General features: G+C 65.6%; 38 protein-coding genes (1 of these 38 running past the window's edge). 19 read left to right on the forward strand and 19 right to left on the reverse strand.

Annotation, left to right across the window (positions count from 1 at the left end; genetic code table 11):
* Positions 1-807: the final stretch of a DNA helicase PcrA gene (gene pcrA / locus ACWEFV_RS28780; protein WP_167857972.1), read on the forward strand. It extends 1,536 nt beyond the left edge of the window; the window shows 807 of its 2,343 coding nt (coding positions 1,537-2,343); the start codon falls outside the window, past its left edge; it ends in the stop codon at positions 805-807.
* Here pcrA and ACWEFV_RS28785 read toward each other — a convergent pair.
* From ACWEFV_RS28785 to ACWEFV_RS28805, 5 genes are read right to left on the reverse strand one after another with little or no spacing between them, the layout of a single operon-like run.
* Positions 804-1,220 (reverse strand): 4Fe-4S dicluster domain-containing protein, encoded by a 417-nt coding sequence (locus ACWEFV_RS28785; protein WP_135458023.1) that lies wholly within the window; start codon positions 1,218-1,220, stop codon positions 804-806. The two genes, pcrA and ACWEFV_RS28785, sit on opposite strands and share 4 nt — an antisense overlap.
* On the reverse strand, positions 1,217-2,809 hold the full coding sequence (locus ACWEFV_RS28790) for an FAD-binding protein (RefSeq protein WP_450072682.1): 1,593 nt from the start codon (positions 2,807-2,809) through the stop codon (positions 1,217-1,219). The genes ACWEFV_RS28785 and ACWEFV_RS28790 overlap by 4 nt, the downstream gene beginning before the upstream one ends.
* Positions 2,793-3,539 (reverse strand): ABC transporter ATP-binding protein, encoded by a 747-nt coding sequence (locus tag ACWEFV_RS28795; protein WP_135458019.1) that lies wholly within the window; start codon positions 3,537-3,539, stop codon positions 2,793-2,795. Before ACWEFV_RS28795 ends, ACWEFV_RS28790 begins: the two co-directional genes overlap by 17 nt.
* Positions 3,536-4,414 (reverse strand): ABC transporter permease, encoded by an 879-nt coding sequence (locus ACWEFV_RS28800; RefSeq protein WP_286175133.1) that lies wholly within the window; start codon positions 4,412-4,414, stop codon positions 3,536-3,538. The genes ACWEFV_RS28795 and ACWEFV_RS28800 overlap by 4 nt, the downstream gene beginning before the upstream one ends.
* Positions 4,411-5,370, reverse strand: coding sequence for an ABC transporter substrate-binding protein (locus ACWEFV_RS28805; RefSeq protein WP_135458014.1), 960 nt, complete (start codon positions 5,368-5,370; stop codon positions 4,411-4,413). The genes ACWEFV_RS28800 and ACWEFV_RS28805 overlap by 4 nt, the downstream gene beginning before the upstream one ends.
* Positions 5,371-5,565: 195 nt before the next feature.
* On the opposite strand from ACWEFV_RS28805, the gene ACWEFV_RS28810 reads away from it, so the two are divergent.
* Positions 5,566-6,768: a cytochrome P450 gene (locus ACWEFV_RS28810; protein ID WP_135458012.1), complete on the forward strand. Its 1,203-nt coding sequence runs from the start codon at positions 5,566-5,568 to the stop codon at positions 6,766-6,768.
* Positions 6,769-6,792: 24 nt separating this feature from the next.
* On the opposite strand, the gene ACWEFV_RS28815 is transcribed toward ACWEFV_RS28810, so the two are convergent.
* Together ACWEFV_RS28815 and ACWEFV_RS28820 are read right to left on the reverse strand one after the other, a co-directional pair.
* Positions 6,793-7,482, reverse strand: coding sequence for a hypothetical protein (locus tag ACWEFV_RS28815; protein ID WP_450072683.1), 690 nt, complete (start codon positions 7,480-7,482; stop codon positions 6,793-6,795).
* A complete protein-coding gene (locus ACWEFV_RS28820) occupies positions 7,483-8,571 on the reverse strand; it encodes a M23 family metallopeptidase (RefSeq protein WP_167857971.1) in 1,089 nt (362 codons plus the stop codon).
* Positions 8,572-8,843: 272 nt separating this feature from the next.
* Between ACWEFV_RS28820 and sucC the strand changes: the two genes are divergently transcribed.
* Positions 8,844-10,007, forward strand: a complete 1,164-nt coding sequence (sucC, locus tag ACWEFV_RS28825; RefSeq protein ID WP_090427258.1) for an ADP-forming succinate--CoA ligase subunit beta — start codon at positions 8,844-8,846, stop codon at positions 10,005-10,007.
* A gap of 12 nt (positions 10,008-10,019) precedes the next feature.
* Positions 10,020-10,922, forward strand: a complete 903-nt coding sequence (gene sucD / locus ACWEFV_RS28830; protein ID WP_450072684.1) for a succinate--CoA ligase subunit alpha — start codon at positions 10,020-10,022, stop codon at positions 10,920-10,922.
* Between the two features lie 117 nt (positions 10,923-11,039).
* Here the strand turns inward: sucD and ACWEFV_RS28835 are convergent, their stop codons facing one another.
* Entirely contained in the window at positions 11,040-12,908 is a 1,869-nt protein-coding gene (locus ACWEFV_RS28835) for an alpha/beta fold hydrolase (protein ID WP_450072685.1), read from the reverse strand.
* A 43-nt stretch (positions 12,909-12,951) separates the two neighbouring features.
* Entirely contained in the window at positions 12,952-13,566 is a 615-nt protein-coding gene (locus ACWEFV_RS28840; RefSeq protein WP_450072710.1) for a TetR/AcrR family transcriptional regulator, read from the reverse strand.
* A gap of 263 nt (positions 13,567-13,829) precedes the next feature.
* Here ACWEFV_RS28840 and ACWEFV_RS28845 point away from each other — a divergent pair, with 263 nt between their 5' ends.
* Entirely contained in the window at positions 13,830-15,356 is a 1,527-nt protein-coding gene (locus tag ACWEFV_RS28845; protein ID WP_450072686.1) for an acetyl-CoA acetyltransferase, read from the forward strand.
* A 25-nt stretch (positions 15,357-15,381) separates the two neighbouring features.
* Here the strand turns inward: ACWEFV_RS28845 and ACWEFV_RS28850 are convergent, their stop codons facing one another.
* Both ACWEFV_RS28850 and ACWEFV_RS28855 read right to left on the reverse strand, forming a co-directional pair.
* Positions 15,382-15,786 (reverse strand): hypothetical protein, encoded by a 405-nt coding sequence (locus ACWEFV_RS28850; protein ID WP_135457999.1) that lies wholly within the window; start codon positions 15,784-15,786, stop codon positions 15,382-15,384.
* A gap of 165 nt (positions 15,787-15,951) precedes the next feature.
* Positions 15,952-16,800 (reverse strand): LLM class F420-dependent oxidoreductase, encoded by an 849-nt coding sequence (locus tag ACWEFV_RS28855; RefSeq protein WP_135457997.1) that lies wholly within the window; start codon positions 16,798-16,800, stop codon positions 15,952-15,954.
* Positions 16,801-16,930: 130 nt separating this feature from the next.
* Between ACWEFV_RS28855 and sfnG the strand changes: the two genes are divergently transcribed.
* The 5 genes from sfnG to purH all read left to right on the forward strand — a co-directional run bounded on the left by sfnG (position 16,931) and on the right by purH (position 22,781).
* Entirely contained in the window at positions 16,931-18,061 is a 1,131-nt protein-coding gene (gene sfnG, locus ACWEFV_RS28860; RefSeq protein ID WP_450072687.1) for a dimethylsulfone monooxygenase SfnG, read from the forward strand.
* 134 nt (positions 18,062-18,195) lie between these two features.
* A complete protein-coding gene (locus ACWEFV_RS28865; RefSeq protein ID WP_135457994.1) occupies positions 18,196-19,050 on the forward strand; it encodes a DUF5336 domain-containing protein in 855 nt (284 codons plus the stop codon).
* Positions 19,051-19,110: 60 nt separating this feature from the next.
* Positions 19,111-20,583, forward strand: coding sequence for a cell division protein PerM (locus tag ACWEFV_RS28870; protein WP_135457991.1), 1,473 nt, complete (start codon positions 19,111-19,113; stop codon positions 20,581-20,583).
* A 9-nt stretch (positions 20,584-20,592) separates the two neighbouring features.
* Complete coding sequence (gene purN, locus ACWEFV_RS28875) at positions 20,593-21,222, forward strand: phosphoribosylglycinamide formyltransferase (RefSeq protein WP_167857970.1); 630 nt, start codon at positions 20,593-20,595, stop codon at positions 21,220-21,222.
* Entirely contained in the window at positions 21,219-22,781 is a 1,563-nt protein-coding gene (purH, locus tag ACWEFV_RS28880) for a bifunctional phosphoribosylaminoimidazolecarboxamide formyltransferase/IMP cyclohydrolase (protein ID WP_135457989.1), read from the forward strand. Before purN ends, purH begins: the two co-directional genes overlap by 4 nt.
* A gap of 166 nt (positions 22,782-22,947) precedes the next feature.
* Here the strand turns inward: purH and ACWEFV_RS28885 are convergent, their stop codons facing one another.
* The 3 genes from ACWEFV_RS28885 to ACWEFV_RS28895 all read right to left on the reverse strand — a co-directional run bounded on the left by ACWEFV_RS28885 (position 22,948) and on the right by ACWEFV_RS28895 (position 27,102).
* The gene (locus ACWEFV_RS28885; RefSeq protein WP_450072688.1) at positions 22,948-23,808 is read right to left on the reverse strand and encodes a hypothetical protein; all 861 of its coding nucleotides are present in this window, start codon (positions 23,806-23,808) and stop codon (positions 22,948-22,950) included.
* Between the two features lie 346 nt (positions 23,809-24,154).
* On the reverse strand, positions 24,155-25,168 hold the full coding sequence (locus ACWEFV_RS28890; protein ID WP_450072689.1) for an alpha/beta hydrolase: 1,014 nt from the start codon (positions 25,166-25,168) through the stop codon (positions 24,155-24,157).
* 47 nt (positions 25,169-25,215) lie between these two features.
* Entirely contained in the window at positions 25,216-27,102 is a 1,887-nt protein-coding gene (locus ACWEFV_RS28895) for an LpqN/LpqT family lipoprotein (RefSeq protein ID WP_135457983.1), read from the reverse strand.
* A 123-nt stretch (positions 27,103-27,225) separates the two neighbouring features.
* Here ACWEFV_RS28895 and ACWEFV_RS28900 point away from each other — a divergent pair, with 123 nt between their 5' ends.
* The 7 genes from ACWEFV_RS28900 to ACWEFV_RS28930 all read left to right on the forward strand — a co-directional run bounded on the left by ACWEFV_RS28900 (position 27,226) and on the right by ACWEFV_RS28930 (position 37,945).
* The gene (locus tag ACWEFV_RS28900) at positions 27,226-28,638 is read left to right on the forward strand and encodes a sigma 54-interacting transcriptional regulator (RefSeq protein WP_210115577.1); all 1,413 of its coding nucleotides are present in this window, start codon (positions 27,226-27,228) and stop codon (positions 28,636-28,638) included.
* A complete protein-coding gene (locus tag ACWEFV_RS28905; RefSeq protein ID WP_450072690.1) occupies positions 28,631-30,619 on the forward strand; it encodes a vWA domain-containing protein in 1,989 nt (662 codons plus the stop codon). The genes ACWEFV_RS28900 and ACWEFV_RS28905 overlap by 8 nt, the downstream gene beginning before the upstream one ends.
* 112 nt (positions 30,620-30,731) lie before the next feature.
* Positions 30,732-31,406: a hypothetical protein gene (locus tag ACWEFV_RS28910; protein ID WP_135457979.1), complete on the forward strand. Its 675-nt coding sequence runs from the start codon at positions 30,732-30,734 to the stop codon at positions 31,404-31,406.
* A gap of 124 nt (positions 31,407-31,530) precedes the next feature.
* Positions 31,531-32,748, forward strand: a complete 1,218-nt coding sequence (locus tag ACWEFV_RS28915) for a PE-PPE domain-containing protein (protein ID WP_450072691.1) — start codon at positions 31,531-31,533, stop codon at positions 32,746-32,748.
* Between the two features lie 557 nt (positions 32,749-33,305).
* Positions 33,306-34,775, forward strand: coding sequence for a hypothetical protein (locus ACWEFV_RS28920; protein ID WP_450072692.1), 1,470 nt, complete (start codon positions 33,306-33,308; stop codon positions 34,773-34,775).
* Between the two features lie 773 nt (positions 34,776-35,548).
* On the forward strand, positions 35,549-37,150 hold the full coding sequence (locus ACWEFV_RS28925; RefSeq protein WP_450072693.1) for a hypothetical protein: 1,602 nt from the start codon (positions 35,549-35,551) through the stop codon (positions 37,148-37,150).
* Positions 37,151-37,399: 249 nt separating this feature from the next.
* Positions 37,400-37,945, forward strand: a complete 546-nt coding sequence (locus ACWEFV_RS28930) for a hypothetical protein (protein ID WP_135457973.1) — start codon at positions 37,400-37,402, stop codon at positions 37,943-37,945.
* Between the two features lie 79 nt (positions 37,946-38,024).
* Here ACWEFV_RS28930 and ACWEFV_RS28935 read toward each other — a convergent pair whose 3' ends face one another.
* From ACWEFV_RS28935 to ACWEFV_RS28955, 5 genes are all read right to left on the reverse strand, one after another.
* Positions 38,025-38,606, reverse strand: coding sequence for a DUF1707 SHOCT-like domain-containing protein (locus tag ACWEFV_RS28935; RefSeq protein WP_450072694.1), 582 nt, complete (start codon positions 38,604-38,606; stop codon positions 38,025-38,027).
* A gap of 97 nt (positions 38,607-38,703) precedes the next feature.
* Positions 38,704-39,465, reverse strand: coding sequence for an SDR family oxidoreductase (locus tag ACWEFV_RS28940; protein WP_450072695.1), 762 nt, complete (start codon positions 39,463-39,465; stop codon positions 38,704-38,706).
* 40 nt (positions 39,466-39,505) lie between these two features.
* The gene (locus ACWEFV_RS28945; protein WP_450072696.1) at positions 39,506-41,539 is read right to left on the reverse strand and encodes a PE-PPE domain-containing protein; all 2,034 of its coding nucleotides are present in this window, start codon (positions 41,537-41,539) and stop codon (positions 39,506-39,508) included.
* Between the two features lie 189 nt (positions 41,540-41,728).
* A complete protein-coding gene (locus ACWEFV_RS28950) occupies positions 41,729-42,787 on the reverse strand; it encodes a DNA polymerase III subunit beta family protein (RefSeq protein WP_450072697.1) in 1,059 nt (352 codons plus the stop codon).
* Between the two features lie 116 nt (positions 42,788-42,903).
* A complete protein-coding gene (locus ACWEFV_RS28955) occupies positions 42,904-44,139 on the reverse strand; it encodes a cytochrome P450 (protein ID WP_450072698.1) in 1,236 nt (411 codons plus the stop codon).
* Positions 44,140-44,325: 186 nt separating this feature from the next.
* Between ACWEFV_RS28955 and ACWEFV_RS28960 the strand changes: the two genes are divergently transcribed.
* Both ACWEFV_RS28960 and ACWEFV_RS28965 read left to right on the forward strand, forming a co-directional pair.
* A complete protein-coding gene (locus ACWEFV_RS28960) occupies positions 44,326-45,474 on the forward strand; it encodes a Rieske 2Fe-2S domain-containing protein (protein ID WP_450072699.1) in 1,149 nt (382 codons plus the stop codon).
* 52 nt (positions 45,475-45,526) lie between these two features.
* Positions 45,527-46,233, forward strand: a 707-nt coding sequence (locus ACWEFV_RS28965) for an acyl-CoA dehydrogenase family protein (RefSeq protein ID WP_450072700.1), incomplete at its 3' end; no start/stop codon positions are given.

Raw genomic sequence — 46,233 nt, forward strand, 5'->3', positions numbered from 1 at the left:
TTGGAGCGCACGGGCTACCGCCGGGAGCTGGAGGCGTCCAGCGATCCGCAGGATCTGGCCCGGTTGGACAACCTCAACGAATTGGTCAGCGTCGCACACGAGTTCAGCACCGATCTGGCCAACGCCCGGGCACTGGCCGAACAGGGCGAGGGGGAGCCGGTCGACGAGGACATCCCCGACACCGGGGTGCTGGCCCAGTTCCTGGAGCGGGTGTCGCTGGTGGCCGACGCCGACGAGATCCCCGAAGACGGTGCGGGCGTGGTGACGATGATGACGTTGCACACCGCCAAGGGGCTGGAGTTCCCGGTGGTCTTCGTCACCGGCTGGGAGGACGGCATGTTCCCGCACATGCGGGCCCTGGGTGATCCCAACGAGTTGTCTGAGGAACGACGGCTGGCGTATGTCGGCATCACCCGTGCACGCCAACGGCTCTATCTGAGCCGGGCCAAGGTGCGGTCGTCGTGGGGGCAGCCCATGCTCAACCCGGAATCGCGGTTCCTGCGCGAGATTCCGGAGGACCTGATCAACTGGCGGCGCATCGAGCAGCCGTCGTCCTCGTTCAGTGCGCCGGTCGGTAACGCGGGCAGCTATGGCAGCCCACGCCCGTCGCCGTCGCGGCCCGCGCCCGCCCGCAACCGTCCGGTGATCACGCTGGAACCGGGCGACCGGGTCACCCACGACAAGTACGGGCTGGGCCGCGTCGAGGAAGTCACGGGTATGGGCGAAACGGCGATGTCACTGATCGACTTCGGCAGTGCCGGTCGGGTCAAGCTGATGCACAACCACGCTCCGGTGCAGAAGCTCTAGCGTTCGCACACCTGGCGGTGATTCCAGGGCCCCTCCGCCAGCACCGCAGGAGCACCCAGGCGTGGCTCGGCCAGCGGTGGAATCGAGGTCAGCACCGGGTTCTGGTCCAGGCGCGATCCGGGTGTGCGGCCGCCGCCCCAACCGACCATCTCCCGATAGCCGCCGAGCAGCCCCGCACCGCTGACCGCGGATTCGGAAGCGTGCGGGCTGTCGGCGCCGACGGGTACCGAGACCGGCGAGACGTACAGCGCGTCGGTGGGGCAGTACGCCTCGCACATGAAGCAGGTCTGGCAGTCGGACTGGCGCGCGATGACAGGTATCCCGTCAGCACTCCGGTCGAACACATCGGTGGGGCACACCTTGATGCAGACGTCGCACTTGATACAGGCCGTCTCACTGACGATTTCGATCACGCCACTGCCTCCGAGGAGATGAGCCGCGGGGCAACGGGATCGGGCACGGTCCAGACCTGGTCCAGGCCGCCGACCAGGATGCGGTGCTCGTAGCGGTGATCGGAATCGGGCAGGTCCTCGCGGCGGTGCAGGCCGCGGGTTTCGGGCCGGGCCAGGGATGCGGCGGTGATCCAGCGCGCCGCGGCCACCATGGCCTCCGCCTGGCGCAGTTTGTAGACGTCGCGGGCCGGCAGCGGGGCCAGGCCGCCGGCGATGTCGCGCCACAGGGTCTCCAGCGCATTGGCGGACTCTTGAAGCCGCTGTTCGGATTTCAGGTAGCTGCGCTGGGGTGGCAGGACGTGCGACTGCGCGGCAGCCACCACCTCTTCGACGGAGGGTGCGCCGATCCGTGAGCGCGGGGTGATCGAGGCGGACCCGGCCACGTGCCCGCGCCGGGTGCGGCTGAACTCGGCGGCACCGCGGCCGGCGAAGGTGCCAGAGGCGATCGCCCACGAGCCGTTGCGGCTGCCGCCGCCGGACAGCGAGCCGGTGATGAGCTCGCGGGTCGCCGCGTCACCTGCCGCATACAGGCCGGGAACCGTTGTCGCACAATCGGGCCCGACGAGTCGCAGGCCACCGGTGCCGCGCACCGATCCTTCGTAGACCATCCGGACCGGGTAGGCGGTGGTGAACGGGTCGATGCCGGCCTTGTCCAGCGGCAGGAAGTAGTTCGGCTGGGCGTCGCGCATGGTCTGACGGAGGTGTTCGGGTGCCCGGTCCAGGCGGGCGAACACCCGCTCGCCGCGGGTCAGCGCCCGCTGGGCGTCCTGGCGTCCGCTCAGCCCGCGCTGGGTGGTGAACGGACGGCCGTGCTCGTCATAGAAGCTGCCCCACTGCAGCATTCGACCCTTGGTGTGTACGCCCCATTCGGGCGCCAGCGCGTAGGCGGTGCAGAACTCCATTCCGGACAGGTGCGCCCCGTGTTCGGCGGCCATCAGGAGACCTTCGCCGGTGTCGACGTTGGTGCCGAACGTCCCGGACAGGAAGGCGGTTCCGCCGGTGGCGAGCACGACGGCGCCCGCGGTGATCCGCCACGGCCGGCCGCCGTCCTGGCGCGCGATGCCCGTGGCGCCGGTGATGACGCCGTCGCGGTCGGCGGTCAGTTCCAGCGCTGGGTGGTGATCGAGGATGCGTACGCCGCTGCGATGGGCCTTGCGGCGCATGCGGCGCATGTACTCGGGGCCCTGTAGGCTGCTGCGCATCTCGCGACCGTCGGCACCGACCGGGAACGGGTAGCCCCACTCGGAGAGGTGTCCGAGCCGGTCCCATGAGGTGGCCAGTACCCGGAACATCCACTCGGAGTCGGTGATCCGGCCGGCAGCCAGTTCGCGTTCACGTACGGAATCCTCGCGCCGCGGGCCGGGCCCGATCGCCCACAGGTTGTTGCCGCCGGCGGCGGTCGCCCCGCTGGTGCCGCAATACCCCTTGTCCACCAGGATGACCCGGGCCCCGGATTCGGTGGCCGAGATGGCGGCCCAGGTGGCTGCGGGGCCGCCGCCGATCACCAGGACATCGGTGCTCAGGGCGTCGGGGTCAGCGGGAGCGGTCATGACCTACCTCTTCTCGGACGCCGAGTTCGGCCAGCAGCGCACGGCGCAGGTCGTCGAATCCGTCATCGCTGCGGGTGCGGGGGAAGGGCAACTCGACGCGGCGGTCGAGTGAGACCCGTCCGCCCGAGAGCACCACCACCCGGTCGGCCAGCAGGATCGCCTCGTCGACGTCATGGGTGACGTGCAGGACTGCCATGTGCCGGCGTGACCACAATTCGTGCAGCAGCCCGTACATCTTGAGCCGGGTCAGCGCGTCGAGCGCGCCGAACGGCTCATCGAGCAGTAACAGGTCGGGTTCGCGGACCAGGGCGCGTGCCAGTGAAACACGTTGTGCCTCACCGCCGGAAAGAGAGAGGGGCCAGGCTCTGCTTTTGTCGACGGCCTTGTCGGCCAGACCCACCTCCTCGAGTGCGGCGCGTCCCCGAGCGGCCCGGCTGGGGGCGTCGGGTCCGGCGTCAGGCAGGGCGAAGGTCACGTTGGCGAGGGCGCGCCGCCACGGCAGTAACCGCGGGTTCTGGAACACCACCGCCCTGGAGCGGGGGACCCGCACCGATCCGGTGACCTGGCTGTCGAGGCCGGCCAGCACGCGCAGCAAGGTGCTCTTGCCGGAACCGGACCGCCCCAGCATCGCGACGAATTCGCCGTCCTCGATCTGCAATTCGAGATCCTTGAGCACCTGCTGATCGCCGAATGCGCGCTGCAGGCCGTGTACCTCGACGACGGTGCTCATCCCTCGGCTCCGAGTCCCTCGAATCCGTTACGCCACGACAGCAGCAGCCGTTCCAAGGCCCGCACCAGTGTGTAGGACAGCAGTCCTGCCACCGCGTAGATGACGATCACCAGCAGCGAGACGTCGAACTGCAGGTTGGTCTGGGCCCGTGACATCAGGTAGCCGATGCCCTGGGTGGTGTTGATCATCTCGGCGAAGATCAGGCTCAGCCACGCGCTGGAAAGCCCGAGCCGCAGGCCCACAAGGAAATTCGGCATCGCCCCGGGCAGGATTACCTGCGAGATGAGTGTCCGCTGCGAAGCTTCCAAGGTTTGCGCCATCTCGACGAGTTGCCGGTCCACGCCGCGGATACCCGAATAGGTGTTGATGTAGATCGCTATCGCCACACCCGTGGTGATCAACACGATCTTGGGACCCTCACCGATACCCATCCAGATGATCAGCAGTGGTGTCAGCGCGAAATTCGGTACGGCCTTGAGGATCTGCATGGTCCAGTCGAGCAGGTCCTCGCCTGTGCGGGTGAGTCCGGCGACGACCGCGAGCAGGACGCCGATGAGGATGCCCAGCACCGTGCCGGTCAGCACGCGGACGGCCGAGGCGCCGACATGGGTGGCGAGTTGGCCGTCACCGAGCAGCCGCCACGCGGTGGCCGCGACCTCGGTCGGGGGTGGGAACAGGTCGGTGTTGAGGAGCCCCGTCGTCGAGCCGATGGTCCAGGCCGCCAGGATCAGTGCCGGGCCCATCAGCCGGCGTACCGGTCGGGGGAGGCGCGCCCACAGGCCTTTTCGCCGACTGCTGCCGCCGACGACCTCGACGAGTTCCAGGGGCGTGGCCGCTGTCCGGACTGCCGTGGTGCTGGTGACGGCTGCGGTCACGACTTGGCTCCGGCCCACTCGCGGACCGAGTATTCGTTGTCGAACGATCCGTCGGCGTTGAGGAACTTGTATGCGGCTTCGAGTTGGTCCACACCGGCCGCCGGGAACGGTTCGGTATTGAATTCGTCAGCCTGCGTGGACTTCTGCACGAACTTCAGGTCGGTGTCGTCGGTTTTCGCGACCCAGGCCAGGTAGTCGTCGAAGTTCTCGGTGATGTCGCGGTTGACGGTGGTGACGGCCTGTTGCCAGGCGCCGACGAACTCCGGATGCGCGTCGGTGAACGAGGTGAGCGCGATGTTGGTGCCGGTGCTGCCGAAGCCGTGACGCGACAGGCTGTCGATGATCGGGAAGCCCTTGGATTCCAGCTCAGCCGCGCTGGCGCCGGTCAGGATGGCCGCGTCGATCTTGCCGGAACTCAGCCCGGCGATGGACTCGGGCGTCGGCACGTCCCGCACGTGGATCTGGTCGGTCAGGCCGGCGGCATCGATCAGCTGGCGGGCGGCGCGGTCACGGATGGTGCCCTGCGGGGCGGTGATGTCCTTGCCGACCAAGCCCTTGATCTCGGTGGGGCCGCCCTTGGCGCCCACCAGCCACGCGTCGCCGTTGATCGAATCAAGCGACAGCAGAACCACTTTCGGATCTCGGCTGCGGGCGCGCAGGGCCGGGTTGTCGCCGATGGCGGCCACGTCGATGGCGCCGGCGAACAGGGCCGAGGCGACATCGCTGCCGGACTGGAAGAACGAGTACTCGATCTTGCCGACGCCCGCGGATTTCAGCTGCTCGGTGAGGATGCCCTGCTTGTCACCCCAGCCCAGCGAGCCCGCGGGAGTCCCGGTCACCGACGTGGCGCCGACCCGCAGCGTGTAGCCCGCGGCGTTGTCGTCGTTGCTGCTGCAGGAGATCGCCGTGGTGATGAGGGTGAGCGCAAAGGCGGTGCGCAACAAGCGGTTGAACATGGGAGCGGGCCTCCGAAGGGTGTCAATGCGTGAGCACACACGCGAATCCGCCCCAGTAGACTCCCGGCCCGATTTCGGGTCGACGGTTTGGCTCAGGCTGACTGTTAACTCGCTGTGAGCGGGTGATTGACCGGCGGACGCGTCCCAAAGTACGTTGGAACAACTATTTGGTACGGAGGACGGGGAAGTGGATCGGTGACGACGCAACAGGCGGTGGAGCTCTACTACGACCCATTCGACAACGACATCGACGATGACCCGTATCCGATCTGGAAGCGGATGCGCAGCGAGGCGCCGCTTTACTTCAACGAGAAGTACAACTTCTATGCGCTGAGTCGTTGGGACGATGTGGTTCGGGAGCTGCCCAACTGGCAGGCGTACCGATCGGGGCGCGGCACCACGGCCGACATCCTGTTCAGCGGAATCGAGGTCCCGCCGGGCATCCTGCTGTTCGAGGACCCGCCACTGCACGATCTGCACCGTCGGCTGCTGTCCCGGGTCTTCACGCCACGCCGCATGCTGGCGGTCGAGGACCTGGTCCGTGACTTTTGCGCGAAAGCGCTGGACCCCCTGCGCGGGCAGGACGGTCTGGACTTCGTCGCGGACCTCGGGGCGTTCATGCCCATGCGGACCATCGGTTATCTGCTGGGCATTCCAGAGGAAGAGCAGCAGAGCATCCGGGATCGTAACGACAAGGCCATCACGGTCGCCTCGGTCGATGCCAGTGCCGACGGGGTCAGCCCGACGATCTTCCAGGACGCCATCACGATGTTCGCCGAGTACATCGAATGGCGGGCATCCCATCCGTCCGATGACTTGATGACCGATCTGCTCACCGCGGAGGTGGATGACGGGGCCGGAAGGCAGCGGCTGCTGACCCGCACCGAGGTGCTCGCGTACACCGCGATGATCGCCGGCGCGGGCAACGAAACCACCGCTCGGCTCATCGGTTTCATGGGGCAGCTGCTCGGCGAGCATCACGACCAACGGCGCGAGCTCGTGGCCGATCCGAGCCTGATCCCGGGTGCGGTGGAGGAGACGTTGCGCTTCGAACCGCCGTCACCGGTGCAGGCCCGGTACGTCGCTCAGGATGTCGAGCATTACGGGCAGGCGATCCCCGAGGGCTCATACATGCTGCTGCTCAACGGATCGGCCAATCGCGACGAGTCGAAGTTCACCGATCCCGACCGCTTCGACATCCACCGCACGGGCGGTCATCTGAGCTTCGGCCAGGGCCTGCATTTCTGCCTGGGCTCGGCGCTGGCCCGGCTGGAGGCCCGGGTCGCGTTCGAGGAAGTCCTGAAGCGGTGGACGGACTGGGAAGTCGACTATCCCAATGCTTTTCGCGCCCACACGTCCAGTGTTCGCGGCTGGGCGAGGTTGCCGGTCAGGTTCTAGGGGACTTCTCCGGGGCGTACGCCTTCACACTTGACTCCGCGCACTCCAGCGCCCGGTCGAGGGTAGCGCCGTGAACAGGATGGCGGTCAGCGGAAGCGCCGGCATCGCGTAGACGACCGGATGCAGTCGGGCCCCGGCGATGAACAGACTGGCGAAGATCAGCAGACCGATGACGGCGCCGACGATGACCAGCAGCCGGCCCATGCGCCGCCGCAGCAACAATGCGATGAGCCCGCCGATGGTTGCTGCAGCCGAAATCGCCGCTAGGAAACCGATGGCCACGCAGAACAATCGGTCGGTGCGCCACCAGCCGGCGATCAGATCGGTGGCGATGACGCCGGTGGCCCAGCCGCTGAGGACCGCGAAAGTAGCCGCCACGATCGCCGTGCGGGGGTCGGTGCCCACCGAGGTGTCGGGGATGGCCACGGCCCGGACGCGGGGCACGTAGCTCGTCCTGGCGTCGTCTTCCGCACGGCCGATAAGGCCCGTCTGCGCTTCATTGCCGGTGACGCCGGAGATCAGACTGGTCTGGGGTTCCGCGCCGGCTGCGGTGGGAATGGCGCCCGTCGGATGGCGCCGGATGATGCTGGTCTGCGGTTCGTCGCCGACCGGTACAGGCTTGGAAACGGGTTCCTGCGGCTGACGCCTGATGATGCGAGTGCGGTCGTCGTCTTCGTCGGGGTGATCGGCTGCCAACTGCCCGTCGTCGCTCACTCAGCCAACATAGCTGCCGAGGCTGAGACCTCTCTTGTTCAGCCACGGCACCGGATCGATGCGGCTGGTGCCGTTCTGCAGAACCTCGAAATGCAGGTGCGGGCCGGTGGAGTAACCCCGGTTACCGACGGTGGCGATCTGGTCGCCGGCCATCACACGGTCGCCCTCGCTGACGAGCCAGGTGTTGATGTGACCGTAGAGCGTGACGGTGCCGTCCGCGTGGCGCAGCTTGACCCAGGCGCCGTAGCCCGCGGTCGGGCCAGCGGCGATCACGACGCCGTCGGAGACCGCCACGATCGGGGTACCGATCGGACTCGCCAGGTCGATGCCGGCATGCAGCACGCCCCAGCGGTAGCCGAAGTTCGAAGTCCAGACGTAGCCCTTGGTGGGCATGACGAACAGCGGGCGCGACAGCCGGGCCTCGCGCTCGGCACGTTCCTGTGCGAAGGCGGCGGCCTTGGTGATCTCCTCGGCATGCACCGAGGTGTCGGCGGTCGAGGAGACCGAGACGATCTGCATTCCGTCGACCGAGCCGGTGACGGACGCACCTTCGACGCGGGTGCCCTCGGACGCCAGGATCGTGTCGTCCGCCTGTGTCTCGGTGGGGTTGCCCAACGAGTAGGCGCCTGCGGCGGTGGCTCCCGCGGCCATGGCGGCGATCATCAGGCGGCTCTTGACGGCGCCGGCGTGCTCCTTGCGGTGGGCGCCTCGGCGACCGGACATGTTGATCACGTCCGTCGCGGCGATGCCGTCGCTCACATCGGTGTGGCTGTCGCGGTAGGCATACCGAGGGTTGCGCTCGCTGCCCGCGTCGGGGCGGAAGCGTGAGGGGACGGCAAGGCGGACGGGCACCAGATCGTCGGTGTCGTCCATGTCGTCGAGTTCGGGGGCGTAGATCACACCTGATTCGCGGTCATCTGAGTCGCCGTGATCTTCGTCGGCGCGATCGTCGAACGCTTCGAAAGCGCTGAACGGGATGACGTCGGTGACCTCTGCGGCGTCCAGCTCATCAGGTGAAACACGGTGCCTGTGCCGGCGCGCGTCCGTCGGCACCCCTCGCGGAGCTGCGGACGAACGATGCTGCGGCAAGACTCGAGAATCCTTCTTCGTCGTGACCTGAACGTTATCTGGACCAGAGGCACGTTAACCAAATCCCAATGATGGTGGCAACTTATGGGTCTATTCCGCGCCGGAATGTGATCCGTATCACCTCCCATGGGCGGTGAGATCTACCACATGAGCCGGAGGCGATGCTAATCCATCACTCGGTGGTGGATAAAGTGCCAGCGGGCCCGTCCGGCAAGTACAGGCCGGGCAGTTTCTAAGTCAACGCAGACAGACAACGCCTATCTAGGAAGCACATGGATCTCTTCGAATATCAGGCAAAAGAGCTGTTCGCCAAGCACAACGTCCCCACGACTCCGGGCCGCGTGACCGACTCGGCCGAGGACGCCAAGGCGATCGCCACCGAAATCGGCAAGCCCGTGATGATCAAGGCACAGGTGAAGGTCGGCGGCCGCGGTAAGGCCGGCGGTGTGAAGTACGCAGCCACCCCCGATGACGCGTTCACCCACGCGACCAACATCCTCGGTCTGGACATCAAGGGTCACGTCGTCAAAAAGTTGCTGGTGGCCGAGGCGAGCGACATCGCCGAGGAGTACTACATCTCGTTCCTGCTCGACCGTTCCAACCGGACCTACCTGGCCATGTGCTCGGTCGAGGGCGGCATGGAGATCGAGGAAGTCGCCGCCACCAAGCCCGAGCGGCTGGCCAAGGTTCCCGTCGACGCCGTCAAGGGTGTCGATCTCGCCTTCGCGCGCTCGATCGCCGAGCAGGGTCACCTGCCCGCCGAGGTGCTCGACGCCGCGGCCGTGACCATCCAGAAGCTGTGGGAGGTGTTCGTCAAGGAGGACGCCACCCTGGTTGAGGTCAACCCGCTGGTGCGCACCCCTGACGACCAGATCCTGGCACTGGACGGCAAGGTCACCCTGGATGCCAACGCCGACTTCCGTCAGCCCGGCCACGCCGAGTTCGAGGACAAGGACGCGACCGATCCTCTCGAGCTCAAGGCGAAGGAGAACGACCTCAACTACGTCAAGCTCGACGGCGAGGTGGGCATCATCGGTAACGGTGCCGGCCTGGTGATGTCGACGCTGGACGTGGTCGCTTACGCGGGCGAGAAGCACGGCGGCGTAAAGCCGGCCAACTTCCTCGACATCGGCGGCGGCGCCTCGGCTGAGGTCATGGCCAACGGTCTGGACGTCATCCTGAACGACAGCCAGGTCAAGAGCGTGTTCGTCAACGTGTTCGGCGGCATCACCGCCTGTGACGCGGTGGCCAACGGCATCGTGCAGGCGCTGCAGATCCTCGGCGACGAGGCCAACAAGCCGCTGGTCGTCCGCCTGGATGGCAACAACGTCGAAGAGGGCCGGCGGATTCTCGCCGAGGCCAACCATCCTCTGGTTGTCCAGGCCGAGACCATGGACGCCGGTGCCGACAAGGCCGCCGAGCTGGCGAACAAGTAAGGGACACTTGACATGTCGATTTTTCTGAACAAGGACTCCAAGGTCATCGTCCAGGGCATCACCGGTGGTGAGGGCACCAAGCACACCGCTCTGATGCTCAAGGCCGGCACCCAGGTCGTCGGCGGCGTGAACGCCCGCAAGGCCGGAACCGCCGTGTCGCACAAGGACAAAGACGGCAACGACGTCGAGCTGCCCGTTTTCGGCTCGGTCGCCGAGGCGATGAAGGAGACCGGCGCTGACGTGTCGATCGCCTTCGTGCCGCCGGCTTTCTCCAAGGACGCCATCATCGAGGCCATCGACGCCGAGATCGCGCTGCTGGTGGTCATCACCGAGGGAATCCCGGTGCAGGACAGCGCCTATGCGTGGGCCTACAACGTCGACAAGGGGCAGAAGACCCGCATCATCGGTCCGAACTGCCCCGGCATCATCACCCCCGGCGAGTCGCTGGTCGGCATCACGCCGAACAACATCACCGGTAAGGGCCCGATCGGCCTGGTGTCGAAGTCGGGCACGCTGACCTACCAGATGATGTACGAGCTGCGCGATCTCGGCTTCTCCACCGCCATCGGCATCGGCGGCGACCCGGTCATCGGCACCACCCACATCGACGCCATCGAGGCGTTCGAGAAGGATCCCGAGACCAAGCTGATCGTGATGATCGGTGAGATCGGCGGCGACGCAGAGGAGAAGGCCGCGGCCTACATCAAGGCCAACGTCACCAAGCCGGTCGTCGGCTACGTCGCGGGCTTCACCGCTCCGGAGGGCAAGACGATGGGCCACGCCGGCGCCATCGTGTCCGACGGCGCGGGCACCGCGGCCGGTAAGCAGGAGGCCCTGGAGGCTGCCGGCGTGAAGGTCGGCAAGACGCCGTCCGAGACCGCCGCGAAGGCGCGCGAGCTGCTCGCCAACCTGTAAGTCTGTTCAACGGAAAGGCCCCCGCTGCGGCGGGGGCCTTTTCTTCTGCGTCGAGTCTGCGCACAGATCGGGTTTTCGTCGATATTCACGATCTGTGCGCAGTTTCGTTTTTGGGGGCTAGACGCGACCGCCGAGGTGCTCGGCCAGGAACCGCTCGACGGCGTGGTACATGTCGATCTGGTTGTCCGGGTTGAGGAATCCGTGCCCCTCGTCGTCCTTGACCATGTATTCGACTTCGACGCCGCGCTTACGGAGCGCTTCCACGAGGTTGTCGGATTCGGCCTGGACCACGCGAGAGTCGTTGGCGCCCTGGACCACAAGCAGTGGCGTGCGGATCTGATCGACCTTCGTGATGGGGGAGCGGGCCAGCATGTCGGCTTCCTGCTCGGGATCGTTGTGATTTCCCACGTACAGGTGCCAGTTGTTGGCCAGAAACGGCCGGGCGATCGTCGGTAGCGTGCGCATGAAATTGGCCAGGCTGGAGATCCCGACATAGTCGATCGCCGCGGCGAACACGTCCGGTGTGAACGTCACGCCCACCAGCGCGGCGTAGCCGCCATAGGAGCCGCCGAAGATCGCCACCTTGTCACGGTCGGCGTACCCCTGTTTGACGGCCCAGTCCACCGCGTCGATCAGGTCGTCGTGCATCTTGCCGGCGAACTCGCCGATAGCGGCTTTGGTGAAGGCCTTGCCGTAGCCGGTCGAGCCGCGAAAGTTGACCTGCAGCACCGCATATCCGCGGTTGGCCAGCATCTGCACGTCGGGTTGGAAGCCCCAGCAGTCCCGCGCCCACGGGCCGCCGTGTACCAGCAGCACCATCGGCAGGTCGGTCGGCTCGACCCCGACGGGCAGGGTCAGGTACGAGTGCAGCTGCAGTCCGTCGCGCGCGGTGATGGTCACCGGGGTCATCGGTGCTAATGAATCTGAATTCAGATTCGGGTATGGCTGAAACAGCAGCCGGCTCTCGCCAGTCGCGTGATCGTAGAAGTAGGTGGCCCAGGGATCGCGGTCATGGGTGAAGTTGACCACCCAGCGCTGTCCGCTGTCGTCGGAAGAGATGGCGCCGAGGTCGCCGTCGGACAGTTTGGTCAGATTCTCCAGTACCGCAGCGAAATTCGGATCCAGGGCGTGGATCACCTGACGTTCGCCGTAGTAGCGGGCACCGATCAGTTCGCCCGTGCGCTCGCTGAGGATCATCGGTGACGGCAGCACCATCTGGGCGGCCAGGTCGAATGTCGGGTGGCTGTCCACCTCGGTCTCCTCACCTGTCGCCACATCGATCCGGACCAGGCGCGTGCGGTCGGTGCCCGTGTTGGCGCCCAGCCAGATGCCGGTGCCGTCGGGGGTGATGGTGATCGGGTGCATGCCCAGCGGGTAGTCGGTCCCGTCGAACGTGATGATCGTCCGCAGCGAGTTGGTCGCCGGATCCCATTGCGACAGTTCGACATCGCCGTCAGCTGTCAGTGTCGAGCTGAACAGCTCACCGGTCCGGCTGGACAGCCAGCCGACCACGTTGCCCGGGTTCTGTGCGAGCATCGTGAGCTCGCCAGTGGCGACGTCGAGTTCGTAGACATCGAGCAGTTCCGGCGTGCGGTTGTTGATCTGGACGATGGCCTTTCCCGGGCGGCCCTTCGGCAGCTCGAGGTCTGCTCTGGCACCGGGGAACGGGGTGAGGTCGACGGCCGCGGCCTCGGGGTGATCCAGGTCGACGCGATAGATGTGCCAGTTCTCGTCACCGCCGGAGTCCTGCATGTAGAGCAGCCAGCGCGGATCGTCGGTCCAGAAGTAGAGGTAGACGCTGCGGGTTTCGTCCGCGGTGACGCACTGCGGCGGTGCGTCGCCGTCGAGATCCTGAACCCAGACGTTGAGGCGGTTCTTCCACGGCGCCAGGTAGGCGATCTTGGTGCCGTCGGGTGAAATCTTGGCGGCTGTGCGCTCGGGTGGGCTGAAGAAATCCTCTACCGAGATCATTTCGGGCAACGCCATGACGCTCCTTTCGCGGGTGCGGACAAGCTCTTTCGGGTTGTGATCAGGACTCGACTGGCCCGCCCAACCGCCCGTTGGTGGCGTCACGGATCGCCCGGTCGATCAGGGCCAGCGCCTGCTCTTCGGTGACTTTCTTGCCCTCGACGATCACCGCCACGCTCACGTCCTCGTCGACGACACGGAACGCCCCGGTGACGGCGGCCGCGCAGAGACGCACGGTGAGGTCTGTCTCGGGCAGCCCCAGGCGGTCGGCGATCACCGGGATGAAGCCCTGCTCCATTCGGTCATGCACCATCAGGTAAGCCGTGCGCAGGGCGGGTTCGGACGGGGTCATGGTGGCGATCCGCATCGCGCTGATCTCGTCCTCGACGTCCTGGGGTGCCAATGGATGCGAAATCCCATCGGCGGCAAGGTGTTCGGCCAATGACAACTCATGCGGCCAGCGGTTCAGGATGTCGATGAACCGGTCCGCGGATTTGGCCAGCACCGGTTCGACGCAGCTTTCCTTGGCGCGGAAGTAACGCCAGATCGTACGGGTGGAAAGCCCTGCGGCCGCGGCGATGTCGTCACCGCTGGTGCCGGCGACGCCGCGTTCCCAGAACAATGCGCAGGCATGTCGTGACACCGCGAGGCGCGCCTGGTCCTGTTTTTCGCCGATCGCCCTCACCTCCAGTACTTGTCACTTAGTGACAGCTCTAATGTGTCACTAAGTGACAGGGTCGTCAAGGTGTGCTGGTGAGCGGGGTTTTCGTCGCCGTTTTCTGCACCACGGTCGTGGTGAGTTTCGGCGAGCGACCCGGGTGTCGAAAGCGACGGATCCAGAAGGTTCAACGCCCCTGATGAGGGCAGATATGCACCGATTTCACTCGCGAAACCCCAATCGGTTAGCCTCGCGAATTAACACCCGTCAAGGAGATTGTCATGGTCGATCCGCGCACCCCCGTCATCGTCGGCGTCGGACAGTTCACCGAACGCATCGACCTCGATGGGTATCGCGGGATGTCCTCGGTCGAGTTGGCCACTGAGGCAGCCAAGGCAGCGCTGCACGACTGCGGGGCCGACGCTGCCGCCGTGGCGCAGGCAATCGACACTGTGGCGGGTACGCGGCAGTTCGAGATCTCCGGCCCGCAGACGCCAACCCTCGGGGTGTCTGACAACTACCCGCGCTCGGTGGCACGCAACGTCGGAGCCGAGCCGGCGCGCGCCATTCTCGAGGTGATCGGCGGTCAGAGCCCCCAACACCTCGTCACCGAGTTCTCGGCGGCCATCGCGGCGGGCGAGGCCGAGGTGGTGCTGCTGTTCGGCTCGGAGAACACCTCGACGCTGCGCCACTTCTCCAAGCGCGACGACAACCCGGACCACTCCGAGACCATCGACGGTCAGCTCGAGGACCGCGGCTACGGCTACGACGGCATCTTCGACGAGTACACGATCAAGCACGGGCTGATCGGAGCCCCGGTGCAGTACGGCTTGCTGGAGAACGCGCGCCGCGCCCGGCAGGGGTTGTCGGTGACCGACTATCGCACCCAGATGGCCGAACTGTTCGCACCGTTCTCGAAGGTGGCCGCCAAGAACCCGTATTCGTCTGCCCCGGTTGAGCGCTCGGCCCAGGAGCTGGCCACCGTCACCGAGAGCAACCGGATGATCTGTGACCCGTACCCGCGCATGATGGTGGCGCGCGATCAGGTCAACCAGGGCGCGGCCGTACTGCTGATGTCGGTCGAGACCGCCCGGAAACTCGATGTGCCCGAGGAGAAGTGGGTGTACCTGCGCGGGCACGCCGACATGAAGGAAATCAAGCTCCTTGAGCGCACCGAACTCGGTTACAGCGAGGCTGCGGTGATCGCGGTCAATGAGGCCTTGCGGGTTGCCGGAATCACGCTCGACGACGTCGCGGCCTTCGACCTCTACAGCTGCTTCCCGTTCCCGGTGCTCAACATCTGCGACGGTACCGGCCTGGCGCCCGACGACGAACGCGGCTTGACGCTCACCGGTGGCCTGCCCTTCTTCGGTGGCCCGGGGAACAACTACTCGATGCACGGTATCGCCGAGGCTGTCAATGAAATGCGCGACAAGCCGGGCCAATTCGCGCTTGTCGGCGGCAATGGCGGTATCGCGAGCAAGTACTCGGTCGGTATCTACTCGACCGAGGCGGCGGACTGGGTGGCCGACGGCAGCGCTGCTCTGCAGGACGAGTTCAACGCGCAAGAGCGTGTGACGATCGTCGAAAAGGCCGACGGCCCAGCCACAATCGAGACCTATACGGTCCGCTACGACTGGACGCCGCGCACCGGCATCATCATCGGGCGTCTGGATTCCGACGGCAGCCGGTTCCTGGCGACGACGACCGACGAGGCGCTGGTGACGTTGCTCTCCGACGGTGAGCCGCTTGGCGCATCGATCGTCGTGCAGTCCGGCGAGAAGCGGAACACCGCGACGCTGGCGTAGCGCGGCCGCGCGGATCCCGACCCGCTCACTCGGCGGTGTGGATCCGTAGGTAAACCACTGCGGAATCTGAGCGGACGCAACGGGTCAGGTACTCGTTGGCGTTGCCGCCAATGCACTCCCAGTTCTCGAATGTCACGTAGTAGCCGGCAGACCGTCCTGAGGGCGTCGCGTACCAGAGTTTGCCGACCCGACGGGCCTCGGCGCAGTCGATGTTCGCGCTGCCACGCACCGCATGTTCTTCGGTCGGGCCGTATTGATGTACGACGCCACAGTCCTCAAGGTACTCCGGCGGCGGTGTGGTCGACGGGATCGTCACGTTGATCGCCGGGAGGGCATGCGTGGTGGTGGGATCGGGCGTCGCCGTCTGATCGGAACAGGCGGTGATGCTTGCGAGAAGTGCGGCACTCGTCATGGCGGCGCGAATGTTCACGTGAACCCTCCTCAGAACAGCCCCGTCCACGTCCAGCGGTGCGCACCCGCGTCAGCGTAACGACGAAATCAACGCCAGGGTCGTTCTCATCGAATATTCACGACCCTGGCGTTGATCTCGGCGCGAAAGGCCGGCGTGAACCGGCTCAACCAGGCGAAGCCAGAACTAGACCAGCGAGGCCAGCTTGCCCGCGAGTCGCTCGACGTACGCCGACACCTCGGCCTCGGACTTGTCCGGCAGCCCGAACAGCACCTCGGTGACGCCCAGTTCACGCCAGTGTGCGAGCTTCTCTGGGTCCGGCTTGAAGTCCAGCGCCACGATCTGCGGTGCGCCGTCACGCCCGGCCGCGGCCCAGGTGTCCTGCAGCAGCTTGACCGGCTCGTCGATGTTGAAGTCGCGCGGCGTGGTGATCCAGCCGTCGGCGGACTTGGCGATCCACTTGAAGTTCTTCTCGTTACCGGCCGCACCCACGAGCACGGGAATGTGTGACTGCACGGGCTTGGGCCAGGCCCACGACGGCCCGAAGTTCACGAATTCGCCTTCGTACGAGGCTTCTTCCTCGGTCCAGAGCGCACGCATGGCCTCCAGGTATTCGCGCAGCATGGTGCGGCGGCGGCCCGGGGGAACGTTGTGGTCAGCGAGTTCGTCGGTGTTCCAACCGAATCCGACACCCAGCGACACCCGCCCGCCGGACAGGTGGTCCAGGGTGGCGATGGACTTGGCCAGGGTGATCGGATCGTGCTCGACGGGCAGCGCGACGGCCGTCGACAACCGCACCCGCGAGGTAACCGCACACGCGGTGCCCAGTGACACCCACGGATCCAGGGTGCGCATATAGCGGTCGTCAGGCAGGGACTCGTCACCGGTAGTGGGGTGAGCGGCCTCGCGTTTGATCGGGATATGGGTGTGCTCGGGCACATAGAACGTCGTGAAGCCGTGATCATCGGCGAGTTTGGCGGCCTTGGCCGGGGCGATGCCGCGGTCACTGGTGAAGAGAACGAGCCCATAGTCCATGACCAGAATTAGAACGTGTTTCAGTCCGAGTAGCAAGACGGTGCGTCTCGTTAGTTGTCCCGACCGCGAGAAAACTTCACCGCGAGTGATACCCGCGACGGGTGCGCGCACGTTTGCTGGGATCACCGACATGACGACTGAACGCATCGCCGACCACGTCAAGTTCGCCTATTGGGTGCCCAACGTCAGTGGCGGCCTGGTCACCAGCGATATCGAGCAGCGCACCGACTGGAACTACGACTACAACAAGAAGCTGGCGCAGACCGCGGAGAACAACGGTTTCGAATACGCCCTGAGCCAGGTTCGCTATGAGGCCAGCTACGGCGCGGAGTACCAGCATGAATCGACCAGCTTCAGCCTCGCGCTGTTGCTCGCCACGCAGCGGCTCAAGGTCATCGCCGCAGTGCACCCTGGTCTGTGGCAGCCGGCGGTGCTGGCCAAGCTCGGCGCCACCGCCGACCACCTCAGCAATGGCCGTTTCGCCGTCAACGTCGTCTCAGGCTGGTTCAAGGACGAGTTCACCCACTTGGGCGAGCCGTGGCTCGAACACGACGAGCGCTACCGCCGCAGCGCGGAGTTCCTCCAGGTCCTGCGGAAGATATGGACGGAAGACGACGTGGATTTCCGCGGCGACTTCTACCGCATCCACGATTTCACCCTGAAGCCCAAGCCGCTCAACACGCCCGAGCGCCCCAATCCCGAGCTCTTCCAGGGCGGCAATTCGACGGCCGCCCGGCGCAACGGTGGCTACTACGCCGACTGGTACTTCTCCAACGGCAAAGGCTTCGAGGGCATCACCGAACAGGTCGTCGAGGTGCGCGACCATGCCCGTGACGCAGGCCGCGAGGTGAAGTTCGGGCTGAACGGGTTCATCATCGCGCGCGACACAGAGAAAGAGGCAAAGGAGACGCTCAAAGAGATCGTCGCGAAGGCCAACAAGCCCGCGGTCGAGGGCTTCCGCGGCGCGGTACAGCAGGCCGGCAACTCCACCGGGGATAAGAAGGGCATGTGGGCCGATTCCAGCTTCGAGGACCTGGTGCAGTACAACGACGGCTTCCGCACCCAATTGATCGGCACACCCGAGCAGATCGCCGAACGCATTGCCGCATACCGCAAACGTGGCGTGGACCTCATCCTGGGCGGATTCCTGCATTTCCAAGAGGAAATCGAGTACTTCGGCGCCAAGGTGCTGCCGCTCGTCCGCGAAATCGAGTCCACCGAAACGGATTCCGCCGACGCGCCCGTCCTGGTATCAGCTTGAGACCGCTCCGACACCAAACACGAGCGCCCGGCACCCAGCTGGGTGCGCTAGCGTGGAAGCTCGAATCGCTCACGTGGTCGGTATTCATGCCTGCGTGAACACACGTCGCGAAGCTCGATAGCACAGGAGAGGTCATGACCTACCCGCCCAGTAATCCCGGATACCCGCCGCAGTCGGGTTCGCAGTTCGATGCAACCCAGCAGTTCGCCAAGGCTGCCCCCGCTCCTGTGCCCGCCGCCCCGGCCGCACCGGCCAGTGCCGCACCTGGTGAGAACAAGTTGCCCGAGATCCTGCTCGGGGTCGTTGCCGTTGCCGGCCTGCTCATCTACTTCGTGAGCTTCGCCCTCGACGCCTCGACCGCTCAGGCGATGATCCTGCTCGTGGCGCTTCCGCTGTTGGCGGGTCTGTTGGCCGGCGTCAGCCTGCTGCCCAAACAGAAGAACTACACGGCAGCCGCCGCAATCGCCGCGACGATTCCGTTCCTGTTCGTGATCGGCGCCGCGGTATCCAGCGGTGGAGAAGGTGACTGGACGCTGTGGGTGCTGTTGGCCCTCACCCTGATCCAGGCCGGTGCCGCGATTGCCGCGCTCCTGTTCGACGCCGGCGTGATCACGCCTCCGGCACCCAAGCCGCAGTTCGATCAGCAGCCGCAGTACGGCCAGTACGGTGGCCCGTCGCAGTACTACGGTCAGCAGCACCAGCCGCAGCACGGTGGCCAGCCCTACCAGCAGGCTCAGCCGCAGCGTCCCGGTTACCCGTCGCAGTACGGCGGCTACTCCGGTGGTCCGAACACCGGTGGTTTCCCCGTTCAGGGCCAGCAGGGCCCGCAGGGTCAGCAGCCGAGCGGCCCGCCGACCCCTCCGACCGGTTACCCCACCTACGGCCAGCCGCAGCAGCAGTCGGGTTCGTCAGCGCCCACCAGTGCCGTTCCGGCACAGCCGCAGGCACAGCAGTCGCCTTCACAGCAATCTGGCACTGCACCGTCGTAAGCTGATCGGCGCGTGCGCTTCCCGCGCACGCGCCGATCATTGCGAGGAGCAGCCCACCAAGTGAGTAACCGGCCAGTCGGCACCCGCCAGGCGCGTGAGTTGCTCCGGGTCGCGTTCGGGCCGTCCGTCGTCGCGCTGGTGGTCATCGCCGCGGTTGTGCTGTTGCAACTGCTGATCGCCAACAGCGACATGACGGGCGCGCTCGGTGCGATCGCCAGCATGTGGCTCGGCGTGCACCAGGTGCCGGTGTCGATCGGCGGCCGCGAGCTCGGGGTGATGCCCCTGCTGCCGGTGCTGGCGATGATCTGGGGCACCGCGCGCACCACGGCCGCGGCCACCGCCCCCAATTCCTCCTGGTTCGTCACCCGCTGGGTGGTCGCCTCGGCCTTGGGCGGGCCGATTCTGATCGCGGCGCTCCTGCTGGCCGTCATTCATGACGCAGCCTCGGTGATCAGCGAACTTCAGACTCCCAGCGCCCTGCGCGCGTTCTGCAGCGTGCTGATCGTGCACGCAATCGGTGCCCTGATCGGCGTCGGCTCGAAGGTCGGTCGACGGACGCTGGCCGCCTCGCCGCTGCCGGACTGGCTGCCCGAGGCGTTCCGTGCCGCGACCGCCGGTGTGCTGGCCCTATTCGGTCTTTCCGGGGCGGTGACGGCGGTGTCGCTGGTGGTGCACTGGGCCACGATGCACGACCTGTTCGCGATCACCGACAGCCTGTTCGGCCAGCTCAGCCTGACTCTGTTGTCGATCCTCTACATCCCCAACGTGATCGTCGGTGCCTCGGCGATCGCGGTCGGATCCAGTGCCCATGTCGGGCTGGCCGCCTTCAGTTCATTCACGGTGTTCGGCGGTGACATCCCTGCGGTGCCGGTGCTGGCCGCGGTGCCCACGCCGCCGTTGGGCCCCATCTGGGTGGCGCTCCTGATCGTGGGTGCGGCCTCGGCAGTCGCATTGGGCCAGCAGTGTGCGCGGCGTCCCCAGCCGATCGGGGCGGCCACAGGCAAGTTGCTGGTGGCGTCGGCGCTGGCGGCCGTGACGATGGCGCTGCTCGGCTACGCCGGCGGCGGGCGGCTGGGCAATTTCGGCGACGTCGGGGTGGATCAATCGACGTTCGCGCCTGCGGTGTTCCTCTGGTTCGCCGGGGTCGGCGGACTGACCGTGGCGATGTCCGGTGGCCTGACCCGCAAGCCCCGACCGGTACTCCCGCCCAAACCGGAACCGGTCGAGCCGCAGCCTGAACCCGAGTTCGAGTCCGAGTCCGAAGAGGGCGACGACTACGTCGACGAGGACATCGAGTACGCCGAGGCAGATCCCGAACCCGAGCTCGAACCCGACCAACCGTTGGTGTCGTGGTCGGCCGAGGAGCCGGCGGCGGACGAGCCCGACGACTACGAGGACGTGCAGGAAACCGTCTATGAACCCCGCCCGCGGCGCTATGACGACCTCGATGAGGACCCCGAGGACCACTTCATCGTCGACGACATGCCAGACGGCCCAGTGACCGGCGACAACCCTCGCCGTGCGGGCGACTAGGCTGCTCGCGTGCAGCAACCGTTACATGTGCCTCCGAGTACACCGGCACGGCTGGTAGTGCTGGCTTCGGGGACAGGATCGTTGCTCGCCTCGCTACTGGCCGCCGCCGAAGACGACTATCCGGCGCGTGTGGTGGCAGTCGGAACCGACCGCAAATGTGCCGCGGTGGACATCGCGGCGGCGGCGGGGGTGCCGTCCTACACCGTGCGGCTGGGTGATCATGCGGACCGCGACGCCTGGGACGTCGCATTCACCGAGGCCACCGCTGAACATGAGCCGGACCTGGTGGTCTCGGCCGGGTTCATGAAAATTCTGGGCGGCCAATTTCTTTCCCGGTTCCCCGGCCGGGTGGTCAACACCCATCCCGCATTGCTGCCCGCGTTCCCCGGGGCGCATGCGGTGCCCGAGGCGTTGGCGTACGGCGTGCGGGTGACGGGCTGCACGGTGCATCTCGTGGACTCCGGCATGGATACCGGGCCGATTCTGGCCCAGCAGGCTGTCGAGGTGCTCGATGATGACACCGAAGAGACTTTGCATGAGCGCATCAAGGTGGTCGAACGTCGACTGCTGGTGGATGTGCTGGCCGCGCTGGCAACCCGCGGCGTGACCTGGACTGGACGAAAGGCGACCATAGGGTGAGCGAGAAGAAACCGATCCGCCGAGCGCTGATCAGTGTCTATGACAAGACCGGCCTGGCCGATCTGGCCCGCGGCCTGCACGAGGCGGGCGTGGCCATCGTCTCAACCGGGTCGACCGCCAAAACCATTGCCGCCGCAGGTGTTCCGGTCACCCCGGTGGAAGAGGTGACGGGTTTCCCCGAGGTGCTCGACGGCCGGGTCAAGACTCTGCACCCGCGCGTGCATGCCGGTCTGCTGGCCGATACCCGCAAGCCCGAACATGTTGCGGCCCTGCAGGAGCTCGAGGTCGAGGCGTTCGAGCTCGTGGTGGTGAACCTGTACCCGTTCTCCGAGACCGTGGAGTCCGGGGCATCGGTGGACGAGTGCGTCGAGCAGATCGACATCGGTGGGCCGTCGATGGTTCGTGCGGCCGCCAAGAACCACCCCAGCGTGGCCGTGGTCGTGGATCCGCTGGGCTATGACGGTGTGCTGGCCGCGGTCCGGGCCGGCGGGTTCACCCTCGACGAGCGGAAGAAGCTGGCGTCGTTGGCATTCCGGCACACCGCCGAGTACGACGTGGCCGTCGCCGGCTGGATGGGGTCGACGCTGGCTCCTGAGGAGCCCGCTCAGCCGCTGCCGGCCTGGTTCGCCGGTACCTGGCACCGCAGCGCGGTCCTGCGCTACGGCGAGAACCCGCATCAGCAGGCCGCGGTGTACCGCGACGACTCCGCGTGGCCCGGACTGGCCCAGGCCGAGCAGCTGCACGGCAAGGAGATGTCCTACAACAATTACACCGATGCCGATGCGGCGTGGCGGGCCGCGTTCGACCACGAAGAGATCTGCGTGGCGATCATCAAGCACGCCAACCCGTGTGGCATCGCGATCTCCTCGGAGTCGGTGGCCGACGCGCACCGCAAGGCGCACGAGTGCGATCCGCTGAGTGCGTTCGGCGGCGTCATCGCCTCCAACACCGAGGTCAGCGTCGAGATGGCCGAGACCGTCGCCGACATCTTCACCGAGGTCATCATCGCCCCGGCGTATGAGGCCGGTGCGGTCGAGATCTTGGCCCGCAAGAAGAACATCCGCATCCTGGTGGCGTCGGAGCCGCTGGTCGGTGGCATCGAGATGCGCCAGATCAGTGGCGGGGTGCTGCTGCAGCAGCGTGACGCGCTCGACGCCGAGGGTGACGATCCGGCGAACTGGACGCTGGCCACCGGTGAGCCGGCCGACCCGCAGACGCTGAGCGATCTCGTGTTCGCCTGGCGGGCCTGCCGCGCGGTGAAGTCCAACGCGATCGTGATCGCCAAGGACGGCGCGACCGTGGGTGTCGGTATGGGACAGGTGAATCGCGTCGACGCGGCCGGGTTGGCCGTGCAGCGTGCGGGCGACCGCGTGCCCGGTTCGGTGGGCGCCTCCGACGCGTTCTTCCCGTTCCCCGACGGCTTGGAGACGCTGACGAATGCCGGCGTCAAGGCGATCGTGCACCCGGGTGGCTCGGTACGTGACGCCGAGGTGACCGCTGCTGCCGAGGCCGCTGGCATCACGCTGTACCTCACCGGTGCAAGGCATTTCGCGCACTAGTTTCTTCGGTCTCAATCGATTGGCCCGGTGCACCGCCTGTTTGGCCCGCCGTTTTCTACGTCAGGGTTGTAGGTCGCGTGGCTTAGCGACCCTGGCGTAGAAAGCGGCGTCGCGCGCACTAGTTGTGCTCGCCGTTTTCTACCCCTGGGCTGTGATGATTACGTCGTCACGACCCGGAGGTAGAAAACGGTGAACCACCACGCCGGGCAAATGCCTCTCGAACCCGGTGCAGGATGAACGCCCTGCTGTGTTCGACCACGACACGGATGTCTATCCAGCCTTCGCGTTCGATGAGCTCATTGCGGCCGATGTCGTGCACCACACGCGAACGGTCCGTGGCGTGGTGTTTACCTTCGTAATCCAAGCCCACCTTGACGTCGTCGTAGCCCATATCGAGGAACGCCTCGTTGAAGCCGTCGGTCACCCGGATCTGCGTACGCGGACGCCGATAGCCCGCGTCGATGAGAAGCAGCCGCAGCCAGGTCTCCCGCGGAGATTGCCCACCGGCATCCATCAAATCGAGTGCTGTTCGGGCGCTTCGTATTCCACGTAGCCCGCGATACCTGCCGGCCAATTCGGGCACTTGCCCGGCGTCGACGGCTGTGGCGATGGCCAGCGCATCGAGGTGGGCGACCGCGTCGTCACGGGGAAGGAAACGCGCGAGATCAAGCGCGGTGCGTAGCGGTGTGGTCACGCTGAAATCGCCGATCCGGCAAATCTCGTCGGGCCTGATGCGTTCCTCGCGCACGATGATGCCGGGCCTGCGACGCCCGTGCTCCATGATCAGTTCCACCGGGGCATCGTCGTCGACCCATTGCGCACCGTGCAGAGCTGCGGCTGCCCGGCCGGCGATGATCCCGCGACGGCCAGTCCACAGCCATGCCGCCATGGTGTTGGCCTTCAGGGTTCGAACGGCGCCCTTCGGCAGGTAGACGCGTGGATGCGCCGGGGCGTATCGCCATCGCAGTTGGCCCGGGGTGAGGCTGCCGGCCGCGACCGCTTCCGGTCCGATGAATGGGAAGCTCATGGACCACGACGATCAGCAGCGCGACCGACGGATTGACGGCGCCGGCATGCGTCTCAGCTGAGGCTGTGGATGAACCGTGCGCTGTGGATGGCGCGGAATGCGCGGCGCACAGGGAAAGACACCGGCGCCGTTTTCTACACCTGGGTTGCTGAACCACGCGGTCTACGACGCAGGCGTCGAAAACGGCGTGGAGGGAAAAAGGCACCGACGCCGTTTTCTACATCAGGGTCGCTAACCCACGCGGACTACGACGCAGGCGTAGAAAACGGCGTGGAGGGAAAAGCGCAAGGCAAGCGCAAGGGAATGCGCAGGGGAGGCCCCGACGCCAGGCCGCGACGCCAACCCCTTACGCGCTGGCTTCGTCCTCGACCTCGGTGGTCGCGTACTCGATGAACGACGTGATCTCCTCGACCGCGTGTCGCGCATCGGGGTTGATGTCGAAGCTCAGCTGGAACATGTGCATTGCCCTGTCCCACACTTGAATCCACACGGGAACACCGCTGGCCTGGAGCTTGTCGGCGAGGGCGAAGGTGTCGTTGAGCAGCATCTCGTGCGTGCCGACCTGGAACAGGAACGGCCCGAGTCCGTGCAGGTCCGCCTCGGGCGGCATCACCGGAGTCGGCCGGGTGCCGTTGACCGTGGCGAACACGTCGTAGATGAACTTCACGGTCATGAACGGGAACAGCACGTCGCGATGCTCTTGCAGGGCACGGTATTTCAGATCCATGTCGGACGAGGTCAACGGGGAGAGCAGTACCTGCCCGGCGGGGACCGGCAGTCCGGCGTCGCGCGCGGCCAACGCGGTGTCAGCGGCCATCAGGCCACCGGCTGAATCACCGGCCAGGACAATCCGATCGGGCGCGAACCCGAGCGACAGTGCGAAGCGGTAGCCGTCGAGCCCGTCGGCGACGGCATCGTCGATGTCGGCCTGGGGGGCCAGTCGGTAGCCGACGTTGAGCACGCGTGCCCCGGTGCTGGCAGACAGCTTCGACACGAAGCGGCGGTGCGAGTTCAGGCCAAGGGTCACCAGCGCCGAGCCGTGTAGGTAGACGATCACCAGATCGGAGTCGCGGGCCTCGGGGGCGATCACCCATTCGGCCGGGCAGTTGGGCAGCGCCACCGGTGTCACCTCGGTGCCGGGCAGCGGCTTGATGATCCGCAGGGGCCGGTCGATGACGTCGAGGTGTGCGCGCTGCAGCAGGGCGGGGGCGACGCGGTTGATGCCCATTCCGATCAGGGTCAGCAGGCCCAGCAATGGGCGGACGAAGATCGCGGTGGTCCAGCCGAGTGCCCTGGACTGCAAAGATGCGGGGCCGAAGTGCACGGTGGTGGGCCGGCTAAGCCAATCGAGCGAATTCACGATACCCAGGGTACCGGGTACCTGAACGCACCCGGTTCAGACCCGACTCACGGCATGACGATGGTGGCCTGGGCCTCGATCGCCTTGTTGATGTCGGTCAACGTCGTCTTGTCGCGCTCGTTGGCGTCGGCGTTGATCTGCAGCACGTAGACGCTGCCGGGTGCCTGGATCACGACAGTGGTCTGGGTGATCGCGCGACGCTGGCCGCCCTTGGCATAGGTACCGGCCAGGTGCACGGTGGGGAACCCGCTGATCTCGCCACGGGTCACGTCACCGCTGAACTTGTAGTCGGCCAGGTTCTGCAGCTCGTTGGGGGCGAACTCGAGCAGCTTGTTGGCGTCGACGTCACCGGCCAGCTTGGAGATCAGCGAGACGACCGACGGCGGTTCGGTCGGGTTCGCGGGGTCGTTCACGATCGCCGAGTAGGCCCAGGCCGGGGTGCGGGGACCGGCGTCGATCCATCCGGGCGGAGTCGGCATGGTGAACACCGGTGCGCCCGGCTCGCCGCGGTGGACGGGCGTTTCGACGATGCCGCTCTGCTTGATGTAGTCGGCGATGGTGAAGGCGTGCCCCGGTGGTTTCGGGGCGGTGGTGGTTTCCGGGTCGGATGTATCCGTGGCGACCGCGGAGGTGGTCTCGCCCCCGCCGCCGTTGCTGTTGTCGTCGCCGGCAGTCACTGCCAGCGTGATGCCGCCGACGAGCAGAACCGCCGCACCGATTGCGGCGGCGGCCACGATGATGTTGCGCCGGTTGTTCGACTTCTTCGGGATCGGGTTGTGCGGCAACGGAGGCGGTCCGAAGTTGGTCTGCTGTTGTGGCGGCCCGACCGGTCCTGCCGGCGGCCCAACGGGCCCTGACGGCCCGGCGGGGCCTTGCATCCCGACTGGCGCACCGCCCGCAACGGGTTTGCGGGAGGAGATTTCGTTGCCCGCCCACGACGAGGTGAACACCGGCGGTTCCGACGGGGATGCAGCCCGCGGGTTCGACGGCGAGAGCGGGGCGGCCGGCGGGTTCGCCGGCTTCGGGATGATCAACGGGGTGGTCGGTGGCGCCGGCTCGTGAGCGGGTGCCGGGGTGCGCACCTCGGGGGTGGTTCCGGTGGCCGCCTCGGCGAGGGCGACGGCGAAGTCGTGGCAGGTGTCGTAACGGTCCTTGGCGTCCTTGGACAGTGCCTTCGCCATCACCGAATCGAACACGGCCAGTTCGGGTTTCGTGTCGGCAAGCTTGGGTGGCGGGGAGTTCAGGTGGTGGCTGATCACCACAGCCGGGTTGCTGTGTGCGAACGGCGGGGTACCCGTGAACAGGCGGTAGGCGGTCGCGGCCAGTGAGTACTGGTCGGCTCGACCGTCAAGGGGTTGGCCCATCAACTGTTCGGGCGCGGTGTAGGACATCGAACCCACGGTGATGTTGGTCGAGGTGAGTCCGTTGACCTCGTCCGCGCGCCGCGCGATGCCGAAGTCGGTCAGCATGATGCGGCGCTTGGCGCCCTGTTTGCTGGTGAGCAAGATGTTGGCCGGCTTGACGTCACGGTGCAGCAGCTTGCGTTGATGCGCGTAGTCCAACGCGTCGCCGACGGCGGTGACGACCTCGATGACGTCCTCGGCCGGCATGCCCTTGGGGTACTGATCATGCAGCAGCTTGGCGGCGTCGTGTCCGTCGACGTAGTCCATCGAGATCCACAGCCGGTCCTCGAACTCGCCGCGGTCGTGCACGCCGACGATGTGGGGATGCCACAGGGTGGCGGCCATATCCGCCTCGCGGATGAATCGTTGCCGGAACTCATTGTCCGAGCTGACGCTGATGGGCAGCACTTTGAGGGCGTCCTCGCGGGGTAACCGCGGGTGGGACGCCAGATAGACCTCGCCCATGCCACCAGTGCCCACCAACCTGACGATGGTGAACCCTGCGAATTCCTGACCGCTAGCCAACGGCATGGAGCGCAGACTACCGGTCGCGCCGCTCGGACAACGACTATGTCCGGCTGTGGCCGCACGCGGCGGGTCGTGATTCTGGCGGGTGGCGATGTGCGCGCGCGTGTTCAGTCGTAGCGTGGAGTGGTGAGCCAACCCAAAAACGATGGTCGCCGGCCAGCCGGCTCCGGCGATCTGCCTCGTACCGTCGGTGAGCTGCGTGCCTCGGGCCATCGTGAGCGGGGCGTCAAAGCCGAAATTCGAGAGAACCTGCTGTCTGCACTCGCGGATCGTCGCGACGTGTGGCCGGGCATCCTGGGATTCGAGGACACGGTGATCCCGCAGCTGGAGCGGGCCCTGATCGCCGGGCACGACGTGGTGTTGCTCGGTGAGCGCGGCCAGGGCAAGACTCGGCTGTTGCGTGCGTTGACCGGGCTGCTCGACGAGTGGACGCCGGTGATCGCCGGGTCCGAGTTGGGCGAGCACCCGTACAGCCCGATCACACCGGAGTCGATCCGCCGGGCCGCCGATTCCGGCGACGATCTGCCGATCGAGTGGCGTCACCGCAGTGAGCGGTACACGGAGAAGCTGGCCACCCCGGACACCAGCGTGGCCGATCTGGTCGGCGACATCGACCCGATCAAGGTGGCCGAGGGCCGCAGCCTCGGTGACCCGGAAACGATCGCCTACGGGCTGATCCCGCGGGCACACCGCGGCATCGTGGCCGTCAACGAGCTGCCCGACCTCGCCGAGCGTATTCAGGTGTCGATGCTCAACGTCATGGAGGAGCGCGACATTCAGGTCCGCGGTTACACGTTGCGGCTGCCGCTGGACGTGCTCGTCGTGGCCAGCGCCAACCCCGAGGACTACACGAACCGCGGCCGGATCATCACCCCGCTCAAGGACCGGTTCGGCGCCGAGATCCGTACGCACTACCCGCTGGAGATCGAGGACGAGATCGGGGTGATCCGCCAGGAGGCCCAGTTGGCTGCCGAGGTCCCGGATTACCTGCTCGGTGTGCTGGCCCGGTTCGCTCGCAATCTGCGTGAATCGAGCTCGATCGACCAGCGTTCCGGTGTGTCGGCCCGGTTCGCGATCGCCGCGGCCGAGACGGTGGCGGCCTCGGCGCGGCACCGCTCGGCGATCCTCGGCGAGGACGATCCGGTGGCCCGGGTGGTTGACCTGGCCACCGTGATCGACGTGCTGCGCGGCAAATTGGAGTTCGAGACGGGCGAGGAGGGGCGTGAGCAGGCGGTGCTGGAGCACCTGCTGCGACGTGCCACCGCTGACACCGCACAGCGGCTGCTGGGCGGCATCGACGTCGCCCCACTGGTGGCCGCGGTCGAGGAGGGCTCGCCGGTGACCACCGGTGAGCGGGTTTCGGCCAAGGACGTCCTGGCCGCGCTGCCGGATCTGGCCGTCGTCGATACGCTCGCCTCCAGGTTGGGGGCGGTGTCGGTCGGTGAGCGGGCCGCAGCGGTCGAATTGGCCTTGGAGGCGCTGTATCTGGCCAAGCGTGTGGACAAGGTGACGGGGGAGGGCGAGACGGTCTATGGCTGATCCCGGTCGGGCGCACGGGCACACCTCGCGGTATTCGCGATACACCGGTGGCCCCGACCCTCTGGCACCTCCGATCGATCTGCGTGACGCCCTCGAGCAGATCGGTCAGAGCGTCATGGAGGGCAGCTCGCCGCGCCGCGCCCTCTCCGAGCTGATGCGTCGCGGCACCGAGGGGATGCGCGGCACCGACCGGCTGGCCGCCGAGGCCAACCGGAAGCGCCGGGAGCTGTTGCAGCGACACAACCTTGACGGCACGTTGCAGGAGATCAAGAAGCTGCTCGACGAGGCCGTGCTGGCCGAGCGCAAGGAGCTGGCCCGCGCACTCGACGACGACGCGCGGTTCGGCGAGCTGCAGATGGAGGCGCTCTCGCCGTCGCCGGCCAAAGCCGTTCAGGAACTGGCCGACTACGACTGGCGCAGCCCCGAGGCGCGGCAGAAGTACGAGCAGATCAAGGATCTGCTCGGCCGGGAGATGCTGGATCAACGTTTCGCCGGCATGAAGGAGGCGTTGGAGAACGCCACCGACGAGGATCGGCAGCGGGTCAACGACATGCTCGACGACCTCAACGATCTACTGGACAAGCACGCCCGCGGTGAGGATACCCCGCAGGATTTTCAAGACTTCATGGACAGGCACGGCGAGTTCTTCCCGGAGGGCCCGCAGAACATCGACGAGCTGCTGGACTCGTTGGCCAAGCGGGCCGCCGCCGCGCAGCGGTTCCGCAACAGCCTGTCGGCCGAGCAGCGTGCCGAGCTGGATTCTCTGGCGCAGCAGGCTTTTGGTTCGCCGTCGTTGATGAATGCGCTGGGCCGGCTCGACGCGCACCTGCAGGACGCCCGGCCGGGCGAGGATTGGACCGGTTCGGAGCGCTTTTCCGGTGGCGATCCGCTGGGCATGGGGGAAGGCGCCCAGGCGTTGTCCGACATCGCCGAGTTGGAGCAGTTGGCCGACGCGTTGTCGCAGAGCTATTCCGGGGCGTCGATGGACGACGTCGACCTCGAGGCGCTGGCCCGTCAACTCGGTGACGACGCCGCGATCGATGCCCGCACCTTGTCCGAGCTCGAGAAGGCCCTGGTGAACCAGGGTTTCATCGACCGCGGCTCCGACGGCCAATGGCGGCTGTCGCCCAAGGCCATGCGCCAGCTCGGCCAGACCGCGCTGCGTGATGTGGCGCAACAGCTTTCGGGTCGGCACGGGGAACGCGACACCCGTCGGGCCGGTGCGGCCGGGGAGCTGACCGGGGCCACCCGGCCCTGGCAGTTCGGCGACACCGAGCCGTGGAACGTCACCCGCACCGTGACCAACGCCGTGCTGCGCCAGGCCGGGACCGGGATCGTGGAACGGCCCATTCGGTTCGCGGTCGAGGATGTGGAGATCTCCGAGACGGAGACCCGCACCCAGGCCTGCGTGGCGCTTTTGGTGGACACCTCGTTCTCGATGGTGATGGAGAACCGCTGGCTGCCGATGAAACGTACGGCGTTGGCGCTCAACCATCTGGTGAGCACCCGGTTCCGCTCAGATGAGTTGCAGATCATCGCCTTTGGCCGGTACGCGCGCACCGTGACCGCGGGTGAGCTGACCGGGCTGGAGGGTGTGTACGAGCAGGGCACCAATCTGCACCATGCGCTGGCCCTGGCGACCCGGCATCTGCGTCGTCATCCGAACGCCCAGCCGGTCGTGCTGGTGGTGACCGATGGTGAGCCCACCGCGCACCTGGAGGATTTCGGTGACGGCGAAGGGTCGTCGGTTTTCTTCGATTACCCGCCGCACCCGCGCACGATCGCTCACACCGTCCGGGGGTTCGACGAGGTGGCCCGCCTCGGCGCACAGGTGACGATCTTCCGGCTGGGCACTGATCCCGGCCTGGCCCGGTTCATCGATCAGGTTGCCCGGCGGGTGCAGGGCCGTGTGGTGGTGCCCGATCTCGACGGCCTGGGCGCAGCGGTGGTCGGCGACTACCTGCACTCGAGGCGACGCTGAGCCCTCGCCGCACCGAGTGCGATGCGAATGTCGCCGGCAACGTGGCGGAGCGACCCCTGCGTCGCACTCGGCGTGAAATGCGCTCGCGTAGTCTCAGTTTGCGATGGGGGAAATGAAGCGAGTCGCGGGTGTGGCCGTGGTGGCGGCCGGGCTGATTCTCAGCGGGTGTACGCAGACGACGGAGGGCACGGCGACGGCCGGGTTCGAACCGTCCGCGCACTCGACGGGTTCGGCCGACCCGACGGCGCCCGGATCGCCCGGCTACAAGGCCCAGGCGTGCGAGCAGCTGCATTCGGATCGCTGGATCGAGCTATCGGGGACCGCTCCCGACGAGCCCAGGGTGCGCATCGCGCAGCCGCCGGGCTGGGAACCGGTGCCTGAGTTGGCCAAGGACGCAGTCAAATTGGTGCTTCGCAATGTGTCGCTCAGTGACGGCGTGACGAATCCCGCCGTGTCGGTGGCCACCGGGGATGCGACCGACGGCGACAGGTCGCCCAAGGATCTGCTGAACGACAGTGTCCAGGGCTTCGAAGTCGGTGGCGGACAGAACATCACCCAGGTACCTGCCGAGATCTGTGGGTTCCCGGCGTTGATGGCCAACTACACCGTGCCGCCCGGCGAAGGTGGCAAGACGATCTACGTGACCGCGGTGACGGTGATGGTGCCGCTCGGGTCGAAGGTGTGGAACGTGGTGGCGCTCGCGCAGAGCACGGCACCCAACAACGAGACCTATATGGCCGACGCTCAGGTGATGTTGGCCGGGATGCGCATAGCCATGCCCCGCTAGCCCGCATTTGCTGATGTTGTCGTTTGCCGTCGGGTAGCTTCTGCTCATTCGAAATGGGCTGAGAGGCGACGGCATGACACAACGCTGGGGCGGACGTGTTTTGCCGGCATCTCTTCTGGGCGGGATGGCATTGGCTACGGTGGCTGCGCTGGGGGTCACGCAGCCGATGACCGCGGTGCAATTGTCGGCGCTCGTCATCGGTGCGAGTTCGACGAACCCCGGCGGTGACGGTGTCGCGGATTTCTATGGCGGCCTGTACCGGCAGGGGTGGGACGAGCCGGTTGTCGCGAACTTCTTCACCGGCCCGTTCGGGATCTATCAGGCCATCCGGGAAAACAGCGGTGACGATAACAATGTGGTGCTGTCCTCGGGCTGGGGCGCGGCTAACGCGAGCCTGCTGCTGACATACGGCAAGCTGACCCACGATCCGGTGGTCACCCAGCCCGCGCTGTATGTCCTCGACAACAACGTGGCGAGCCCCAACGGCGGATTCGGCACGCGCCTGCCGTTCTTCGCGGCAATCGGGGTGAACCCGATCCCGACGCCGACGGACCCGGGTGTGCCCGTGGTCAACGTGGTCTACGAGTACGACATCAACTCCAACATCCCGGCGTACTTGTGGAACGCACCCGCGATGGCCAACTCGTTGATGGCCTATCTCGATCGACGGCTCAACCAGGACAGCCTGGATTTCCCGATCGACGCCGAGGGCAACGTTCGTGATTGCGACGCCACGTGCCAGGAAACGCTGGACTCGGGCGGTACGGTCGTGCGCCAGACGGCCGACGGCACGGTGCGGATCAGCAAGGTCGACGACACCACTTACGTCGGCTACGAGTCCGAGAACCTGCCGCTGGTGTCACCGCTGCGGGCGTTCGGGGAGCCGGGCAACCTGCTGGCCGACGCGGCCACCCCCGCGCTGCGGGCCGTGGTCGATTACGGCTACCCCGACAACGACCCGTTGGCCAACCCGCAGAAGTACACCCCGGCCCGACTGATCCCGACGCGCGCGGAAACCGAGCGCTTCGTCCACGACTTCACCGCCGGGGTCGAGGAGGGTGCGAACATCCTGCGCGACGGCGGCTCCGCGGCCAGGCCGTCACCCGAGCCGGCGGAGGTTCGTGTGCCGGCGACGCGTCCGTTGCTGCGCAAGAGCCCGGACTTCTCCCCGAAAGCGCTGGGCCGTGACCATGCCGCGGGTCCGCGGCGAGCAGGCGCGTTGCCGGGCGAGCCGGTGTTCGACGGAGTGCGCGCCTGGACCAAGAAACTGCGCGGCGAAGGCGCGGCGACCACACCGGGGCCAGAACCGTCGGAAGACGACGGCGCTTCAACCCCCAGCTGAGGAAATACCCGGCTCGGAACAATGCCGTAACACGCCCGCAAATTATTCAAAGGGCCAATGGAACCCCTTTTCTTTGCATTGGCAATAACCGGAGCCGCCGTGGAGCGTGTAATCATCCTTCGGCGCTACAACTATTGCGTACTGCAACAATGATCAGGCGTGCCGGAGTGGCCGCTTCAATTCATTGCATTGGCAATAAATTGGGCGGCTGGTGATCGACCGGGCCCAGCGGTTCGGCCCGGAATCGTTGGATAGATATCGCTCTGACCTGCGAACTTGGTCAGTGGCGGAAATGTGCGGCCCAACGCCGCGAGGCGGGCGCCCGGGGTGTTGACATACGTGGAACGGGCTGGCCGAAGATATCGCCCAATTGGGTGGCGATCCGGCGATCTTGATTGCGGGCTGCGACCGCCGGATTGATTATTTTTTGGCAGCGTTTATCGGTTGCAGGAGAGCAAACTGACCCATAGCATTCTCAGCAGTTTCTAAGTTGCCGCCGGCGCAGGTGCGGATTCTCGGGAACGGCCGTTTCGTCCTCTAGCTAAGGGGCTCACCGCATGGCTGTACGTCCGCTTGTCACGACCGGTGCCGCGCTCCTGAGCGCGGCAGCTCTCATTACCGCGACTCCGGCGTTGTTCGTACCGCGTGACCAGGTCACCGTCGCTGCCCCGACTGCGCTGGCGCCGACCCAGTTGACGCAGGAGCAGATCAATCTGCTCGCGCTGTCGCTGCAGGGTGCGTGGCAGGCATTTACCCAGGGCTATGGCGGCTACGCACCCCCGGGTCAAGTCCCCGCAACTGCCTACCTCGACCCGAATGGGCAAACTCCTGCCCAATACGTCCCGAGCGGGAACGCCCCGCTGTACGACGCGGCGGGTAACCAGCTCTTCCTGCAAAACGGGGTGACGCCCGCGACGACCGGAGATCTCAGTCCAGCGGGCGATCCCATCCAGTTTTACGACAACAGCGGCGCCCCGGCCTTACAGGACGCACCCGGCGACTGCACGGCCACCGGAGCGGTCTGCCAAAAGGGCTTCACCGGGTTGGCGTACTACCTCAGCGATGAACTGCTGCCGCTGGGCAACGTGGACAACATCTTCTTCGAGGGCGGCTTCACCGAGCTCGCGCAGGTTGCGCTGGCTACGGTGGCCCATGCAATCGACCAGGTCGTGCCGCGTCTAGATCTGGAGAAGCGAGTCAACGACTTCTTCGACGGTGGCGCAACGAAACTGGTCGGCAATCTGCTGCTCGACAACCTGCCGCAGGACGGTTACGCCTACGGCGTGACCAACTCCTTCTTCTTCGGATACGGCACCAACACCGGCATCTACGCAGCGTTCACCTACGTGGTGGACGCCATCGTGCAGGGCACTCCGACGCCTGACCCGAACGCCATCAATCCGCTCGGACCGGCAGGGGATCAGGTTCAGACTCTCGACCCGGTCAATGAGAACACCCTGATGCTCGCCAAGACCACGACGGAGTCCACCCCCACCTCCACCGGCCTGCCGAACTTCAGCAAGCTTCTGAGCTTGCCGACGCCGAAGCTCGACGTCGAGTCGCCGTGGAAGAAGTTCACGGAGCAGCTGGGGGCCCCTGTCGAGCCCAAGCTCGTCAAGAATCTTGACGTCACCGAACAAGACGTGGTCAATGGCACCGAGAACCCGGGCGAGGGCGGAGCCGCCCCATTGGTTGCCGGGCTTCCGACGCCGGAGCCTCCGAAGTTCGAGCTACCGAAGGCGCCCGAGTTCAAAGCGCCCGAGTTGAAGGCGCCAGAGACGAAGCCCGACTTCACCCCCAAGAGCACGGTCCGGGACAAAGAGGTTGCGGCGGAAGAAAACCCGAACAAGGGCTCCGACCCGAAGGGCGGCAACAAGGTCACGCCGACGATTCTCTTCGGGGACGGCGGGCCGAAGGGTGAGTCCAACGGCAGCAAGTTCCTCAAGAAGCTCGACAAGGCCTTCAACGATGCCACCGGCGCCGGCAAGGACAAGGACAACGACAAGGGAGACAGCGGCGACAAGTAGCCCTGTCTCCGCGAGTCGGCGTCGATACCGACGACAGTCAACGGGTCCCGCCGCTGAACGCGATCTCAGGTTTCTCTCATGCTCTGAAGGCGCCTGAGGTGTTCGCTACGGGCCTGTGACCTCGGTTTATTGACTTATGTGTAACGGGGTGTCCGCCCCATCCCCGGTTGCCGTCCTTTCCCTGCGGTGCCAATTTGAATCAATGGCGGCCGCGGTCACCGTTTTCGCGGCGTGCGGGAAGGCGGCATCCCGGGGGTAATTGGCCGGCCCGCGGGCGTGGTCTGCCGCAGCGGCGACGCGGGCGCGACACCGGGCGGGGCTCGCGTCGAGCGGCGATGCGATCGGCAACGATCGGTACCGGCTTCGGGTGGGCTGACCTAGGAAAATGGGTGGACTCGTCGCGGCGTCTCCGCAGAACCGGCACGCTCGTATCCGCGAGTGTGCCGGGGTCGCACGTGCGGTGGGTGTGCCACGGATTCCTCAGGCGGTAACCCGCGCCTTTGCGCACAGTGAGCCCGGCTGCAACGGGATTCGAAATTAGCTGACGATGCACCGGTCGGGAATGTCCCGTTGTGCATCGAAATTTTTGTCAGAGTCGCGTCGCCAATGGAGTGCTTGCGGTGGTGCGTCCGTGGCTCCTGCCCCCGCAGATGAAGGTTGCGGGAGGTCGTGACGGGAATTACCCTTCTCAAGGACTTTTAAGGTTCTACGCAGGTACCTGCACGGATTCTCACGGATCCAGCTCACGCACGAGATAAAGGGGCCACACCCATATGGCAGTCCGTCCGCTTGTCACCACTGGCGTCGCCCTCCTCAGCGCTGGCGCGCTTGTTGCCGGGACCCCTGCGCTGTTCGTTCCCCGCGACGAGATCACGGTGGCATCGTCGGCCATAGAAGCTCCTGCGCAACAGACTCTGACGGCGGAACAGATCAACCTGGTGGCGCTTTCGCTGCAGGGTGCCCTCGGGGCGTTCGGCGATGGCTATGGCGGCTACTACTACCAGGGCTATGTTCCCGTCCCCACCGCCGGCTACGTCGTTGTGGACGGCAAGCTCGTAGATCCGAAGGCCGAGACCCCGGCTGGGACAGAACTGTTCGACGCGAATGGCAAAGCCCTCTACGTCGAGAAGGATGGTCACCTCGTCCGCGCCACGGTCGGCGACATGGGCGAGAAGGTCCAGTTCTACGACGCGGCCGGCAACAAGTCCCTGGAAAACGTCTACGATCCCGGCAACTGCTCTGCAACCGGCGCGGCGTGCCATGACGGTTTCACCGGTCTGGCCTACTACCTCAGCGACAACATCCTGCCGGTGGGCGATCTGGACAACATCTTCTTCGAGGGCGGCACCACAGCCTTCGCTTATCTCGGTTCAGTGATCGCCGCTGCCGTCGTCGACGGGTTCGATCCCACCGGACGGCTGCAGCTGTCGAAGCGAGTGGACGAATTCTTCGCGGGCGGGGCCGCTTATGTGGTCTACAGCGTGATCAACGACAACCTGCCGGACACCGCCGTGGGCAAATGGGTCAAGGGGCTCAACGGCACCTTCTACACCGATGGCATCACGGGCGTCGTCAAGTACGTCGTGGAAACCGTGCAAGCGTTGACGGCCCCGCCGGAAGAAGAAAAGGCCAACACCTTCAGCCTGCTGTCGGCGCAGGATGAGACCGAGGCAACGACAAAGACGGAAACCGAGTCGGGTGTCAGCTCCACCACCCTGCCGAACGTCAGCAAGCTCCTGAGCCTGCCGACGAACTTCGAGTCGCCGTTCAAGAAGCTGGTTGAGCAGCTCGAGGCACCCGCCGAGCCCAAGCTCGTCAAGGCTGTCGACCTCAAGGAAGAGACCACGGTCGACGACACCGTCGTCGAGGGCGCCACCGACCCCGTCACCCCGGCCGTCGAGGTGCCGAAGCCTGACGCTCCGAAGTTCGAGCTCCCCAAGCTGCCGAAGCTGGACCTGGGTCTGGACCTGACGCCCAGCACCACGGTCAAAGAGGTCAAGGACGTCAAAGAGACTGCGGCGCAGGAGGAGTCCGAGGCGCAGTCCGGTAAGACCGAGTCTGCTGACGCCGGTAAGACCGAGTCTGCTGATGCGGGTTCGACCAAGTCTGCTGACACGGGTTCGGCGGGGGTCGCCAGCAAGAGCCCGAACAAGTTCGCTCCCAAGTCGCGCACCACCGAGCGCAAGAAGTCGGCCGGCGAGAAGTTCGTCGAGAATGCCACGAAGAATCTCGAGAAGGCCTTCAAGCCCACGACCAAGGCCGGTGCGGGCAAGCAGGAGACCGCCAAGTCCGACACCGGCAGCGACTCCTCCGGAGCCAAGGCCGGCAACACCGACACCAAAGACAACAAGGGCACCAAGGACAACAAGGACTAGTAGCGCCTGAGTTCACGTAACGGCCCCCTCCAAAACGGAGGGGGCCGTTGCGTTTTCACGTACCTTGAGGACCACTGTGGACGAGCTGTGAATTCTCGTGATCATGTGCCGAACAGCAAATGAACAACGTCGCCACTACCTATCGCTGGCGCCCGAGGTGCCTTAGGTTCGCTGGCGGGCCGGTGGCAATGTCAGCTGCGCGGCCCGAATTTAGCTGCGGCGCAACGCCACTCACGAGAGGTAACAGGCATGGCAAAACATCGGAAGTTGTCCGAGCGGTCGGTGCGGACGCGGACGTTGGTTGGGGGTGTCATCGCGGGCGGTGCGTTGGCGGTGGCTTTGCCGACAGGGCTGGCATCCGCTGACTCCAGCGCGTCGGGTAACGCGGTGGGCAGGCCCGCGTTCGACAACCCCGCGCCGGGAGTCCGGGCGGCCCAGGCCGTCGGCGACAAGGTGTTCAACCAGACGCCCGGCGTCAACAAGACGCTCGACGACAGCCCGCTGGGCGAGGTGTACCACACCAACTTCGGCACCGGGAACTACGCCGATCCCAGCAAGGGCACCAACGGTGCGATCCAGGGCGAGCTGAACGTCAACGCCGGCAAGTACTACTACAACGAGACGCAGAAGTACTCGAACCAGTACCTCGGCAACAAGATCCTCCCGGACGAGAAGGACCTGCCGGGCACCCTGCCGAAGGCGATTTCGGGATCGGCTGTCAACGCCTCGAGCGCGAAGCCTTCCAACGCCAACAAGTCATTGACCTGCGTCGCCGCCTCAAGCTGCAACCACTGATCGTTGGACACAGAGACGGGCGGGCCTTCGGGCCCGCCCGTTCTTTATTGCCTTGGTGTCAGGCCCGTGAGGGCCGCGCTCAATCGGTCTGGTTACGGCGCTTCTTGCGTTTGACGCTGACGCTGCCCCACAGCGAGAAACCGCGGATGTGCACACGCGGCGCCCCGGACGTGCCCGCCCCGTCGACGCTGTCATCGAAGTTCCCCATCACGCCCATGCCATCGACATCCACATTCACCTCGGGTGGCACCAGGATGGTCTGTCCGCCGAAGATCGAATAGGTGCGGACCTCGACATCGGGCGCGGTGAAATCCGCGTAGCGCAGATCGACCACGCCGCCGCCGAAGAGTGCGAATGTCGTCAGCTTCTTCGGCACGTTCCACCGGCCGCGGCGTTCGAACCCGCTCAAGATCGCCAGCAGCACCGTCGAGGGGGCGGGGCGACAGTGGCCGGCCGAACAGTTCACGGCGCCGGGGAGGTCGCGACTCAGCCGCGCCAGATCGTCGTAGGTCTCAGCCGCATAAGCCTTTGCCAGCCGGTCCTCGTACTCAGGCATCGGCAGCCGGCCCGCGGCGGCAGCATCAGTGAGCAGCTGCGCCACCTGAATGCGGTCGGTGTCGGCAGCGCGCATCGACCTGCCCTGCGGCGCTGAAGTGCTCATCGGTGTCGAGCCTACGACGATCGCTGTCACATGCAAGACCGATGGCCGAACTGTGTCGCCATGGTTGCGACAGTGAACCCTGTTCGGCGTAGGCGATCTATCCGCCGGCGCCCAGATAGTCCTGGAACGATGCACCGTCGACCGCGTTTTCCGGGGTCAGATTGGCTCCCGACCTGTAACCGCCGACGATGCGGCCGGGGAGGGTGAATCTGGCCACGCGACGCACGCTGTTGTGTGCTGAGAGATACATTTGTCCCAATTCTGGGTGACTGTGGACGCTGGGGCCGCCGATGTCGGGCACCCGTCCGGCCGGCTCTGTATCGATCAATGCAACCAGTCGGGTGGCCACATCGCGGGTGTCGATGGGCTGGAATCGGACGTCGCGCAGCGTCCACAAAAAGGGTGAGAACCGCTGCACCGAGAACGTCTTTTCGATTAGCTCGTGGAACTGGGTGGCGCGCAGGATCGTGTGCCCGACACCGGACGTCTCGAGCGCCTGCTCGACCCGCAACTTGGTCTTGTAATAGGGAAGCGGGATGTCGTCGATCCCGACGATCGAGATATAGATGAGGTGCCCGACGCCCTTGCGTCGCGCAGCTTCGATCAGGTTCCGGGCCGCCCTGATGTCCTTACTGCCGGCGGCTTGAGTCGCGCAATGGACGACGACGTCCACGCCGTCGAGTGCGACATCCAGACCGTCGGGCTTGAGCAAGTCGGCTTGGTGCCAATGCACGCCCGTGTATCCAACCCGGTCCTGACGGCTCAGTGCGCGGATTTGATGACCGGCCGCGGTCGCCTCAGGCACCACGTGGTGGCCGAGAGTGCCGGTCGCCCCGGTGACGAGCACAGTGCGTGGCATATTGGCCACGCTACCGACGCGTCACCGGGGGTGTCAGCGATTACGCGGCCGCGTCGGACGACTTCTCGTTCTTCTCGGCCTTGACCTTCTTGGTCTGGGGCTGCTTCGCCTTCTTCGAATCCTTCTTCATGCCGCTGGTGGCGTCCTTGATGTCCTTGGCGGCATCGTCGACCGCACCGCGCACTTTGGCGACGGTCTCCTGGACGGACTTCTTGACGGGATCGCCGGCGTCAGCGGCGTGGCGGGCCTTCGTCCGGGAGCTCGCCGTCTTCTGCAGCGAGTCCTTGTCCACACCAAGAGCTTTGAGGACATCCTTGCCGGGAGCGGGCTTGGCGCCGGTGTCGGCGTCCTTGGCCTTGGCGTCGGTGCCTTCAATGTCGGCGGCGGGGGCTTCGAGGCTGAGCGTCTTCAGCACGTTGTCGCCCGACGGGACGGACGTGATGGCCTGCTTGCCGGACTGCTTGTTGGCCGTGGATCCGTTGACCTTGAGCATGTTGTCGATGGCCGTTTCCATCTGAGCGTTGATGCCATCGAGCGCGTGCGTGACGGGGGCCAGGCCCTTCTCGACCGCGTCGAACATGGGATTGGCGCCGTTCTGGACGACTTCGAGCGCATCCCTCATGGCCTTGGCGACCGCCACCGTCAGCGCGTTCTGCACGATCGGCTTGAAGTCGGCACCCGGAAGCGCCGGGGTCCAGGCTTCCGGGTTCAGGGCGTGCTCCTGAATGCCGTCGATCAGTGCGTTGAACACAACCTGATTGGCGGCCAGCTGCTGCGTCGGGGTGAGGGGAGAGTGCCACAGGTAAGCCTGATCGCCGGCTTCGCCGAACGTGCGTTCCAGGGTGTCGGGGTTGACGTCCTGGTAGCCCATGTTGACCATCTTCCGCAGCGCATCTTCGACGCTGTCGGTCAATGGAGTCGGGATATGAACGCCCGGAACAAGATTGGCCAGATGCGGGATAACGCGGAACGGTTCGAGCAACGGGAGGTTGCCCGAGTCGTAGGTGATGTACGTGGCCTTGCCGGGGTAGTTGAGGACGTTCACGTTGAAGAGCTTCAGCAGGTCACCGAGGACCGGGATCATCTGCAGACCTTGGCCACCGGTCGGGTCCAGCATCACCTTGACGCCGTCGAGTATTCCGGCACCCAACTTCGGCAAGACATGGCTGCCGATGTTGTTGCCCTCGTCTGGGAGCAGGTAGGTGAGGAACACTCCGGCTGCCAGAGAGTTGGCCCAGGCCAGCGGGTTCAGGGTGGTGGGCACATCCGACAGTGGGTTGTAGGCCCAGGTGATATCCAGGATCGAGGTGTTCAGGACCTTGGTCTTGTCGGCATTGGTGTAGCTGCCCGCATCCGGAGTGGTGAGGTCGAGTCCGAACAGGTTGGTGAAAGGTGTTGCCAGTGCGAACAATCCGCCACCCGGCCGACTGACGTTGTTGACGAAGATCAGCCACTGACCCGTCACCCCGACGTCCCAGTTCGGGTCATTCGACTGGACCGCATTGATCATGTCGCGGTAGGCCATCGAGGTGGTGAGACCGCCCAGGCTCTCGGACAGGATGATGTCGCGGCGCTGATTCAGGACCGGGGCGTGTTTGACGATCCAGTTGATGAAGGCATTGTTCTCGCCGAGCCCGAACATCTGGGAAAGCCCGGTGAAGGTGTAGTCCAGGTCATTGACGGTGTTGTACACGTCGCTGGGCATCGGGCCCTTGACCCCGGCGTCGATCGGCGAGATCTTGTCCAGAACGTTCAGCAGCGTGATGGCGACGTTGGCCAGCTCGGTGTTGCCGGTCAGGCCCCCAGCGGCCTTGATCACGTTCTCGGGGGTGATCCCGAGGATCTGTGCGGTCCAGAAGATCGGGCCCACTCCGTAGATTCCGACGATGTCGGGGATCTGCCCGGCATCGGCGACCAGCTCGACATCCGCTTGCACACTGCGGTTGTGGGCCGCGAGCGCCTCCGGCGCGGAGGACGCAACACCTGCGGTCAACGCCGCCGTGGTGGCGACGATCGCCGCCGCGGTGGCAGCTGCCTTGGCCTTGTGCAGACGGGGAGGGATGGGCTGTGACATCGAGCGGGCCGCCTTCGAAGTGTGATGTAGCCGACAAAGTGCTTGCACACTGTAACAACGCCTATTAGCCCCGTCGCAAATTTGCCCAGATGACCCGACTGCGTCGTGTTTCGGGACGTCTGCCGGCGAACCCGAAAGCGGTCTCAGCCGAGATCGCCCGGACCTCCCATCGCCTTGCGATCGCTTGGCCTACTTCGAAGAATGCCGACATGGCATGACGAGCGTGGTGAAATCACCGTCGTCGGCCGACCGGACGGTGGCCGGTTGGTCGGGCCCGCGGAGGTCGAGCATCAAGTCGTTGCCAATTGCGTGGCTCACCGCTGGGTACAACGTGGTCAGCTCGAACCAGAGCGTCAGGTCGGGGCCAGACACGGTGCCGTTGAGTTCGACAGCGCTGTCGGGCAGTAGGAGGCTCGGCCGGCCGGCCGCCATCCGAAGGCCGACCTTCTCCGGCACCTGCTGCTCCAGCGCCTTGAGCACGTCCTGCTTCTCGACGCTGACGCGATGTGACACAGGGGGAAGTGAACTGACCAGAAGCCGGTAGTCAGGAAAGGTCTCGGTCAGCAGGCGGCAGTGCAGCACGGCGCTGTCGGCCATGCGCAGGCTCAGGCTCCGTTCGCTCGCTTCCAGCGTCACGATCGGGGTTCGTCGAAGTCGCGAGGCTGTGGTCTGGAGATCGTCTGCGGCCAGAGTTCCTGCCCAACAAGCGGCAGGCGGTTGGTTGGGCACAAGCGTCCGCGTGGCCAGGCGATAGCGATCGGTCGCCGTCAGCGAAATGGCGTCTGGATCTGCTTCCAGGCGCACACCATTCAGGACTGGGAACTCGGGATCGTGAATCGTGGTAGCCACGACCTGATCGATCGCCGCGGCGAGGACCGGACCCGAGAGCGCGCAAATACTGAGGCGAGCCGGCTCCCCGAGAGACGCCTTGAGCGTCGTGGCGGCTCGTTGAATCCCGGCTGCCTCCGCGGCGACCTTGGCGACTTGATCGTCGATCAACTGCGCCGCCTCTTGGGTGCTGGCGGTGAAGAACCTGCCGATGGTGGGCAGCGGCATCCCAATCTCACGCAGCTGACGCAACTGCGAGGCGCGAACGAGCTGCGACTCGCCATAGAGTCGGTACCCCGTGAGCGGGTCGACCTGCTCGGGATCAAGCAAGCCTGCGTCGTCATAAAACCGCAACGCGCTCGCGGTCAGCCCGGCGAGCTTCGCGAACACGCCGATCGACATCAACTCTGGGTCAGCCACCCGAACATCGTCGGGCCTCAACCAACTTGAATGTCAACCGCGACGAGAGCCGTCAACAACGTCTCGCCCCGCAACAGCTAGTCGGGCGGTCGTCGACGTCACCAGAAAGTCAGCACCTATGTGCCGGTGTAGTCGACAGGCCAGTGCTTGATGCCGTTGAGCCATCCGGACTTCAGCCGTTCGGGATCGCCGACCGGCTTGAGGTCGGGCATGTGATCGGCGACGGCGTTGAAGATCAGGTTGATCGTCATCCTGGCGAGGTTGGCGCCGATGCAGTAGTGCGCCCCGGTGCCGCCGAAGCCGACGTGCGGGTTGGGATCACGAAGGATGTTGAAGCTGTACGGGTCGTCGAACACGTCCTCGTCGAAATTGGCCGAGCGGTAGGACATCACGACCCGCTGCCCCTTCTTGATCTGCACGCCGTGTAACTCGACATCGGTGAGGGCGGTGCGCTGGAAGGCCGACACCGGCGTGGCCCAACGGATGATCTCGTCGACGGCGGTCTTGGGTCGCTCCCGCTTGAAAAGCTCCCACTGCTCGGAGTATTGGGAGAAGGCGATCATGCCGTGGGTGATCGAGTTGCGGCTCGTCTCGTTGCCCGCGACCGCCAGCATGATCACGAAGAAGCTGAACTCGTCGTCGCTGAGCTTCTCGCCGTCGATATCGGCCTGGACCAGTGCGGTGACGATGTCGTCTGTCGGGTTCTTGCCGCGCTCCTCGGCCATCTTCTGGGCATACGCGATGAGCTCGACCGACGATGCGACCGGATCGACATCGGCGTACTCGGGATCGTCGCCGGCGGTCATCTCGTTGGACCAGCGGAACAGCTTGTCGCGGTCGTCCTGCGGAACACCGAGCAGCTCGGCGATGGCCTGCAGCGGCAGCTCACACGCCACCTGCTCGACGAAATCGCCTGCGCTCAGGGCCACGGCGTTCTTGGCGATCTGCTGCGCGCGGAAGTTGAGTTCATCCTCGAGCCGCGAGAGTGCACGCGGGGTGAAGGCCCGGGAGATGATCTTGCGCAGCCGCGCGTGCTGAGGGTCGTCCATGTTCAGCAACACGTTGCGCTGCAAGTCGATCGCCTCGCGGGTCATCGTCTGGGGCCACACCGGGATCGCGCCGTCCGGGGAGGTTCCGAAGACGTCGTTTCGCTTCGACACCTCCTTGACATCGGCATGCCGGGTCACCAGCCAGTAGCCCCTGTCGCCGAATCCTCCGGTGCCGCCGGGGACGTCGACCCAGTGCACGGGTTCGGTCTTACGCAACTCCGCAAGTTCGGTGACGGGAAGGCCCGCGAGATTCAGGTCAGCGTCGAGCGGATCGAAGCCTTCGGGCAGATTTGGACGAGTCATGTGACGAGCGCTCCTCGGCTTCTCAGGGACGGGCGATGACAACGCCCCATCACCTTGCGCTCAGGCGCGAGCCGCAACTAGGGCCATTAGTCCCTATTGGGCCTTTGTAGCCTGGGTTTAACGTAGCGATCCAGTGGAATCAGGAACGTGTTCTAGTTTGCTGAGTGGTAGCTGGAGGTGACGGATTTGAGTAAGGATTCGACTAGCGCTGGCGTGCGTGAGATCGATGTCGGCAAGCCGCCGACACGGTTTGCCCGTGGCTGGCACTGCCTGGGGCTGGTCTCGCAGTTTCTGGACGGAAAGCCGCATTCGATCAATGCGTTCGGGACGAAGCTGGCCGTCTTCTCCGACAGCGAGGGCGCGGTGCATGTTCTCGATGCGTACTGCCGTCATCTCGGCGGCGATCTGTCTCAAGGCGAGGTCAAAGACGATGCCCTCGCGTGTCCGTTCCACGACTGGAGGTGGGCGGGCAATGGCCGCTGCACACAGGTCCCGTATGCAAAACGTGCTCCACGCCTCGCACGTACACGTGTGTGGATATCAAGTGTCCGTGCAGGTCTCCTGTTCGTCTGGCACGACCCGGAGGGGAACGCGCCCTCGCCGCACCTCGACATTCCCGAAATTCCGGAGGTTGGTGACGAAACCTGGACGGAATGGTCTTGGCGCACTGAGCTCATCGGCTCCAACTGTCGGGAGATCGTCGACAACATCGTCGACATGGCGCACTTTTACTACATCCATTTCGGGTTTCCGACCTACTTCAAGAACGTGTTCGAAGGGCAGGTCGCGTCCCAGTATCTTCAGACGATCGGCAGGCCCGACGTCAACTTGGGTGGTTCGCACTACGCAGGCGAACAGGTACTCGATTCCGAGGCGTCCTACTTCGGACCGTCGTTCATGATCAACCGGCTGCACAACAGCTACAGCGGCTACGAAGTCGAAGCGATCTTGGTGAACTGTCACTACCCGGTGACACCGGATTCCTTTGTGCTGCAGTGGGGCATCATGGTGCGCCGGCCGCAGGGGCTGACCCCCGAGGCCACGGAAATGCTGCTGAAGGCGTTCACCGAAGGTGTCAGCAGCGGGTTCCTGCAAGACGTGGAGATATGGAAGAACAAGACCCGTATCGACAATCCGCTTCTGGTCGAGGAAGACGGTCCGGTCTACCAGCTGCGCCGATGGTATGAGCAGTTCTACGTCGACGCCGCAGAGGTCACGCCGGAGATGACCGATCGGTTCGAGTACGAGGTGGATACCGCTGCTGCCAACGAATATTGGCGCAACGAAGTCGCGGAGAATCTTCGGCAGCACGCTGCGGCGGCAGTCCCCGAATAGCGGCCGAGGATTCAGAAATGTATGTACTCAATACAATTGGGAAGGTAGTTCCATGACTTCAGTTCAGCTACTCAATGCCCCAGCGGTGTGCGACACCCAATCGGTTCTGGCGGGTGTCGACGAGTTGTTGCCGCTGCTCCGTGAGCGTGCCCAGGTCACCGAGGACACGCGCACGATTCCCGAAGAATCCTTGAGGGCGCTGGAGGACATCGGTCTCTTCAAGCTGCTGCAGCCCGAACAGTGGGGCGGCCTGCAGTGCGACCCCACCATCTACTGTGAGGCGGTGCGCCGGCTGGCCAGTGCCTGTGGTTCCACCGGTTGGGTGGCCGGCGTTCTCGCCGTGCACAATTGGCACCTGGCGCTGTTCGATCAGCAGGCGCAAGAGGATGTCTGGGGCGACGACCCGGCCGCACGCATATCGTCGTCGTATGCCCCGATGGGTGCAGGCACCGTGACCGAGGCCGGCGACGGCTACATCGTGAGCGGCGAATGGCAATGGTCGTCCGGATCTGCGCACGCCACCTGGACCTTCGTCGGTGGCCCGGTGATCAAGGACGGCCGGCCGGTCGACTTCGGTAGCTTCCTGATCCCGCGCACCGACTACGAGATCGACGACGTCTGGAACGTGGTCGGCCTGCGCGGCACCGGCAGCAACACCCTTGTGGTCAAGGACGCGTTCGTGCCCAAGCACCGCTTCCTGTCCTACAAGGCGATGAACGACGGCACCGCCGGCGGGTATGAGACGAACACCGCCCCGGT

The sequence above is a fragment of the Mycobacterium sp. NPDC004974 genome, assembly GCF_053600815.1.

What these genes read in the sequence shown, in the direction of transcription:
- ACWEFV_RS28790 (WP_450072682.1), bottom strand. Translation starts at nt 2,809, where the DNA reads ATGACCGCTCCCGCTGACCCCGACGCCCTGAGCACCGATGTCCTGGTG.
- ACWEFV_RS28795 (WP_135458019.1), bottom strand. Translation starts at nt 3,539, where the DNA reads ATGAGCACCGTCGTCGAGGTACACGGCCTGCAGCGCGCATTCGGCGAT.
- ACWEFV_RS28805 (WP_135458014.1), bottom strand. Translation starts at nt 5,370, where the DNA reads ATGTTCAACCGCTTGTTGCGCACCGCCTTTGCGCTCACCCTCATCACC.
- sucC (WP_090427258.1), top strand. Translation starts at nt 8,844, where the DNA reads ATGGATCTCTTCGAATATCAGGCAAAAGAGCTGTTCGCCAAGCACAAC.
- sucD (WP_450072684.1), top strand. Translation starts at nt 10,020, where the DNA reads ATGTCGATTTTTCTGAACAAGGACTCCAAGGTCATCGTCCAGGGCATC.
- ACWEFV_RS28835 (WP_450072685.1), bottom strand. Translation starts at nt 12,908, where the DNA reads ATGGCGTTGCCCGAAATGATCTCGGTAGAGGATTTCTTCAGCCCACCC.
- ACWEFV_RS28845 (WP_450072686.1), top strand. Translation starts at nt 13,830, where the DNA reads ATGGTCGATCCGCGCACCCCCGTCATCGTCGGCGTCGGACAGTTCACC.
- ACWEFV_RS28855 (WP_135457997.1), bottom strand. Translation starts at nt 16,800, where the DNA reads ATGGACTATGGGCTCGTTCTCTTCACCAGTGACCGCGGCATCGCCCCG.
- sfnG (WP_450072687.1), top strand. Translation starts at nt 16,931, where the DNA reads ATGACGACTGAACGCATCGCCGACCACGTCAAGTTCGCCTATTGGGTG.
- ACWEFV_RS28865 (WP_135457994.1), top strand. Translation starts at nt 18,196, where the DNA reads ATGACCTACCCGCCCAGTAATCCCGGATACCCGCCGCAGTCGGGTTCG.
- ACWEFV_RS28885 (WP_450072688.1), bottom strand. Translation starts at nt 23,808, where the DNA reads ATGAGCTTCCCATTCATCGGACCGGAAGCGGTCGCGGCCGGCAGCCTC.
- ACWEFV_RS28895 (WP_135457983.1), bottom strand. Translation starts at nt 27,102, where the DNA reads ATGCCGTTGGCTAGCGGTCAGGAATTCGCAGGGTTCACCATCGTCAGG.
- ACWEFV_RS28905 (WP_450072690.1), top strand. Translation starts at nt 28,631, where the DNA reads ATGGCTGATCCCGGTCGGGCGCACGGGCACACCTCGCGGTATTCGCGA.
- ACWEFV_RS28910 (WP_135457979.1), top strand. Translation starts at nt 30,732, where the DNA reads ATGAAGCGAGTCGCGGGTGTGGCCGTGGTGGCGGCCGGGCTGATTCTC.
- ACWEFV_RS28915 (WP_450072691.1), top strand. Translation starts at nt 31,531, where the DNA reads ATGGCATTGGCTACGGTGGCTGCGCTGGGGGTCACGCAGCCGATGACC.
- ACWEFV_RS28920 (WP_450072692.1), top strand. Translation starts at nt 33,306, where the DNA reads ATGGCTGTACGTCCGCTTGTCACGACCGGTGCCGCGCTCCTGAGCGCG.
- ACWEFV_RS28925 (WP_450072693.1), top strand. Translation starts at nt 35,549, where the DNA reads ATGGCAGTCCGTCCGCTTGTCACCACTGGCGTCGCCCTCCTCAGCGCT.
- ACWEFV_RS28930 (WP_135457973.1), top strand. Translation starts at nt 37,400, where the DNA reads ATGGCAAAACATCGGAAGTTGTCCGAGCGGTCGGTGCGGACGCGGACG.
- ACWEFV_RS28935 (WP_450072694.1), bottom strand. Translation starts at nt 38,606, where the DNA reads ATGAGCACTTCAGCGCCGCAGGGCAGGTCGATGCGCGCTGCCGACACC.
- ACWEFV_RS28940 (WP_450072695.1), bottom strand. Translation starts at nt 39,465, where the DNA reads ATGCCACGCACTGTGCTCGTCACCGGGGCGACCGGCACTCTCGGCCAC.
- ACWEFV_RS28945 (WP_450072696.1), bottom strand. Translation starts at nt 41,539, where the DNA reads ATGTCACAGCCCATCCCTCCCCGTCTGCACAAGGCCAAGGCAGCTGCC.
- ACWEFV_RS28955 (WP_450072698.1), bottom strand. Translation starts at nt 44,139, where the DNA reads ATGACTCGTCCAAATCTGCCCGAAGGCTTCGATCCGCTCGACGCTGAC.